Raw genomic sequence first — 57,671 nt, 5'->3', positions numbered from 1 at the left:
TACCTTCTCTAAGATTGGTGTTGAACTTCCCAATTAAAACAAGACCATCGTTTACCATAATACCTATAAGGGCAATAATTCCCAAAAGGGAAAGTATGTTTACAGAAAAGCCAAGTAACCAATGTCCCCAAGCAACAGCCGTCAAGCTAAATGGTACTAACAATAGTAACAAAATAGGTTGGCTGTAACTTCTGAACGTAAAAGCTATGGTTACATAAATGAGAAATAAAATAGGAATTCCTGCAGCTGCGAGCGATGAATTAAGCTTTTGTGCTTCACGATTCTGTCCTTCAAATGACGCTGTAATTGTTGGATATTTTGATTGTAATTCTGGAATGGTAACGGTTCTAATATCCTCTAAAATATCCGTATTGCTAGTGCTTGGGTCTTTAAGGTCTGCTGAAATTCTAATTTCACGTTTTCCATCTAAATGGTTAATTGCTACATCACCACGTTCAATAGTATAGGTAGCAATATCCTTAAGAGTAACACGTTCACCAGAAGGCGTAACAATACGCATGTCTTCCAAATTGTTTAGAGATGCACGGTTATCTCGGTCATAACGGACCCAAACTTTTATTTCATCTTGACCTCTTTGAAAACGTTGAGCTTGTCTACCAAAAAAACCTGATCGAATTTGAAACATAACGGTTGAGAGATCCAAGCCAAGCAGGTAGGCACTTTCTTTTAACTCTAAACGTATCTCTTTTATTCCAGCAGGATCGTTGTCTTCAATATCTTTAAGTAGCGGATTTTTTTCTAAAACTTCTTTTAACTCCTGTTTAGCAGCTTTCAACTCTTGAATATTATTACCTAATAATGCAACCGATACAGGACTTCCACCAAAATTTCCTCCTGAACCAAAAATTAAACGTTCAGTACCTAAAACAGGACCAACTAACTCACGAACTCTGTTAGCTACCAACGAAGCATTTATTTCATCAGGTCTTTCTTCGCCTGGTAACATATTGATCGTTAAGCTGGCACTTGAGCTGCTATTTAGGGACAAAATAGTATTTTCAAACAATTCTTTTCCAGTTCCGTTAAGATATTCTTCGGTAAACTCTTTATTGGCAACCAATGCTTTTTCCTCTATCATAGAGATGATTGAATCAGTCACACTAACATTTGTTCCGTTAGGCATATCCAATTCAATAGAAACACGGTCGCTGGCAATAGAAGGGAAGAGCGTAACACCAATAACGCCACCGCCAATTGAGCCAAATGTTAATACTAACAGTGAAACAAAAATTCCAAGAGAAAGTACTTTAAACTCCAATACAAAGTTGAGAACAGGTGTATATAGTTTATCTCTTAAAAACTTCATGATTCTGTCACCAATTGCATTAATACCTCTCATTTTAGCAAAAAACTGTTTTACTTTTGAGAGATTTTCATCTTTGTTTTGCTTTCTTAAGGCTTTAGAGTGCGCTAAATGTGCAGGTAAGATAATTAAGGCTTCAATTAACGAAACAGCTAATGTTAGAATAACAATTACAGAAACCTCACTAAAAAACTCGCCAATTCTGCTTTCTAAAAATAAGAATAATGAAAAGGCCAATAAGGTTGTAATAATTGCTGATACCACAGGAGGAATTACTTCCATGGTGCCATCTATGGCAGCTTGAATCGGTGATTTTCCTTTTTCGTAATGTTGATAAATATTTTCGGCAATTACAATTCCATCATCCACCAAAATACCGATTACGATAATCATTCCGAATAAGGAAAGTACATTTATGGTCACATCAAATTGTCCTGCAAAAATAAACATGCCTAAAAATGAAATAGGCAATCCAAACGCAACCCAAAATGCTAGGCGTGTATTTAAAAATAAAGACAAAAACACCAAAACGAGCAACATACCAATAAGGGCATTTTCGGTTAATAACTGTGTACGTTGGTTTAGCGTAATGGATAAGTCTCTTACCACATTTAGCTCAACGTTCTCATGTTTTTGGTTGTAAGTTTCAATATACTCTTTGACTTTATCTGCTGAAGAAATTAAATCTTCAGTATTGGTACTGGTTACCGAAATGTTAATGGCTAATTGTTGATTAAAATAGGTAGCATTTGGTGTTTCGGAAAATCGATCTCTTATTATAGCTACATCTTTTAGGCGAACAGTTCTTCCATTAGGTGTAGCTCTTATAACAATATTGGAAAGCTTGTCACCATAATACGAACGGTTATTGGCGCGAATTAAATACTCTTCTGCATTAGTTTTAATATTTCCACCGGTAATCAAAATATTTGAAGAGGCAACAGCTTGGGCAACTTCAGAGAATGTAATATCATAAGCCAGTAAATTGGTTTCGTTTACGGCTATTTCAATTTCCTCATCTGGATAACCTGTAACACTTACTTGAGAAATACCATCAATGGCTCTTAAGTCATTTTCTATTTGCCTACCTAATTGCTTTAAAGTTTTTAGAGGCACATCATTTCCGCTTAAAGCAAAAGATATGGTTTCTCGAATAGCTTCTTGCTTTGATACCACAAGCGGCTCCATACCTGTTGGGAAAGAAGGTACTCTATCTACGGCGTTTTTTACTTCTAAAAGCATGAAATCGATGTTTTCGCCTTTTTCAATTTCAACCGTAATAGTTCCGCTGTTTTCTCTAGAGGTAGATGTTACCCTATCAATCCCTTTTAACCCTTTTAGGTTATCCTCAATTTGTAGAACGATACCTTCTTCAATTTCCTGCGGCGAAGCTCCTGGATAGGTGATGTTAACATTAATGATTTTAGAATCAACTAGAGGGAAAAATGACGATTTAAGTGACATAATTCCTAAAACACCAAATACGAAAAATGCTATAATGAAAACATTTACAGCGACATGATACCGTATAAAATAAGCGATTATTTTCCTCATGATTATTGACTGTTTTTATTGTCAACAAAGGGCTGAACAAGCATGCCAGAGTATGCACCAACTACAGGCTTTTCCAATATAATAGTACCATCTGGTACATTTTTTAAAACCACTTTGGTCTCGGAGTAAAAAATGGGTTTTACATCTATAACATCTAACACACTATCTCTTACAATAAAAATTTGATCGCTATCAAGCATTAAATTTCTATTAACTTCAATGGCATTAGGTTCCTCTTTAGCATTTAAATTGGCTTCAAGATACATACCTTCTTTAAGATTCTCATTCGAAACTTCAATAAACGCGGTAATGGTTTGTGTTGTAGCATCTATACTTCCATTCACCCTAGAAACTTTGCCTGTATAACTTTCGGTATGTTCTAAATTACTTAAAGTAACAGGCTCGCCAACCTTTAAGAGACTAGCATAGGCCTTACTTAAAGCAACTTCCATTTCGTACACACTTGGATCTATATACTCACCTAGCTTTTGGCCGCTTCTAATTAAGGAGCCTTCTGTAACCAATGCTTCGGTTAAAATACCACTAAAAGGAGCAGAGATATTATATTTTGCCAAACGCTGTTCTAAATTTTTTACGTTGTAGTAGTTAGAAATAATACCACGACCCGTAATAAAATAGTTTTCCTTATCAGATGTAATTTCTGGAAGCTTTGGTGTGGAGTTATTAAGGTTGAAACTGTTTAAATATTTTTGCCATTTTTGGTACATGTCTGGAAAATCCAAACGAATATCGGGCATTATAGCTGCAATGGAATTGTATAAGTTGCTTTTGGCCGATTGTACACTGGCATAATATTCTGAAGCATCCATGCGAATAAGAGTTTCCCCTTTTTTATAGTTCTGTCCAGGTTTAAATAGCTTGTTCCCTGATTTAAAAATCCCTTGAACTTCTGCATAGAGTTCAACACGACGTTTGGCGGTTAACCTGCCATTTGCAGGAATAATAATATCAATTGTGGTGTTTTGTACGGTGTCTGTAAAAACCGTTTTGACTATCTTATTAGCTACTGGTTTAGGTTTGGTTTTATTGTCAATTAATTTTTTGGCAACAAAAAAAGAACCAATAATAACTAAAATTCCAATTATGGAGAGAATTACGTTACGCATAAATGATGGTTAAGTACTTTTAAGACTACAAAGCTATTTGTAAGTTTAATTTATGAGTCTTAAAAAAATCATAAAAATATCTGCTATTCTACTCAATAATAACTTTAAAAGCGTTTAGTAATGTAAGAGCACCTTCTTTTGAGAATTTGGCATATTCAATAACGTTGTTTTCAGGGTTAATATTAAAATTGGTGGCAGTTACTAAATCGGCTTTTTTCAGATTGGTATTGTCAAATGTAGCATGCTTTAAATCGGAATGATCAAAACAAGATTTCGATAGGTTGGCATTGGTGAAATCCACTTTTTCAAGAACGCAATGGCTAAAGCGTGTTTGATTTAAGTTTTTATTAAAAAACGAAGAAAAACTAAACAAGGAATGATGCGCTTCAAAAGAAAAAAGAAAATCACTACACTCGTAAAAATTAATTCCTAAAAGTTTACAATGCGAAAATAGAACATCTTTAAAAGTGGCGTCCTTAACTTTAATGCCGCTTAAGTTACAGTCCTTAAATTGACAATCGGTAAAGGATACGGCAGATAGATATGAGTCTGTAAAATCGCAATTAATAAAGATACAGTTGTCGTATTCTGCCTTGGTAAGGCTTTCTTTCCGATAGTCTTTTTTTTCGAATGTCTTGTCGGCAATAAAAGGTAAGGACATGTTTTGTTTTTTGTAAGCATAAAGATACAAAACCAACGATTAGAAAAAACAAAAGCCATATCACTTCAGATGTACACCTGATATTGATATGGCTTTCTTTGAAATTAGTTTTGCGTGATCTAGATACTATTGCTACTATCATTGTTAAATTGCTTCAACCTTTTCAATTCAAGCTAAACTAACTCAAATGAAACACTTGTTAACTGCAACTTTCAAAATGTATTGACCTGTTGCTAAAATGTTTCGTTTAATTGCTTTTCTTGATGTTCTTTCTGTTTACACGCCAATTTTCATGGTTTGCAACTTTAAAAACATTGTCTCGTCAACAGGCTATCACTTTCGGTCTCACCTATATTTAGAAACTTTCCACTTAAACAGCTACTACCTGCCTAAACATACAGTACGTTTTTAAGCTTCATGATTTTTTAGTTAAACACGCTTACACATGCTACCTCAAAACCTCAAAAAACAATCTATGATAAAGAACGTTACTTTACTGGAATTAAAGACTAATTTGTTATTTTCAAACGAAAACCAACCGAAGTTGTCCCTTAATCCTTCTGCTAATATAGAACAGCTTTTTAAAATTCCAAATTTTTTAAGCTATTAGATATCAACTGTTTATAAACTTGAGTTATTAACTTTTGTTAATAAAAAAAGCCCTGTAAAAACAGGGCCTTTCAACGTTATCAACTAATTATTAACGTTTCATACTTTCTTTAATTCTTGCTTTCTTACCAGTCAAGCCTCTGAAGTAATAGATACGTGCTCTACGTACGCTACCACGTTTGTTAACTTCAACTTTTTGTAATGCTGGCATGTTTACTGGGAAAATACGTTCTACACCAATAGTTCCAGACATTTTTCTAATGGTAAAGGTTTCAGAAGTTCCAGTACCTCTTCTTTGAATTACAACACCTCTAAAAAACTGTGTACGTGTTTTATTACCTTCCTTAATTTCGTAATAAACCGTAATAGTGTCTCCAGCGCTAAACTCTGGAAAATCTTTTCTTGTTACAAACTCGTCTTGTACAAATTTTACTAAAGATTCCATATCTTTAAATTTAAATAGAATTAATTCGAAACAACATTCACGATTCTCGCCAGAGGTTAACCCGAAATTGGGTGCAAAGATAATTAATAATTAGTAATGAACAATTAATAATTACTTTTTTTAATATGTTGTTTTTTGGTGTTTTAGGCTCACAAAACACCGTTACTCATCCAATAAATCAGGACGTCTTTCTTGGGTTCGCTTATAAGCTTGGTCTTCCCGCCATTTTTCTATTTCGGGAAAATTGCCGCTAAACAAGACTTCTGGAACATCCCAGCCTTTGTAACTACGCGGTCTGGTATAAATAGGTGGTGCCAAAAGATTGTCTTGAAACGAATCGGTTAGGGCGGAGGTCTCATTACCCAAAACGCCTGGAATTAATCTGATAACGGCATCACATAATACGGCTGCGCCCAATTCGCCTCCTGAAAGCACAAAATCGCCAATAGATATTTCACGGGTTATAAAATGGTCACGAACACGTTGGTCAACACCTTTGTAATGCCCACAAAGAATAATGATATTTTGTTTAAGCGATAGTTGATTGGCAATCCCTTGATTTAGGGTTTCACCATCTGGTGTCATATAGATAATCTCATCATAATCACGCTCGGCTTTTAAACCAGAAATACATTTGTCTATAGGTTCTATCATCATTACCATTCCTGCACCACCACCAAATTGGTAATCGTCTACAGATTTATAATTATCAGTGGTGTAGTCGCGTAAATTATGAATATGCACTTCTACCAAGTTCGCCTCAATGGCGCGTTTTAAAATAGACGCTTCAAACGGACTTTTAAGTAATTCTGGTAAAACAGTAATAATATCTATACGCATAGGTTTGCTTTAGACTGCAAATATACTTGAAATGTTTTTTGGAAAGGAAGGTTTTTGTTTTGGAGTTTTGTTGTGTTTACATTGGGTCAGCGATTAAGTGCGAATCCATAGTTCAGAAGTGTCAGAAATTCCGAATAGGAATTCCGAGTAATGAATTATATTCGTCTTAAGTTAGCTTTTGTATTAATGATGAATGATATTTCGTAAATCTATATTCGATTTTTGATGTAATAATCTCATTTTAGCACTATATTCAATAAATTTGGTATTAGGCAAGGACTTTTCAATAGGTATTATTGAATTTAAATATTTTAAGTAATCATTATACTTCAAATCATTTTTATAGGTGTATATAATTACTTCGAAATCATTAAAAAAGTTCTTAAGATTATCAACTTCTAATATTGAATATTTAATATTGTTATGCTCAATATAATTACTACCTATTTCAATAAAAATTACTTTTTTGTTTTCAAAAAACTCTTTAATAACTTCTTCTTGAATCGAATAAATTACCGTTGCTGGTGAAGTAACAATCAATTCTGGACTATTGACATCAGGGACTTCTGGAAAACCTAGTTGCTTATTTCGCTCTTTGTTTTCGTTTAAATCGTCTAATTCCTTTTTAGTTCGAATTCTATTGGGAGGAGTGAATTTAAAGAAAGAATTTGGTAGCATATATTTTATACCATACATTTTACTGATATTTGTCATCTCAAGATTGGTTCGATAAAATATTTTTTTATTGCAATTAGTTTGTGCAATTTCGGATTTGATTTCATCAATAATCTTGTAATCTGCATTTTGATCTGCAAATAAATGAACTCCCAACGGGTTTGTTGTAATTTTCCCATAGCCAGGATGTTTGTAATATGAGCCATAAATTTTTTCTTTCACTTCATGGATACTAATTTCTTCATCACCAAAATATACTTGATTGTCTCTATTTATAAATATTGAATGATAAGGAATAACAAGATATTTTTGTTTAGTATCAATATTTGGCAATTCAATATCAGAGTATTGTTGTGAATAGATTGAACATGTACAGATTAGAAAAAGGAACGATAATTTAGAGTAATTCATTTTTGTGTATAGTATTACAGCCAACATAACAATATGAATTCATTTTAATGCGGAAACGTATTCAGCACAGGTGATTTATATTTAGCGTAAACGAAGTTCGTTGATTTTGAGTTTAAAACAAAAAAAATCTGTAAACAATAGCTTACAGATTTTGTATAATATTAATCGAGAGTTTTATTAACTCCCTTTTTGCTTGTTAATTTCGTCTTGTAATTGGCGTCTTACTTTTTGCTCGCGTTCCAAAGCATTGCGTCTGTGCTCTTCAAATTCTTCTTCAATTTCAGCCAAGTTGTTTTTGGCTTCTTTGGTCACCGCATTACTATTTTTAAATTTATAAATAAACAGTAATAGTAAAGCCAATAAAATACCTAACATAGACCACATTAAAACATTATAATTGGTCTTGCTCATTTGCATACCAAAAAGCGACATGCTGTCCTTTTCTTTATTGGTGGCATCAAGTGTAGATTGGGTGTTGGTTAAATTGGTCTTTAATTCATTAATTTCTTTTGCTTGGGTGTTTACAATGGCTTGGGTGTCAAACAAATCTTTACGAATAGTTTCTAGCGAATCTATCGTATGAGCTTTTAATGTTAGAAACATACTTCTATTAACGGCCTCATACATTTGCCCATTAGTACCTCTAAAATTTCCAGATTTTTTTAAGACATATTCAAATTGATTGTCAATTGTGCTGGTGTTTAACGATAGTCCGTCATCATCTTCTGCAGTTTCGGTTTGGGCTTGAATGGTTGTAAAACTAAATAGGCTTAAAGCTATAATTGCTAAAAATTTAAACGTATTCATCAGGTTTGTTAAGTTTTTGTTGTTTACGAAAATAATAAATTAAGTTTAGTATCGATGGATATTAATAAAAAGCCTCACATTTGTGAGGCTTTTTGGTATATACGATGTAAATTATTATTTAGATGTTTTTTATACTAATAATATGTAAAACGTCTTACTTTGGCAATGTATTTCGCTAATCTAATCACCTGATGGCTATAACCATATTCGTTATCGTACCAAATATAAAGTATGGCGTTTTTACCATCTTTACGAACTATGGTTGCCTTACTGTCGTAAATTGCAGGAGCAGAGCTTCCCACTATATCGCTAGACACTAATTCGTCACTTAATTCGTATTTAATTTGCTCAACTAAATTACCTTCTAAAGCATATTTTTTAAGAACCGTGTTAATACTATCAACTGAAGTTTCCTTATCTAGTTCTAAATTTAAAATGGCCAAAGAACCATTAGGCACAGGAACACGAATAGCATTAGATGTTAATTTGCCTTCCAATTCTGGCAATGCTTTAGCAACTGCACTACCAGCACCAGTTTCAGTAATTACCATGTTTAGGGCTGCGGCACGGCCGCGACGATATTTTTTATGAAAGTTATCTACCAAGTTTTGATCGTTGGTGTAGGCATGTATAGTTTCTAAATGGCCGCTTTTTACACCAAAAGAATCTTCAATGGCTTTTAAAACAGGAGTAATGGCGTTAGTTGTACAAGAAGCTGCCGAAAATATATCAACAGTATCAGGGTTGTGGTCTAATTGGTTAACACCATGAACAATATTTGGAACACCTTTGCCAGGCGCTGTTAACAATACTTTATCTACACCTTTAGATTTTAAATGTCTGCTTAAGGCTTCTTTATCCCTGAAAGCACCTGTGTTATCAATAACCAAGGCATGGTCTATACCATAAGTTGTGTAATCAATATCTTCAGGAGCATTAGCCGAAATAATATTAACCGTTGTACCATTAATTATTAAGGCACTATTTTTAACATCGGCAACAACAGTTCCTGGAAAATCACCATGAACAGAATCGTTGCGTAACAACGAGGCACGTTTTTCTAGAACAGTTTGGTCAATTGCGCCACGTGTTACAATAGCTCTTAATCGTAACTGGCTACCTTTTCCTGTTTTGGTCATTAACTCTCTTGCAACCAAACGTCCAATTCTACCAAACCCATAAAGCACAACGTCTTTTGGTTTTATGGCTTTTTCGGTTTTGGCATCACTTAATTTATCAGCAACAAAAGCTAATGCATTATCAAATTTTTTCTCCTCTAAATGGTACTCATAGGTTAGCTTACCAATGTCTAATTTAGCTGGTGGTAAGTCTAATGTTTTAATAGCTTGCGCAATTTCAACAGAGTCGAAAATAGAAATAGGCTTCTGTACAAACTCACAAGCGTATTCGTGTAAATTTAAAATTTCACTCACATTTCTATCGATCAGTTGATTTCTAAAAAGAACCAATTCAATAGATTTGTCGTACCATAGGTCGTTAATAATTTTAATAAACTCTACGGTAGCTTTGCGTCTATCTGCTTGAAACGCCAATTCGTTCTCATAAGTTTCGTTAAAACTCATTGTTTTAAATATTTAGTGTGTTGTTAAATTTTTTGCAAAAGTAAGTTATTTCAAACGTTTTCGTTTAGATTTTTTGAAAATAAAAGTCCCTTTAACGTTAATATTTGTTAAAGGGACTAATTTGATGTATTATAATTTTATCTAAATATATAGCTCTGCTTTTGGCCACGCCTATTTATAAGCTCTAGGGTTTCAATTTTATCAACAAGCTTATCGCCATATTTATTCTTAAGTTTGGCAATATCTTCAACTGTATTTATTTTCTGACCATTAATTTCGGTGATGATATAACCTCTATTCAGTCCAATTTTTTGGTACAACCAGTAGTTGTCGTTTTTGGTTACCAATACACCGTTTTCAATATTATATTCATCCTTTATTTGTTGTGATAAATTTCTAACATGAATATCTAAAAACTCGGTTGTCATAATTTCAATATTTGACAAGGTAACCGGAAGAATTGTTGAATTGTTTCCTCTAATAATGGAAACGTTGACAACATCGCCAGGTCGTTTGGTGTTAAGGTAACCCGTTAAATCTGAAAATTTAGAAATCTTGACATCGTCAATTTTAGTTATAATATCGCCTTTTATAATACCTGCTTTTTGAGCACCAGACTTTTCATCTACAGAGCCAACAAAGAACCCTTCGGTATAATTAACTTCTAATTTTTCTGAAGTTTCTCCGTTTAAACTCCAACCGTTTACACCTAAAATACCATTTTGAACGTTGCCGAACTCCATAATATCTTCTACAACTTTTCTGGCTATATTACTTGGTACAGCAAACGAATATCCAATGTAAGAACCTGTTTGCGAACTTATGGCCGTGTTAATTCCAACCAATTCGCCATTGGAGTTTACTAATGCGCCACCTGAATTTCCTGGATTTACGGCAGCATCGGTTTGGATAAAAGATTGGTGGTTTTGTCCAGTTAAGTCTCTTGATTTTGCACTAATGATTCCAGCAGTTACCGTTGAGGTCAAGTTAAACGGATTGCCCACAGCTAATACCCATTCACCAATCTTAGCGTCGTCTGAATCTCCAAAAATTATATAGGGTAGATCCTCGTCGGCTTCAATTTTTAAAAGAGCAATATCTGTTTTCGGATCTGTGCCAATAAGTTTAGCATCGTAAATTTTATTGTCATTGGTGGTAATAGATATTTCACGAGCTCCAGCAATAACATGATTGTTGGTTATTATGTAACCGTTTTTATCTATGATGACTCCACTTCCTGTTCCCACCTGTGCACGTTGTGAACGTCTTCCAAAAAAGAAATCCTCAAGAGTTGTAGGGCTAGAAACTACGGCTGTGTTTTTAACATGCACTACAGCATGTAATGTTTTTTCGGCGGCATCAACGAAATTTGGAGCTGCTGGTAATGTATTTAGATTGGTATTGCCGTAATTAGTTTGGACAAACGAAGGGCTTTCTTCAGTATGTTCTGCTACTCTAATGGTTGCATTTTCTTCAATAAAAAGCTTATAGGCAGACAAGGTTATAAGGCCACCTAAAACGGAAACAAATAATAAGGTTGCTATTTTTTTCATCTGTTAATTGTTTTTTATAATTGAACAACGATTAAAATTAATTGTTTATTGATTTAGTTATTAAGTTTTAACTTTTTTTAACGTCATATTTAACGCCTGTTTAACATGGTAATTTGCCCTATAATATTCATATATTTGCTGCATCTATGAGTCTTACTTTTTTTAAATATCAAGGAACAGGCAATGATTTTGTAATCATTGATAATCGACAATTAGTTTTTGACAAAAACAATACCAAACTTGTCAAACACTTATGCGACAGACGTTTTGGCATTGGAGCCGACGGATTAATTCTGTTAGAGAATGACAAGACTTCAGATTTTAAAATGGTGTATTACAATGCCGATGGCAACGAAAGTACCATGTGTGGTAATGGTGGACGTTGCATTGTTGCTTTTGCCCAGTTTTTGGGTATTATAGAAAAGCAAACTACTTTTTTAGCCATTGACGGGTTGCACGAAGCTTATATTGATAGTGAAATAGTAAAACTTAAAATGCAGGATGTTGCTGAAATCAAAACATTTGATGACCATGTATTTTTAGATACAGGCTCACCTCACCATGTTCAAATGGAATCTGATTTGAAACAGTTAAATGTTAAAGCCGTAGGGTGTGGAATTCGATATGGTGAACCTTACAATGAAGAAGGTGCTAATGTAAATTTTGTATCCAAAATTTCTGATGAAGAGTTTGCAGTAAGGACTTATGAACGTGGCGTGGAAGACGAAACACTATCATGTGGAACTGGAGTTACAGCGGTTGCTTTAGCTATGTATGAAATTGGAGAAACCCAAAATAATACGGTAACCTTAAATACTGAAGGCGGCCCATTACAAGTCTCTTTTAAAAAGAATGATTTTGGGTACCAAGATATTTGGTTGATAGGCCCAGCTAAAATGGTCTTTAAAGGCGGTTTGTTATGATTACACTTAAAGGCAAAAACCTCTATTTAAGAGCATTGGAACCCGAAGATTTAGAATTTGTCTTCAGTATTGAGAATGATGAAGGTTTATGGGAATTAAGTGCTACGCAAACACCATATTCCAGGTTTCTTATAAAACAATATTTAGATAATGCGCACCAAGATATTTTTGAGGCTAAACAACTACGATTGGTAATCTGTAATTATAATGACAAAGCACTTGGACTAATTGACTTGTTTGATTTCGATTTTAAAAATAAGAGAGCAGGAGTAGGCATTTTAATAAAATTGCAAGAAGATAGGACTCAGGGTTATGGAAAGGAGGCTCTCGATATGTTGGTGAATTATAGTTTCAACACCTTGCATTTACACCAGTTATACTGTAATATTTCTGAAGATAATGAGGCTAGCCTTTCTTTGTTTGAAAAAAAAGGATTTAAAAAAGTGGGCTTAAAAAACGATTGGAATTTTAATGGTAAAACATATACAAACGAATTTTTATTACAATTAATTAATAAATAATGTACATCAAGAAAATACTTTGGGCAATTGCCTTACTGGGTCTGGTAGTGGCTGCTTATTTTGCATATTATGTCTACAGTGCTATGTTTAAGCCTAATACAGCTTTTAATAATGAAGAAGCTTATATTTATGTTGCTACAAATGCAACTTATAAAGATGTTCGTGAGCAGCTGGTACCTTTATTAAAGGATATTGATAAGTTTGATGCGCTAGCAGAACGTAAACAATACACTACTAATATTAGGGCTGGACGTTATGCTGTTAAGAAAGGTATGAACAATAATGACATTATTAACTCAATCCGTAGTAAAAATTTACCTATCCAAATAGCATTTAACAATCAGGAATCTTTAGAAAAGTTGGCAGGTAGGATATCTACACAGATAGAGGCGGATAGTTTGTCCTTAATTACAGCAATGAAAGATGAGGCTTTCTTGAACGAGCAAGGGTTTTCAAAGGCCACGGCATTAGGGATGTATATTCCAAATAGCTATGAGTTTTTCTGGAATACCTCCGCCGAAAAATTTAGGGAACGTATGCTAACAGAGTATAAGCGTTTTTGGACAGATGCAAGGATGGCAAAAGCAGAGCAGTTAGACATGTCGATACATGACGTTATGGCGCTGGCATCCATCGTTTATGAGGAATCGAAACAGAAGGATGAACAACCGAGAGTGGCTGGAGTTTACATTAATCGTTTAAAAATAGGTATGCCTCTTCAAGCTGATCCAACTTTAAAGTTCGCAGCATACCAATTGCCTGAATACCAAAATAAGGTCATCAAGCGTGTTTTAAATAAGCATAAAGAAATTGAGTCGCCTTACAATACCTACAAATACGCTGGTCTTCCACCTGGATTAATCACAATGCCAGATATCTCTGCTATTGATGCGGTTTTAAATTATGAAAAACACAATTATCTATACTTTGCAGCAGATGCTAAACGTATAGGTTATCACAAGTTTGCAAAAACTTTAAGCCAGCATAACGCAAATGCAAGAGCATATCAACGTTATCTATCGTCGCAAGGTATATATAAATAAAGGTGAGACGCTTTTTAATACATAGTGTTTTTATTTTTTTTTCGATTGCGTCGTTCTCACAATCTAAAGTCAATCTGTTTTTAAAACCTAGTGATACGTTAGATACTAAGAGGCGTAATGCTGTAATTATTACAGAAGCATCATTGGCAACGCTATCGCTTGTTGCTTTAGACCAATTGTGGTATAAAGATTATCCTAGATCAAAATTTCATACCATTAATGATAATAATGAATGGCTTCAGGTTGATAAGTTTGGGCATGCATTTTCGTCATATCAAATAGGTAAGTTTGGTGCACATGCTTTAAATTGGAGTGGTGTAAGTGAAAAAGATCAGCTAATTTATGGCGCGACTTTAGGTTTTGCTTTTCTTGGAGTTGTTGAGGTTTTTGATGGTTTTTCGGAAGAATGGGGATTCTCCTGGGGTGATATTGCTGCAAATGCTGTGGGCACAGGCTTATATGTTGGTCAAGAATTGTTATGGAGTGAGCAACGTGTTATCATGAAATATTCGTTTCACCAGACACAGTATGCGCAACAAAGTCCCGATGTTTTGGGAAATGGGCTTTTTCAAGAATTTTTAAAAGACTATAACGGCCAAACCTATTGGTTAAGTGTTAATTTGTATTCTTTTTTTAAGAATTCTAAAATCCCAAAATGGCTTAATCTAGCATTTGGTTATGGAGCAGAAGGTATGGTTTCTGATACTTCCATTACTACAACAAACACTTTTAATATTAATGAACCCTATAGGCAATTCTATTTTAGTCTAGATATTGACTTGAGTAAAATTCAAACAAATTCTCATGTTTTAAGAACCTTATTTGACGTTTTTAACATGATTAAGGTACCATTTCCGGCTGTGGAGTTCACCGATAAAAATGACATAATCCTCCACGGAATCTATTTTTAAGACACTTAAACGATTAATTTTCAAGGTTTAAAAAAAAGTCATACCTTTGCAAGCTGAAATTTCAAAGCAATTTTCCCTCAAGAAATGCGTTGAAGAAATTGAAAACTATGAGAAAAAATATTGGAAGTTTTTTAGCCCTATCGCTTACAATATGTGTTTTAGTGTTTAGTTCGTTTAAAACGAATAAAGCGATTACAGAAGACGTGTATTCTCAAAATGATGTAGCTTTAAATGAAGTTGAAACATCAAACGAAGAAATCTTAAATGTGTTTCCTGCACACAAACCCTACAAGCCTTTTTCACCGACTTTGGGTAAATCCTATATTGGTTTTAAAGAAGCTTTAGGCTTTAAAGAGTCTAGAGGAGATTACTCAATAGTGAATACTTTTGGGTATTTAGGTAAATATCAGTTTGGTAAGGAAACCTTAAAACTTATCGGAATTTATAATCCAATATTGTTTTTAAATACACCTGAATTACAAGAAAAAGCGTTTTTGGCAAACGCCGAGCGTAATAAGTGGATTTTGAGAAAGGATATTAATCGTTTTGAAGGTAAAGTAATAAATGGTATTGAAATTACCGAATCTGGAATTTTAGCTGCGGCTCATTTAGCAGGCCCAGGAAACGTTAAAAAGTTTTTAAGAAGCTATGGAGCTAATGGTTTTTCAGACGCTTATGGTACTTCAATTTCGTATTATATGAAAAAGTTTTCAGGTTACGACACTTCGTTTATAAAACCCAATAGAAAAGCAAAGGTTAAAATGAAAGCGTAATAGAATTTAGTTTTTATAAATAATAAATAGTGCAGGTCGTTTATGAAGGTCTGCACTATTTTTTTTCCATTCCCTTACCGTTTTTGTTTTAATATATTCTGTCTGCAAAGTAATATCGCAGGCTACACATACTAGTGTTTCATCATGTAAAGATTTACAAATGTCTTCCAGCATAGCATTATTTCGATACGGTGTTTCTATGAACAATTGTGATTGATTCTGTTGTTGAGATAAACGCTCTAATCGCATTAACTCCCTTTTTCTGTCATTTTTATCAATTGGAAGATAACCATTAAATGCAAAGCTTTGCCCTGTTAACCCTGAACTCATAATAGCCATAAGTATAGAAGACGGTCCAACTAAAGGCACTACTTGAATATTTCTTTCATGGGCAATTTTAACAACTTCGGCACCAGGGTCAGCTACGGCAGGACAACCAGCTTCAGAAATTAACCCAACGTCTTGATCGCTTAAACAAGGTTCTAAAAAAGTTGGGATATCTTGAGGTTCAGTATGTTTGTTTAGCTTAAAAAGCTTTAAACCTGGTTGACTTTTTTCAGGAGCGATTGACTTTATAAAGCGTCTGGTTGTTTTTTCGTTTTCAACTATATATGTGTCAATCCGCTCAATAATTCGTTTTACTGTAATGGGTAATACGTCTAACGGATTACTTTCACCAAGTGTTGTAGGTATAAGATAAAGTTTACCTTGTTTATTGGTCATTAGTTTACAACAAGTTTTTTTGTAATAGAATTTAAATTAGAGTTCGTAATTTTTATCATGTAAATACCGCTGGCAATATCATGAGTGGAAATGTTTATGTTTTTTCCAGATAGTTCAGTAAACGATTTTACTTGTTTGCCTTGCATATCAAAAATTGTAACATCTGTAATTTCACCAGTTGAAACGGAAATGATAAGGTTAGATTCAGTAGGGTTGGGATATAGTTTTATTTTGTTTTCATTGAATTCTTCAACACTTAAATTGGAATCGATAATATGGTATATATTGCCCGAATCACGACCAGAAATGTACAGTTCCCCATTAAAAGCTTCTCCAAAAGAAGTCCAACCATTGCCAGGAAACTGTTGAGAAAATACCATATCCCAAGTACTTCCGTTATATGTTAAAACACCTATTTCATTGCTGCAATAATCAGCAAAAAGATATTTGCCCGTCAAGCTGGAATAGACAGAACCACGATATACATAGCCTCCGGTTATAGAGCATTTAAATGCACCACTTGATGAGTGGGTGTATTGAGCAACAGGGAATGTCATAGTGCTCATACTGGGGCAGCCAGAATTATTGTAAACAGAATTCCCTTCATAACAGCGCCATCCGTAATTTAAGCCATCTTCAGTAATGGCAACACTGTTTATTTCTTCAATTTCAAACTGGCCAACATCTGCTAACCAAAGGTCGTTAGTTTGACTATCAAAAGAAAAACGCCAAGGGTTGCGCAATCCATAGGCCCAAATTTCATCTAAAGCACTAGTATTTCCAACAAAAGGATTGTCAGAAGGAATGGCGTAATTATTTCCGCCTTGAGCACTGTTCACATCTATACGCAACATTTTGCCCAATAAAGTTGTTAAGTTTTGGGAACGATTTTCTGGATCGCCTCCAGACCCACCATCTCCAGTTGCAATATATAAATAACCATCACTTCCAAAAGCCATATCACCACCATTATGATTAGAGTAGGGTTGTGATATAGTAAGGAGAATAACCTCGCTATTTGGATCTGCGGTGTTACCGTTAGCTGGGTTGGCAACAAATCTGGAAACTACTGTATTGCCACTATTATTAATGTAATTAACAAACACATAACCGTTAGTAAGGTAATTTGGATGAAAAGCTAAACCTAACAATCCACGTTCGTTTCCAGTGTTTATAACACGGTCGTCAATATTTAGATAAGGTGTGCTATTTACAGAACCATCTGTATTTACTATTTTAATAATACCATCTTGCTCTACAACAAATAGCCTGTCGTCACCGGCGTTTTTAATACCTATTGGACTGTCAAATCCTGAAGCAAATAGTTCGATATCTATAACTTGGGAAATTATTAAAGAAGGTAATAATAATAGTGCAAATAACAGGGTTAAGTTTTTCATGGCCATAATTTTTTATACAACCAAAATACAAAAAAATCAAAGAAAGATGGTTATTGTTTTAAAACCTATTTGTTGTTTTTGAGTTTGAAAGCTATCTCGTTACAAGCCTCATCAAGCATCTTAAATGTATTTTCAAAGCCTTGTATGCCGCCTGTGTAAGGATCTGGAACACTGTGGTTTTGATTAGGGTAAATCTCGTTTAGAATAAAATTGACTTTGTCAACATCGTCTTGATTTCTTGCCAATTTTATGACGTTTTGATAATTAGATTCGTCCATGACATAAATTAAATCGAAATTATCAAAATCTAAAACGGTAAATTGTCTGCCTCTCTGATTAGTTATGTCCAAACCATATTTTTCAGCTACCTGAATAGAGCGTTTGTCGGGTAAATCGCCAACATGATAGTTTCCGGTTCCTGCTGAATCTACAATAAAATCAGATTTGGGTAACTTTGATTTTAGAATACCTTCAGCTAATGGTGAACGGCAGATATTGCCTAGACAAACCATGAGGATTTTGGTCATAATGACAGTATTTTAAACGGATAGTTTCTTTGTTAAATCTTCAACGTATTTTCTAAACTGCTTGTCTGTTGAAGATAGATTGTCGACAGTTTTACATGCGTGTAGAACTGTTGCGTGATCACGTTTTCCTATTTGAGAACCAATGCTTGCTAGGGAGGCTTTTGTAAATTTCTTTGCGAAAAACATAGCTAATTGCCTTGCTTGAACAATATGGCGTTTACGTGTTTTTGATTGAAGTGTATCAACATCCATTTGGAAGTAGTCTGAAACAATTTTTTGGATATAGTCTATAGATACTTCGCGCTTGGTGTTCTTTACAAACTTTTCAACAACCTGTTTGGCTAAATCGGTAGTGATTTCTTTTTTGTTGAAAGACGATTGAGCAATTAGTGATATAATGGCGCCTTCTAACTCACGAATATTTGTTTTGATGTGCTTGGCAACATATTCAATAATTTCTTCAGGCATTTCAACACCATCACGATAGAGCTTATTTTTCAAAATTGAAACTCGTGTTTCAAAATCAGGGCTTTGTAATTCTGCCGAAAGTCCCCATTTAAAACGTGATAGCAAACGCTGCTCGATATCCTGCATATCAACAGGAGCTTTGTCACTTGTTAAAATAACCTGCTTACCATTTTGGTGTAAGTGATTAAATATATGGAAGAAAACGTCTTGGGTTCCAGATTTTCCTGAAAGGAACTGAACATCATCGATAATAAGTATGTCAATTATTTGATAGAAATGAATAAAATCATTTCTATTATTTTTCTTTACCGAGTCAATATATTGCTGTGTGAATTTTTCAGCTGAAATATATAAAACGGTTTTTTCTGGATATTTATCTTTAATATCAACGCCAATAGCATGAGCTAAATGCGTTTTACCTAAACCAACACCCCCAAATATTAATAATGGGTTAAACGATGTGCCGCCTGGTTTCGATGCTACTGCTAATCCAGCATTTCTTGCTAAACGATTGGAGTCGCCTTCCAAGAAATTTTCAAAATTGTAATTCGGGTTTAATTGCGATTCAATTTTAACATTTCGAATACCAGGAATGATAAAAGGATTTCGTAATTCAGGACTTTTGTTGTTTAAGGGGATATCAACATCTTGCGCTTTAACAGCAGTGCGATTGGAGCTAGGTATTTTTTCTGTAAATGGCTGTTTGTTGCCATAGGTGTTTTCCATCTTTATAATGTACACCAGTTTTGCATTTTCTCCAAGTTCTTTGTTTAAAGCAACCTTTAAGATTTTAACATAGTGTTCTTCTAACCACTCGTAGAAAAATTTACTAGGAACCTGAATACTTAAGGCGTTATCATCTAACTTAACTGCTACTATTGGCTCAAACCATGTTTTATATGCTTGCGGTTGTATATTATCCTTAATAAATTCAAGACAATTTTCCCATACCGATTGCGCAGTTCTACTCATTCTTAAAGTTAAAATTTACTAGTTAGTTAGTTGAAGAGAAGTGGAATTCCCTTGTTGATCTTTAGCACGACAAATATGTGAACAAAATTCTAAAAAAAAAAATGAATAGCTATTGAATTTTTAGAATTTTTTTCGCATGTTTAAATCCATGCCTAAACTACGAAAAAATATTTAATAAGCATTATGAATTTCGATGAAATCCCAATAAGAGTGAGATATGGTGAAACAGATCAGATGGGAGTCGTGCACCATGGTAACTATGCATTATATATGGAAATGGGGCGAACAGAATGGTTGCGAAAAAAAGGAATTTCATATAAGCAAATGGAAGATGATGGTGTTATGTTGCCCGTGATTTCTATGAGTTTAAAATTCAAAAAATCAGCTCATTATGACGAGGTAATTAAAGTGAAAACTAGCCTTACAAAACTACCTTCAGTTAAGATTGAATTTGACTATGAAATTTATAATGAATCGGATGAACTTTTGGTTGCTGCTAACACTGTTTTGGCATTTATAGATATGAAAAGCAAAAGACCAATTAAATGCCCAGATTACATTTTTGAAAAATTAAAAGTCTAGTTCTTTTATTTCAACTTCATAAAGATTTTTAAACGTTTCATAAACAGCCTTTGCTTCTTTGAGTCTTACCGAAATAGTGATTTCACATGAGAGTTCTAGTTTTTGATCTACAACATTGAGGTTACGTTCTTTAATAATACGCATGACCTTATTCATGTTTTTGTAATCAAAAGAAACTACATATTGAACATTAATTGTTTTGGTGATTATGTTAGACTCCTCTAAAGCCATTTGAGCAGCTGTTCTGTAAGCGTTTATAAGTCCGCCAACGCCCAATTTAACACCTCCAAAATACCGAACAACCACAATTAGTACATTGGTCACTTCAAACGACTGTATTTGTCCGTAAATTGGCATGCCTGCACTATTGTTCGGTTCACCATCGTCATTTGCTCTAAATTGTATGGTTTTTTCAGTTGCTCCCAATTGATAGGCATAACACCAATGTCTTGCCGTATGGTGCTCTTGTTTTAAATGTTCTAGATGGGTTTTAATGGAGTCTTCAGAACCAACGGGAAAAGCATAGCCGTAGAATTTACTGTTTCTGTCTTTGAACAAGACTTCAGGAGAAGCTTTTTTTAGGGTTTTGTATGTATCTTTTAATTTCAAATTATGCTAATGTAACTAATAGAATTGAGAGAATAGCAACTACTACGCCCAACCAGTTTTTTATTGATAGCTTTTCTTTAAACAAGATAAAACCTATCAATCCAGACAACATAACAATAGCCACATTGTTTACGGTAAAGATGGTTGAACTTTCTAATGATTCATGATCTAATGCTTTCAAGAGATAATAAATGGAAGCGTAATTTACAATTCCCAAAACAAAACCACCTACTAGACTTAATTTATTGAATTTTAATTCTCCTTTCAGCTTTTTATAAATCAAAACGGAAAATCCGTTAATGGCGGCAAAACAAAAAATAGTAGCTGAAAATAGTGGTATGCCATTATCTTCAATGTAATAGGTTTCTATGTATTTAATAGAGGTATCGATAATTCCAGAACCTAAAAACAGCAAAAACGGTAAAAGGAACTTGTTTTTCAGCTGGAAATTCGATCTAGGTTTAACCGAAACTAGAACCACAGCAACTAATGCCAGAAGAATACCAAATAGCTTTTGTAGGCCTGTGCTTTCTCCGTAAACATATATGCCGAAAATAACGGGAATTACAACACTCATTTTGGTCGCTACAGATGCAACCGATAGCCCGTTGCGTTGTGACACAATGGCCATAATGTTAAATATGGAAATAAACAACATGCCTAATGCAATAGCGCCAAGAAACCATTCGGATTGTATGGTTTCTGAGACATTAAAGGGCTTGGAGCTCAAACTAAACCCCATAATTGATGCCGTAACATAATTTACAACTATAGCTTGTAAAGTGTTTATCTGGTATCTGTCAAATAATTTAAATAACACAAAAATAGCTGTAGATGATAATATGCTAAACAGTAGATATATCAAAACAGGTGTTTCTTTAAAGAAAATAAATCAATAATGTCTTCTGAAGTTTCATCTATATTCCAAATATGAAAGCCCATTTCTTGAGCCCTATCAGTATTATCTTTGGTGTCATCAATAAACAGACACTCATTGGCTTTTAATTGATTTTCATTCAAAACAAATTGAAAAATATCTGCATTGGGTTTTCTTAAGCCAATTTCATGTGACAGGTAAAATTGATCAAAACAACTTTTAAATTTTTCATAGAAGGCTATGTTTTCTTTAATCCAATTAATATGTAATTCGTTGGTATTACTCAAAAGAATAAGCTGGTACTCTTTTTCTTGAGCGAGCTTTTGAATAAATTCCAAACGATAGTTAGGGAAATCTTTAAGAATGCCATTCCAGGCATCTAAAACGGTTTCCCTTGATAATTCTGGAAAGTTATCCAGATAGAATTCCAAAAATTCTTCGGTTGCAATAAGTCCCCGCTCGTATAGGCTGTTAATGGCTATGAGCCCTTCGGGAAATATATCTAGCTCAAATATGTTCAATGCATGTTGCATGGCGCCTTCTTTATCCAGATTGATAAAGACGTCACCAAAATCGAAAACTAATGTTTTTATTTTACTCATTTAATTGAAATCAGCTTTTGGGATTATAATAAGTTCTCAAAATATCATCTAAAATCTGGGTTTCAGTGTTTGGACTAACAGTCAATATAGGCGCTTTTATTCCCAATTTAAATGCTTTTGGACCTGTGAACACACGTGCTTCATCCCAAATATTTTCGTCAATAAATGTTTGAAGTGTTTTGCTACCACCTTCAATTATTACAGATTGGATATCTCCATTGTGCAAGTAATAACAAACGTTTTTGGCTAAATGCTCATCAAAATCAACCTCGTTTTCAGACAAGGAAATGGTTTTGACTTCATCATTAAAAACAGCTAATTTTTTTGATAATTTATAGGCTCTGTCAAGTACAATTCGAATCGGGTTTTTGCCAGTCCAACTTCTTACGGTTAGGCTCGGGTTATCGTCCAAAACCGTATTGGTTCCAACTAAAATGGCTTGCTCTTCGGAACGCCATTTATGAACCAACTGTCTTGAATGTGTGTTTGTTATCCAAACCGGTTTTTGTTCAGATTTGTTTTCGGGAGCAATAAATCCATCAGATGTTTCTGCCCATTTTAAAATGATGTAGGGCCTTTTTTTGTTATGAAAGGTAAAAAACCGTTTGTGGTGTTCTTGGCAAGCATTTTCCAACACACCAACAATAACGTTGCAACCAGCAGCTTCTAGCTTTTTAATGCCTTTGCCTGCTACTTTGCTATGGGTATCTACGGTTCCAATAACAACATTTGGAATTTTCTTTTCGATTATAAGACTACTACATGGTGGTGTTTTTCCATAATGGCTGCATGGTTCTAAAGTTACATATAAGGTAGCTCTTTCAAGAAGTTTTTTATCAGCAACCGATTGAATGGCATTGACTTCAGCATGAGGACCGCCAAAGGGGCTTGTAAAGCCTTCGCCAATTATTTTGTTTTCATGGACGATAACACAGCCAACCATAGGATTTGGAGCCGTTGTTCCTAATCCATTTTTAGCAATTTCAATACAACGTTTTATGTATTTTTCATGTATCTTCATCCCGAATTTTGAAGCCATAAAAATAGTATAATAAAGTGAGCAATAATAATATTGTTATTAGAGAAATAAGGAAAGCAGATGATATTGATATTGCTGAAGTTATCCGTAGTGTCCTTATCGAGTTTGGTGTGCCAAAAGTTGGTACGGCCTATGCAGATAAGTCATTGGATAAAATGACCGAGACTTATAATAAGGACAAAGCAAAATATTTTGTAATTGATAATAACGGAAGGATAATAGGTGGCGCTGGTGTTTCGCAATTAGATAATTTTGAAGGTCATGTTTGCGAACTCCAAAAAATGTATTTTTTGCCAGAGGCTCGAGGTATTGGTTTAGGTTCTCAAATGATGGAAATCTGCTTGAAACAAGCCAAGGCATTTGGATTTGAAAAGTGTTATTTGGAAACCATGCCTTACATGGAGGATGCCAGAAAGCTCTACAAGAAAGTTGGCTTTAAAATGCTGGATAAACCACTTGGCGATACGGGTCATTATTCCTGTAATGTTTGGATGATAAAGAACTTGGAATAATTTTAATTATGTTGTTAAAAGATATCCAAGCTATTTTTCATGACGAATTAGACGTTGAATACGGAACTAATGAAGTGGATAGTTTTTTTAATATCCTAATAAAGCACTATTTAGATTTAGATAGGATCACACTAGTTATGGAACCCCATTTAGCCCTAACAAAAACAGAAGAAGGACCGCTGTTTAATGCTTTATCCAGATTAAAAAAGCATGAACCGATCCAATATATTATAGCCGAAACGGAATTTTACGGATTGCCATTTAAGGTCAATGAAGATACCCTTATTCCGCGACTAGAAACAGAAGAATTGGTAGAATTGATTATTAACAACGTTACTTCGAGCGCAGTCGAGAAGTCTCTTGATATTTTGGATATTGGAACAGGAACAGGATGTATAGCGATTTCCCTAGCAAAAAACTTAAAAAATACAGAAGTTTTTGCGCTTGATGTTTCAGAAGATGCTTTAAAAGTTGCAAAACACAATGCAAAAATGAATGATGTAAAAGTAAATTTTATTCATGAAGATATTTTGATGAGTTGTAATGCTGAGCACGATTCAGCAGCTCAAAAGTTTGATGTCATTGTTTCCAATCCGCCGTATGTTCGAGAACAGGAAAAACAGGAAATAAAGAATAATGTATTGAAATATGAGCCACATTTGGCATTGTTTGTGCCAGATAATGATCCGTTAAAATATTATAAGGCCATTACAACATTCGCAGTTAATAATTTGAAAGAAGGTGGCTATTTATTTTTTGAAATTAATCAATATCTTGGTGAAGAAATGAAACAGCTTCTAGCAGATTTTAATTTTAAAAATATTGTATTAATTAAAGATATTTTCGGAAACAATAGAATTATAAAAGCGTTTAAACCATAATATGACAATTGAAGAACAGATAAAAAGTTTACAAGACGAATTACGCCAGCATAACTACAACTATTATGTTTTGGATAATCCTACGATTAGCGATTATGAGTTTGATATGAAACTCAAACATTTACAAGAGTTGGAGGCAGAACATCCCGAATTTGCTGATGTCAATTCGCCAACCCAACGCGTAGGAGGAGCTGTTACCAAAAACTTTGAAACGGTAAGGCATGGGCATCGTATGTATTCATTGGATAATTCGTATTCAAAAGAAGATTTATTGGATTGGGAAACGCGTATAAAAAAGTTGGTTGACGGTCCAGTTCAATACACTTGCGAACTTAAGTATGATGGTGCATCCATAAGTTTAACTTATGAAAATGGTAATTTTTTGCGAGCTGTAACTAGAGGGGATGGTGTTCAAGGCGATGATGTTACGGCAAACGTAAAAACTATTAAATCTGTTCCGTTGCAATTAAAAGGAGACTATCCACCGAAGTTCGATATTAGGGGAGAAATCGTTTTGCCTTTTGAAGGTTTCAACAAGATGAATGAAGAGCGCGTAGAAATAGGTGAGGAACCTTATAGAAATCCTCGCAACACAGCTTCAGGAAGTTTAAAATTACAAGATAGTGCAGAAGTTGCCAAGCGACCTTTGGAGTGTTTGCTGTATAATATTACTGGCAGTGGTTTAAATATAAAAACACAATTTGAAAGTTTAGAAAAGGCTAGAGCCTGGGGATTTAAAGTGCCTGATGCCGCTAAATTGGCCAATTCCATTGATGAGGTCTTGGAGTTTATTGCTTATTGGGATGTTCATAGGCATGATTTGCCTTATGAAACCGATGGTGTGGTTATTAAGGTAAATAGTTTGCAGCAACAAGATGAATTGGGTTATACTGCTAAAGCACCTCGTTGGGCTATGGCCTATAAATTTAAGGCCGAACAGGTTTCAACTAAATTATTGGAAATCACCTATCAAGTGGGGCGTACTGGTGCCATAACACCTGTGGCTAATTTAGAACCAGTTGAATTGGCGGGAACAACTGTAAAACGTGCTTCTTTGCATAATGCTGATCAGATTGAAAAATTGGATATTAGAGTAGGAGATACCGTTTTTGTTGAAAAAGGCGGTGAGATTATTCCTAAAATCATTGCTGTAGATTTTACACAGCGACCTTTACAATCCCAGCCGACACAATATATAACGCATTGCCCAGAGTGTCAGACACCTTTAGTGAGGCAAGAAGGGGAAGCCCAACATTATTGCCCAAACTATAATGGTTGTAAGCCCCAAATTATTGGTAGAATTCAACATTTTATTAGTCGGAAGGCGATGGATATTGATGGTTTAGGAGGTGAAACCGTAACACTTTTGGTAAATGCGGGACTCATTTCTAATTACTCTGATTTATATGAATTAAAGAAGGAAGATGTGTTGCCATTGGAGCGTATGGCTGATAAAAGTGCTGAAAACCTGATAAATGGAATAGAATTATCTAAATCTGTTCCTTTTGAACGTGTTTTGTTTGCTCTTGGTATTCGATATGTCGGTGAAACCGTTGCTAAAAAATTGGCAAAACATTACAAAACAATTGATGCGTTAACGAAAGCTACATCTGAAGAATTGATTAATGTTGATGAAATAGGAGGGCGAATCGCTACAAGTGTAATATCTTTTTTTGCTTCAGATGACAATCAAGAGATTATAAATAGACTCACTTCTTTTGGATTGCAAATGTCGCTTTCTGAAGAGCAATTGGCCAATCAAACCGATAAGCTAGAAGGACATACCTTTGTTGTTTCAGGTGTTTTTCATACAGTTTCCCGAAATGAGCTTAAAAAGTTAATAGAAGACAATGGCGGAAAAGTTTCATCTTCAATATCTTCAAGAACCAATTACGTTGTAGCTGGTGATAATATGGGTCCAAGTAAAAAAGAAAAGGCCGAAAAGCTTGAGATTCCTATAATTTCAGAACAAGACTTCCTAAAAATGATTATTTAGAATTATTATAAATAAATCTTTTTATCGTTAAAGTGTATAATTTTATCGATTAATTGTAATTTTTGTATATATTTGTTTCAGTTATCAAGGGATTGATCTATGGGAAAATCAAATATATTAATTGGTTGTATAGTGCTGCTGTTTGTGGCATTTGCAGTTTTTGAATTCAACCAATTGTATACCTGTTCAGAGCTGTCAAAGGCCTTGATTGTTCCTGTTTTTACGCTTCTCTACTTTGTAAGTGTTCCTAGAAAATCACTGTTTTTCACATGGTTTTTAATATTGTTTTCAATTTCTGAATTATTGGCATTCAGTGAGTTGTGGTTTGATTTTGAAACCATGACTGATGCTGAACTTTTAAAGTTTGATGATATGTACTATTTAGTAGGAAATTCACTATATATCATTGCTTATGCTTTGTTGGTTTACGATGTTAGTAGAACACTTGATTTTGGGAAGATTTTCAAAAATTTCGCTATTCACTTACTTGTGCTCACCATTTTAAACATATATATAGTATATGTATTGTTAACTATAGTTAATCCATATGTTTCGGGCTCGTTTTTATTTGTTATAGAACTCGTTTATAACATAATTATGTTGCTCTTGTTAACGTTGTCTTTAATCGGTTACTTTTATAATGATAACAAAAAGTCGCTATTGTTGTTTTTTGGATCAATTTGTATCGTTTTTTCTGAAGTTATCCAAGTAGCTTACTTTTACATTTCTGATAAAGATTTATTGAACATATCACAAACATTGCTATTTGTGTTGGCTTTTTGTTTTTTCTATTTCCAATCTAAAATTCAGAATAAGAAAGTTCAATTTTTTGGATAAATTTAACTTGTTTTTTTTCTGCCCAATATAGGTATATCAGCCTTGTAGTAGAAAAGTGTAATTAATGCTAGAGTTAATGTAATTAGTGCGGTAATAAATAATATGCCGTTGTCATTGTTTACTTCAATTCCTATTTTAGTTAAATGCATAGAAATAGCTCCTAACATTAATCCTATTGTAAGACTGGAGCCCAACCAAACGGTTTTAGGTATTATTAATAAAATACCAGCAATAAGTTCTACTATGCCAATAATAATTCTTCCATGAGGTTCTAAACCAGCTTTTGTGAATATGTACACGCTATCTGGATGCGCACTAAATTTAAATCGTAACGTTTGAATTAATATAATAGCAATTGCAATTCGAATAAATAAAAGAATTCTTTTTTTTAAGGTTGTCATACTTTTTATGTTAAATTATGGTCTTGGTCTTCTTTTTTTAGTTTTACCGACGAACAGCTTAAAAATTTAACACAATAATCGATGAAGTGCGTAAAAATGACGCTGTACGTCATAATTTTTCTTATATTTGTGATAACCTACTTATACTTACTGACTTGAAAAACTGGCTCCAAATAGGCTATAACAAAATATTTGTATGTGTTTTGTTAATCTTAATTGTTTTTAATGTAATCGCGACTTTAAGCGAAAATGAAGCATTATTGCAATTATCTAAACCCTTATTTATTCCTGCATTTGTAATGTATTATTTTGTGAAGAATAAATACATTAGTCCTATTTTTATTTTATGCCTTGTTTTTTCGTTTTTAGGAGATTTTTCTTCGGTATTTTTCTCTGAAGAACAATTATTACAAATATCAAGCTTGTTTTACTGTGTTAGCTACCTCTGTTTGGTATATGCGGCATTATCAAAAATAAAGAGCTTGAATTTTGATTTTGTGGTTGGAGGCTATTTAATTGTTGTATTTGCCATAAACGCATATTTAATGTACGAGTTGTTTGCTGTTTTGAGATTGCAAATACCTAACGGAGTTGAGGTTGCTTTGTTTGGTGTAAAAAGTATGGCATTAATAGTTTTATGTTTTGTGGCCTTTGTTGGGTATTTAAGTTCAGACACAAAGCCTTCTATCTTGTTTCTGGCTATGGCATTGTGCTTTGCTTTTTCTGATGTACTTTATTACATAAGTAATTACTATATCTACAATTGGAGTTTTGTAATGCTAGATCGTGTATTACACATTTTTGGTTTATTCTTTTTATTCAACTATATCATTGAACAAAATAGAAAACGTAAAAAGAGTTTGGTGGAATTGCGCATTTCAAATTCAGATAATGCACTAGCTTAAACTATAATAGAAGTGCCATTTGCACTTTTGTTATTATCCTTGTCAAAATAAAAGTCAATTTTTCCTAGATTAATTCCGTAACAGCCAACTTGGTTTACAAGCATATTATTGCCGACTTTGTTTTTAACAACAGTTGGTTTCGGTAAAAAAGTATGGGTATGGCCGCCAATAATTAAGTCTATATTTGTCGAATTTTCAGCCAGTTTTAAATCGCCAATTTTTTCAGAATTGCTATAGTTGTAGCCAAGGTGTGATAGGCAAATAATTAAATCGCATCCTTCGTCTTCTTTTAAAATCCTGGACATGTCTTGAGAGATTTCAACAGGATTTAAGTATTCGGTTTCTTTGTATAGGTTCTTTAAAACCAATCCTTCTAATTGAATTCCAATACCAAAAACTCCAATTTTAATGCCGTCTTTTATAAAAACCTTGTAGGGTTTAACACTACCATCAAGAATAGTATTTGAAAAGTCATAATTTGCTGATAGGAACTGAAATTCGGCATGTGGTAATTGCGCAAATAAACCATCAATTCCGTTATCAAAATCGTGGTTTCCAATGGTTGCGGCATCATATTTAAGCTTGCTCATCAACTTAAATTCTAATTCGCCACCGTAATAATTAAAGTAAGGTGTGCCCTGAAAAATATCACCAGCATCTAACAATAATGTGTTTGGGTTGTCTTGTCTGATATCATCTATTAAACTAGCGCGTCTAGCTATGCCACCTTGGTTAGGGTTTTTGCCATCATCTGGACCAAAAGGGTCTATGTGGCTATGCACATCGTTAGTATGTAGGATTGTTATTTTTTTTTGTTGAGCAGCAGTTGCAATGGATGAAAGGCCTAAACCCCCTAAAGTAATAAATGCAGAAGTAGCTGCTGTTTGTTGAATAAAGTCGCGACGTTTCATGATTAAGGCGTAATTTGAATGAATCGATTATCGATTACAGGTTTGATGGTGTCGGTTTTAGTAAAGTAATCTAACAGGGCGTTTCGAATTTTATAGTTTAAAACCTCAAGGCCTTCATTGGGCTGAAAGAAAGTCATGTGGTCGCCACCATTATATAGATAATCATTTGTGGCTACATAATAAATCTTATTGACGTCAATGGGTTCACCTTTAATAGTTGCATCAATAACATTGAATGCTTCGTCTACTGTAAGTTTTAATCCTGAAATAGGATGCGCACGTTTAGCTTGGGTTAAGTAATTTATAAGCTCGTTTATTCGTTCTCCCTTTAAGCCTACTACAACAATGCTATTTTCAAAAGGCATAATTTCATATGCAGTTCTTATGGTTATGTCGCCTTTTGATATTATGGATCGAATACCACCATGATTTACCAGTACCATATCAATATCATTGCCTGTTCGCGATTTAAAAACAGGGTTAGACTGCTCATAAATAACATCGGCAAATAAATTCCCTATGGCAGTGTTAAGCTTGCCGTCTTTTTTAGAATAAGTATCAACGGAGTAGGATAGTACGCTATCCAATTCGGCATTAACATGCTCCCGATAAGGTTTAATAAATTCATCTATCTCTTTTTTAGTATCTAGCTTTTCATTTATATTTATTTGCTTTCCTTCTATCTTTTTTAAATGCCATGAATCATCTTTGCATCCCCAAAAAATCAAGGTAAAAAGAAGAATTAACACGTATTGAAATCTCATATAATGACTGTTAATTTTAGTGCTCTTATCAAGGTACTTTTATTACCTTTGTCTAAAGTATAAATATAGTATGATTTTAAAGGGATTTAAAGAAAAATCTATTAAAAATAAATTTAATACAATTTTAAAAGCGCAAAGCGTTACTAATAAAAATCATACGGTTAAGAATGTAGGTGTAATTTTTAATATTGAAGAGGTCGATGATTTTGAAATGTTTAAATCACTTGCAGATAGTTTGGGGCTTTTGCCTAATGCCGTTCAAGTTATCGCTTATGCAAATAATGAGAAAGATGCTGCTTTTTCTTGGAATACATGTTTTCATAGTAAGGATTTTGGTTGGCATGGAAAAATAACCAATGTTGAGTTAGAGACATTTTTAAATACCGAATTCGATTTACTGATTAGTTATTATTGTGAAGATATATTAAGGTTAAAATTACTAACCGCCTATTCTAAAGCTAAATTTAAGGTTAGCATTTTTCAGCTGGATAAGCGTTTAAACGATTTAATTATTGAAACAAAAGTTAATGAGTTTGATGATTTTAAAAGTGAATTGGTGAAATATTTAAAAGTTTTTAATAAAATACAATAATGAATAATTTATTTACAGGAGTTGGAATTGCAATAGTTACACCTTTTAAAAAAGATTTAAGTGTAGATTACGATGCGCTAATTAACATTGTTAATTATAATATTGAAAATGGTACGGATTATATTGTTATTTCTGGCACTACTGGCGAAAGTGTAACGGTTACTTCAGATGAGAAGGTTAAAATTATAAATACCATAAATGAGGCCAATAATAACCGCGTGCCTTTAGTTTTGGGGATTGGAGGTAATAATACAGCCCAAGTAATTACTGAAATTAACCAAACAAATTTTAACGGCATTTCTGCTATTCTATCTGTTTCGCCCTATTACAGCAAGCCTACACAGGAAGGGATATTAGCTCATTATAAAGCTATATCTGAAATTTCTCCAGTGCCTATTATTATGTATAATGTTCCTGGCAGAACAGGTTCAAATATGTTGCCAAGTACTACGTTAAAACTTGCAAGAGAGTGCGAAAACATTATTGCGGTTAAAGAAGCCGCAGGAAATATGGCGCAATATCTATGGTTGTTAAAAGATAAACCAAGTGATTTTTTGGTTATTTCTGGTGATGATGATTTAGCGCTACCAGTAACTTTAGCTGGTGGTTCAGGAGTTATATCAGTAATCGCGCAAGCATATCCCAAAAACTTCTCTAGAATGATCCATTTGGGCCTTGAACGAAAAGTTGATGAAGCCTATAAATTGCATTTTGACTTCATGAAAATAATAAGCTTGATTTTTTCTGAAAATAATCCAGCAGGTATTAAAGCACTACTAAATGAGTTAGGATTATGCGATAAAACGGTAAGGCTACCACTTGTAGAAGCATCAACAAATTTACAAGAAGGATTAACCCAATTTGTAAAGGCTTACAACTAAAAGTTAAATTATACTTAAACCTATTAGAAACCTGAATTCATCAGTTATTTTAGCGGAATAAAATATTTTTAAATTCCATAATAATAACTTAATTTTGCATTCTGTTTTAAAACTATGAGGAAATTTTTATACATAATTCTAACTTGCACATTTTTAAGTTCTTGTAGCGAATATCAAAAAGCGTTAAAGACGACTGATATTGGTACAAAGTTTAAAGAGGGCGAAAAACAATATGACGCAGGAAAGTTTGAAAAAGCAAATAAACTTTTTGCCGCTATTGTTCCTTCGTATAGGGGTAAACCACAAGCAGAAAAGTTAATGTATTTATATTCCAAAACGTTTTATGAAATGGAAGAATGGTATTTGGCCTCGTATCAGTTTGAACGATTTGTTGGCGCATATCCTAATAGTGAGAAGCTAGAGGAAGCCTCTTTTTTGGGTGCAAAAAGTGCATATAATTTAGCTCCAGTTTATACAAAGGAGCAACATGAAACGCGCGATGCTTTAGATAAGTTGCAAGCTTTTATAAATACTTATCCTGAATCTGAATATATACCAGAGGCTAACGAGCTGGTTAAAGAGTTAGATTTTAAGTTAGAGAAAAAAGCTTTCGAAATTGCAAAGCAATACAATGCTATTGCAGGATATACAGGAGATTATAATGCACCAATTAAGGCAATGGAAGATTTTATCTTTAATTTTCCTGCATCGCAATATAGAGAAGAAGCATTTTTTATAAAATTCGATTCAGCTTACAACTTGGCTATAAATAGCGTTTTATATAAGCGTCAAGAACGCCTGGAAGAAGCTATAACACATTATCTGGCTTTCAAAAAATCGTATTCAGGTTCTGAATATATGGAAAGAGCTAACCAAATGTATGAGGAAATACAGAGTGAATTACAAAATTATACGACTAAAAGTTAATACAACTATATAATGGATTTAAAGAAAATCAACGCTCCAGTAAACACAACAACTTATAATAGAAATAAGGTGGACGAGCCTACAGAAAATATTTATGAGGCTATTTCAATTATTTCAAGAAGAGCAGAGCAAATTAATTCAGAAATTAAAAAAGAACTTATTGAAAAGTTGGAAGAATTTGCGACTTACAATGATAGTTTAGAAGAAATTTTTGAAAACAAAGAGCAAATAGAAGTTTCTAAATTCTATGAAAAATTACCTAAACCGCACGCGTTAGCTGTACAAGAATGGTTAGACGGTAAAATTTACCATAGAAATACGGAGGAAGATACTCAAGAATAATATATTTAGATGTCAATATTAAGCGGCAAGAATATACTTTTAGGCATTAGTGCTGGTATTGCAGCTTATAAAACGGCATCATTGGTTAGACTTTTTATAAAGGCAGGTGCTGACATTAAAGTAGTGTTAACACCTGCCTCTAAAGATTTTATAACACCCTTAACGTTATCTACCCTTTCCAAAAATCCAGTCCACTCAACATTTGTTAATGAAGAGGATGATAATGCCGTTTGGAACAATCATGTGGAATTAGGGCTTTGGGCAGATTATTTTATTATTGCGCCTGCAACAGCCAATACACTTTCGAAAATGGCCAATGGTGTATGCGATAATTTACTTTTAGCCACATATCTTTCAGCAAAATGTCCTGTTTATTTTGCTCCTGCTATGGATTTAGATATGTATAAACACCCCTCAACGTTACGATCATTAGATGTACTTAAACGCTATGGAAATATCGTTATTCCAGCAACAAGTGGTGAGTTAGCCAGCGGATTGGTTGGTGAAGGACGTATGGCTGAACCTGAAGATATTGTAACCTTTATGGAAAACGATATTTTAAACAAATTACCATTACGTGATAAAAAAGTGCTCATTACTGCAGGCCCAACTTATGAGGCTATTGACCCAGTTCGTTTTATAGGTAACCACTCAAGTGGTAAAATGGGCTTCGAGATTGCTAAAGCTGCAGCCAATAAAGGCGCAGAGGTTTATTTGGTTCACGGACCTACCCACCAAAGCATTAATCATAGCTTAATAGAAACAATTGCTGTAACAAGTGCTGAAGAGATGTATCAAGCTTGTCATAAATATTATAATAATGTAGACATTGCTATTCTTTCAGCTGCTGTAGCAGATTATAGACCAAAAGAGGTAGCCAATCAAAAAATAAAAAAAGAAAATGCAACGTTATCTATTGAGTTAGAAAAAACAAATGATATATTAGCTTCATTAGGTGAGATTAAGGACAATCAGTATTTAGTAGGTTTTGCATTAGAGACCAACAATGAACTTGAGAATGCAAAAGCTAAACTTAAAAAGAAGAATTTAGATTTAATTGTATTAAATTCGTTAAACGATAAAGGAGCTGGATTCAAAACTGAAACCAACAAAGTTACCTTTATTGACAAAACAAACAAGGTTACTGAATGTGATTTGAAGCCTAAAAGTGAAGTCGCTATCGACCTTTTAAACGAAATAATTAAACAACTTGATGTATAGATTATTAATTGCTTTTTTAGTTGGTTTTACTTTAACAGTAAACGCTCAAGAATTAAGGTGTAATGTAGTTGTTAACACCGAATTGTCAGGAAATCAAAACCTACCTGTTTTTAATACATTGCAAAAACAATTACGAGAGTTTGTTAATAATACCAAATGGACCAATAGGGTTTATGGTCCTCAAGAAACCGTAGAATGTAATTTTTATATTAATGTAACTGAATATTCTGGAGACGCTTTTAAAGCGTCGTTACAAGTACAATCATCAAGACCTGTTTTCGGTTCTACATACTACACACCGATATATAATTTTAATGACAAGGATTTTACGTTTAGATATGTTGAATTTCAGAACTTAATTTACAACGAGAATCAATATGAGTCTAATCTAATCTCTGTTATAGCGTTTCATGTATACATGGTTTTAGGGTTGGATGCTGATACATTTGAACTTAATGGTGGTGACGAATTCTTGAAACAAGCACAAACCATTTTAAATTATTCACAGCAAGGAGGTGCAAAAGGGTGGAAGATAGAAGATGGAAATCAATCCCGTTTTGTTTTGATTGATAATTTAATGTCTCCTACGTTTAAAGAATACCGGTCGGTTTTATATGATTATCATCGTAACGGATTGGATTTAATGCACGAAAACATTACTCAATCTAAAGAGAATATAGCAAGCGCTATTGAAGAGTTTGCTGTAATGAATAGACGAAGACCCAATTCGTTTTTATTGCGAACATTTTTTGACGCTAAAAGTGATGAAATTGAGCAGATTTTTTCAGATGGACCTAATGTAGAAATCACCGATTTGGTTTCAACTTTAAACCGTGTAGCACCTACTTATTCTAGTAAGTGGAGAAATATTAAGTTTTAGTAATTTGGTTTTTTACTAAATTGAATTCGTATTTTTAACCAAACTTAAACCAATTGTCTTGCTAGCTTCACTTTCAATAAAAAATTATGCTTTAATTGAGAACCTTCAAGTTGATTTTACGCAAGGATTAACCATTATTACTGGTGAAACTGGTGCAGGAAAATCTATACTTTTAGGAGGGTTATCACTCATTTTAGGAAAACGGGCAGATTTAAGTGCCTTAAAAAACACAGAAAATAAGTGTGTCATTGAAGCTGTTTTTAATGTGTCTGATTACGATTTAGAAGCTCTATTTAATAAACTGGATTTTGATTACGACAAACAAACCATTATTAGAAGGGAAATTCTACCATCAGGAAAATCCAGGGCTTTTGTAAATGATTCCCCTGTGAATTTAAGTGATTTACAGAAGTTGGGTGAGCAATTAATAGATATTCACTCGCAACACCAAACGCTTCAATTAACAGATAATTTATATCAATTTCAAGTAATAGATGCTTTGGCAAATAACAAAAAATACCTTATTGCCTATAAGGAAGCACTATTAAATTTAAAAAAGGCACAACATGAGTATGATGAGCTTTTGAAGCATAAATCTGAATCTTTAAAAGAACATGACTATAACATGTTTTTACTACAAGAGCTTCAAGAGATAAGACTTGAAGAAAATGATTTACAAGCATTGGAGGAGGAGTACGAGACTTTAAGTAACGTTGAGGAAATTAAAGAGAGTTTGGCTCATGCAAACACCATTTTTAATGAAGATGAGATAGGCGTTTCTGCTGCTATGTTTAATTTAAAGGCGTTAACCCAAAAGCTATCAAAATTTGCAACCAAATATCAAAATATTCATACACGTATAGAAAGTGTTTCAATTGAATTGGATGATATTTTTACGGATTTAGAAAACTTACAAGATGCTTTAGAACTGGACCCAAAGCAGTTGGAAGTCGTATCGCACAAACTTCAAGTAATTAACAGCTTACTAAAAAAACATTTGGTTAATGAGGTATCTGAATTAATTGAGGTAAGAGATAATTTAGAACAAAAAGTCAGTTTTATCGAAAGCCTTGACGATTCTATTCAAGAAAAACTACAAGAGGTTAACAGTACCAAAATTGAATTAGACGAAATAGCTAATCTTATAAGTGTTAGCAGAACAAAAGTTCTTCCAAACTTGATAAGCCAATTAGAATCTATTTTAGGGCAATTGGGAATGCCAAATGCTAAATTTAAAATTACAGTTAATTCTAAAAATGAATACTTCGGTAATGGCAAAGATGATTTAGATTTTCTGTTCTCGGCCAACAAAGGTGGATCGTTCAATGAATTGAAAAAGGCAGCTTCTGGAGGAGAACTTTCCAGAATTATGTTGGCAATAAAGTCTATTTTAGCTAATTATATTCAATTGCCTGCAATAATGTTTGATGAAATTGATTCAGGGGTTTCTGGAGAGGTTTCAAATAAAATGGCCAATATTATGTTGCAAATGAGTGAGAAAATGCAAGTGTTTACTATAACACATTTACCACAAATAGCAGCGAAAGGCCATACTCATTTTAAGGTATTTAAGGAAGATGTGGATAATGTAACGCAATCTGGATTAAGAAAATTAAATCAAGATGATCGCATTGTTGAAATAGCTCAAATGCTTGGTGGAAAAGAAATTTCAACTTCTGCAGTTGCTCATGCTAAACAATTATTGAATTAATACTATCTTTGAAAAACAAAACAACTAACGATCATAACTATGTCATATAATTTATTAAAAGGTAAGAAAGGAATTATTTTTGGAGCTTTAGATGAGAATTCAATAGCATGGAAAACAGCAGAACGTGTACACGAAGAAGGTGGGACTTTTGTTTTAACCAATGCTCCAGTTGCTATGAGAATGGGACAAATTAATGCTTTAGCTGAAAAAACAGGCTCTCAAGTTATTCCTGCTGATGCTACTTCGCTTGAAGATTTAGAAAACCTGGTTGAAAAATCTATGGAGATTTTAGGAGGTAAAATCGATTTTGTTTTGCATTCTATTGGTATGTCAATAAATGTTAGAAAAGGAAATCATTATACGGAACAAAATTATGATTGGACCCAAAAAGGTACTGATGTATCGGCAACTTCTTTTCATAAAGTTATGCAAACGCTTTATCAAAAAGATGCCATGAATGAATGGGGTAGTATAGTGGCATTAACATACATGGCTGCCCAACGTGTTTTTCCAGATTATAATGATATGGCAGACAATAAGGCACTATTAGAAAGTATAGCAAGAAGTTTTGGCTATTTCTTTGGGCGTGATAAAAAAGTTCGTGTTAATACCATCTCTCAATCACCAACACCAACAACTGCAGGTAGTGGTGTAAAAGGGTTTGATGGGTTTATTTCTTATGCCGAAAAAATGTCGCCTTTAGGTAATGCAACGGCTCTTGATTGTGCAAACTATACCGTTTCGTTGTTTAGTGATTTAACAAGAAAAGTTACACTCCAGAATTTATTTCATGATGGTGGATTTAGTAATATGGGAGTTAGCGATGCGGTTATGGAGGCTTTTGTCAAAAAATAATATACAATATACAAGATTTATTAAAGCGAGAATTCATTACAGGATTCTCGCTTTTTTTTTTGCAAATATTTAAATTAAAATTTATCTATATTAGTGGAATAGATGTTAATTATGGAGTCTAAAGGTTTATTATGTTTTTTCTTGTTTATGTGCTTAACTTACAATCTTAAAGCACAAATTAATTTCGAAAATCAAGCAACTGCTCTTGGAGTTGTTATGTCTGCGGGAGATTTAGAATATGGTTCAGGAGTTTCTTTCATCGATTTTAATAATGATGGTTGGGATGACATCTCATTAGCCACTGAATCTGGAAGTCAATCAGAATTTTTTCTAAATAATCAAGACGGAACTTTTACGCGACAAAATTTTGCTCTTACTTCAAATAATGTGCAAGGCAGACAAATTGTTTGGGCAGATTATGATAATGACGGAGATAAAGATTTAATGGTAGTCAGTAATACTGATGGCAATCATCTTTATAACAATAATGGGGCTTTTATGTTTACAGAAGTAACAGCTCTAGCCGGATTACCAACAACTAATATTGAAACTTGGGGAGCCTCATTTGGGGACATTAATAATGATGGTTTTTTAGATTTATTTTTAAGCAACAGAGATGACAATTTTGTACAGCCTAATCGTTTGTTTTTGAACAATCAAGACGGTACCTTTTCTGATATTAGTATAGCTGCAGGAATACATACATCAAGTCACTTGTCGTTTTGTTCTGCATTCTTCGATTATGATAATGATGGTTGGCAAGATATTTATGTAATTAACGATAAGAACTTTAATGAAAATTTTCTTTACCATAATAATGGAGACAATACATTTACAAATGTAGCTGCCGCTGCAGGAGTTAATGTAGCCATCGATGCAATGACGGCAACAATAGGAGATTATAATAATGATGGCTGGTTTGATATTTACATAACTAATACACCTATTGGCGGTAATGTTTTCTATAAAAATAATGGTGATGGTACATTTACAGATGTTACTACCGTTACTGGTACAGCTTTAAACAGTTTCGCATGGGGAAGCGTTTTTTTAGATGCTGATAACGATATGGATCTCGATATGTATGTAAGTTGCTCAATGGATGGGAGTATTCCATCGTTAGCATCAGCACAATTTTATACAAATAATGCTGATGAAACATTCAGTACACCTTCTGCAGGTTTTTTAGGAGATACAGGAATTAGCCATTCAAACGCAATAGGAGATGTGGATAATGATGGTTATCCAGAAATATTGGTAAGTAATTCAAATAACGAGAATGTTTTTTTATGGAAAAATGTAGCCACACAAACTAATAATTGGTTAAAGGTAAACCTACAGGGAGTATTAAGTAATAAAGATGGTATTGGCTCTAAAATTGAAATATCTGTAAATGGGAATAAACAGTATCGTTATACTTTATGCGGTGAAGGTTATATTTCTCAAAATTCTAACACAGAATTTTTTGGTCTTGGCTCAAATACAGTGGTGGAATATATTAAAGTTACCTGGTTAAGCGGTCAAGTTGATTATTTAGAAAATGTATCAGCAAATAATACATTAACTATTGTTGAAGGTTCAAATCCTCTATCTACGGAATCCGTTCAAGAGAACATACAGCAAGTATTGGTTTTTCCAAACCCAACTTTAGAAGAAATTACTATTAAATCAAATACTGTTATAATCAGATTTTCACTATATGATTCTTTTGGTAAAGAAATATTCAAAGCTCAACCAAATTCAAAAACGTATAGTTTGAATTTGGAAGAATTTTCAAGTGGTATTTATTATATAAAAGTATATCACGATGAAAATGATATTGTTAGAAAAATCGTTAAAATGTAGCATGTATTTCATCGGTAAAATCAATCCTTTTGTCGATTTGATAGTTGTCATACTTTTATACCTAGATTATTTACATATTTTTAAGAATTATTAACATAATTTATAATCAAATCAATTAAATATGAAAAAAATTACTTTATTATTTTTAGCATTATTTACCTTTTCATTAGGGTTTTCTCAAACCTTTACAGACACTGGTGGTCCTTACGATATGCAGAACGGAAATGGTACCACTGCTGCAACATGTGGTACGGCTGATGAATTAACTTTACCTCTTGCAGTTACTGGAGTTGGTGTTTTAGGAACTACTAATGTTTTAGAGAGTGTTACTTTTAATGCTACACATACCTGGAATGCTGACATTCAAGTTGAATTACAAGATCCGTCGGGAGGCACTACAGTATTATTAATTCAAAACATAGGAGGAAGTGGAGATGGTTTTGTAGATTGTATTATGCAAGACGGAGCAGGAACTCCTCTCCCAACTGCAGCAACTACACCAGTTACTGGTACTTTTGATCCCTTAAACCCATTGTCTGCATTTACAGGGGTGGATGCTGACGGAACTTGGAACTTACTAGTATGTGACGATGCTGGTGGTGATGTTGGAACTGTTGATAGCTGGTCATTAACATTTGCACCTGCACCTACTTGTGTTCCAGCTGTTTTTTCTTTAAGTCAAGGTACGAACAACTGTCCAGCTGATGAATTTTTTATTGATGTAGATATTACTGGATTAGGAACAGCATCTACAGTTAATATTCTAAACGATGGCGGTGCTCCAGCAATAAATGGAATAGACGGTTCTGCTTCACCATATTCTGTTGGACCTTTCTCTGCAGGTACAGATGTTACTATTACAGTTGAAGATGCTGCAGATGGAACATGTAATGATACTGATAACTTAACAACTTTAGAATCATGTCCACCAGATTGTGCAACAGCACCAATAACACCTGCTGATGGCGCAACAGGATTAAGTGCTGTAGCACCAATTACTTTTTCATGGACAGCTCCTGCTTCAGGACCTACTCCAGATTCTTACGATTTTTATATTGGCTTCATGTCAGATGGTAGTGACCAAGCCTTTTTTGCCAATACAACAGATACATTTTATGATGTTGCGTTTGGTGAATATGGTTTAACAGTATATTGGTCAATTGTACCAAAAGTTGGTGCTGTAGATGCTCTTGGTCCATGTGCATTGTGGTCTGCTACTAGTGAAACACCATCTGGAGATGCGTGCTTAACGGCTCCAAGTGGTCAATTTCCAGGAGCTACTTACGATGTGGCTGCCTCTGCAACTTGTGACGGTACAACACAAAACAATATCACTACCAATGCTTGGGCAGGAGAGTATTCTTTGGTAACTGTTGTTGCTGGAGAGAATTATATATTTGGAGGTTCTGTTCCTACTGATTTTATTACTATCGCTAGTGAAGACGGTTTAACAGCTTATATTGGAGGTCTAGATAGTGTAACTTGGACATCAACAGTAACAGGTAATGTACGTTTCTACACACATACTGACGACCAATGTGGTAATGAAAATACAGCAAGAACGAGATATGTAGTTTGCGGTGTTACATTATCAACAGAAGATTTTAATGCTAACGATGATTTATTCTCTTACTATCCAAATCCAGTTACTAATACATTAACATTAAATGCACAAAAAGATATTCAAAATGTAGTTGTGTATAATATGTTAGGTCAGCAAGTTATGCGTACTGCTCCTAATACAGTTAATAGCGAAGTTGATATGACAACCTTGAACCCTGGTGCTTATTTCGTACAGGTTACAGTTGAAAATGTAACAGAAACAATTAGAATTATCAAAAACTAAATAAGAGTTTAAAATATGATTTTTTAAAGCCGCTCAATTGAGCGGCTTTTTTGTTGTTTAAACGACTAATTTACAGATGGTCTATTGAAAACAACGTTTAATCGATTAAATGTTTATTTCCAATTAACTCAAAATAAATATTGTTTAACTTTAAAGAACTACTAACATTTAATTTGATACAATATGAAAAAAACTACCTATTGTTTTTCTTTTTTATTGTTTTTGTTTGTTTCATGGCAAGGAATCAGTCAAACATTAAATCAGAATGCGGGATGGCCAAACGCTTCATGGTCAGTAACTGGAACTTATAACACAGACCCTACGGCTTTTGAAGCCGATCCGACAACCACATCTAACTTTGCTTTTGATGATGATGATGCTGGAAACCCAAGTGAAGATGATATTGCAGCAGAGTCTCCAATAATTGATTTATCTGCTGCGTTTGGTGCTGGAGAAACTTGGTTAACTGTTGATGTCGATTTTACTTACAACGATTTGGATGACACATTAACTTTGGAGTACTGGGATGCAGATGCAGGTATGTGGGTTGTTTGGGAGACATTTGTAGGAACTTCAGATCAACCTACAGATAATTTTTGTTCTGGAGCTAGAGATTCGTTTACAAGTATGCCTTTAGATATAATGGCATTTACAGGTAATCAACAAACTAATTTTCAATATAGAATTTACTTTGATGATGATGCTGGAGGAACAGGTGGAGCTTGGGAATGGGGATTTTGTTTTGAATCTCCAACTATAACTTCTGCTGTGCCACCTTCATGTTTTGTTCCAGGAAATCTTATGGCTGCAGCTACAGATGTTACAGCTGACTTGTCTTGGGATGATGATGCTGGAGCTACATTAGGATTTGAATGGGTTGTTTTGGATACCGATGGAGATCCAGATACAGATACAGCAATTGACTCTGGTTCAACAGGACCTGGAGTAACTACGGATACAGCAACGGGTTTAAATATTTCAACCACATACTATGCTTTTGTAAGAGCTAATTGTGATGCCAATGGATATAGTGATTGGAGTCCTTCAACAAGTTTTACCACCCTCGCGGCACCACCACCTTCTAATGATTTATGTGCTAATGCTACTATGTTAACATGTAATACACCATTAACTGGTCAAACTACGGTTGCAGCTTCCGGAGGTAGTGCAACTTCTTGTGTTGGCACAATTGGAGATGATGTTTGGTATCAATTAACAGGAACAGATATGGATGTAGTTCTAACTGTTACGGCATCAGTTGAAGAAGCACAGGTGGAAGTATATGAAAGCACAGATGGAACTTGTGCAGGTATAACACCTGGTACTTGTTTTGCTGCTGGAGGTTCTGGAGAAAACCCAGTTGAAGTTAGCTTTACAGCTTTGGCAGGAAATGAATATTTTATCCGTGTTGGCAATTGGATTAATGGTGATCCTGGTGTCGAGTTTGATATTGAAGCAGCTTGCACCCCAATACAACCTGCTCCCGATTGTGCTATGGAACCAATTACTCCAGCTAATGGCGAAACAGGAGTTGAAGCATTTGACCCAATAACATTATCTTGGACAGCACCGGCTTCAGGTCCAACACCTACAGCATATGATATTTATGTAGGGACAATGTCTGATGGTAGCGATCAAGCATTTTTTGCGAATACAACAGATACATTTTTTGATGCGCCAGTTGGAGCATATGACACAACTATTTACTGGACAGTTGTACCTTTAAATGCAACTACACCTGCTACAGGTTGTCCACTATGGAGTTTTACGTCTGAATCTGCGCCACCACCACCAGGTAACGATGATTGTGCAGGTGCAGAGCCTTTAACACCAGGCACTGTATTTGCTGATAACGCAGTAAATGGTAATAACGAGAGCGCAACGGCCTCTGAAGTTGGTGACCCATCTATTCCAGCACCTGGATGTTCTTCTTACCTAGGAGGAGATGTTTGGTACTCGGTAGTGGTTCCTGCTGATGGAAATTTAACTATTGAAACCAATGGAAACCCTGTTGGAGATGGTGGTGATACTGGAATGGCGGTTTATTCAGGCACTTGTGGTTCACTTGCTTTAGTGGCTTGTGATGATGACGCAAGTGATGATGGCTTTTATTCCTTGATATCAATTTCAGATATCAATTTAGCTGGTCAAACGCTTTATGTAAGAATTTTTGAGTACGGAAATAACGATATTGTATCTTTCCAAATTTCTGCATATAGTGCTACTTTAAGTGTTGACGATTTTGAGAATAATTCAATATTCGCCTATTATCCCAACCCAGTTACTAACACACTAACATTAAATGCACAAAAAGATATTCAAAATATAGTGGTGTACAATATGTTAGGTCAAAAAGTTATGCAAACTGCTCCTAATACACTAAATAGCGAATTAGATATGTCACCCTTAAAAACGGGATCGTATTTTGTTCAGGTTACAATTGATGATACTGTAGAAACGATAAGGATAATTAAAAATTAACACACTTAAACTAACAATTAAAAAGCCACTTAAACAAGTGGCTTTTTTTATGGGTTTAATTACATTTGTCATATGCAGTTAAGTTTCTCCTTTATTATACCTGTTTATAATCGTCCAGACGAAATAGATGAGTTATTATTAAGCTTTAAAAACTTAAGCGCTAATATTCCCTTTGAAATAGTTATTGTTGAAGATGGTTCTAATTTAAGTTCAGAAACAATTGTAAATTCATATAAAAATGATTTAGATATTCAGTATCTGTATAAGGATAATTCAGGGCCTGGTGATTCTCGTAATTATGGTATGAAAGCAGCTAAAGGCAACTATTATATTATTTTAGATTCCGATTGTATCCTGCCTACTAATTATTTAAATACGGTTTACGAATACTTGTCTAAAAATTATGTTGATTGTTTTGGTGGTCCAGATGCTGCCCATAGTAGCTTTTCTGATATACAAAAGGCTATTAACTTTTCTATGACTTCAGTATTGACCACAGGCGGTATTCGTGGTAATAAAGCTAGCGTGAATAAGTTTCAACCCAGAAGTTTTAATATGGGTATTTCTAAAGAAGCTTTTTTAAAAACAGGAGGATTTGGAAGAATTCATCCAGGAGAAGACCCTGATCTGTCAATACGGCTTTGGAAAAATGGTTTTCAAACTGCATTAATAGATGAAGCTTTTGTATATCATAAACGTCGCATTTCGTGGTCTAAATTTTATAAGCAAGTTTTAAAATTTGGTTTAGTACGGCCAATTTTAAATACATGGCATCCAGAAACTAGAAAGTTTACCTATTGGTTTCCTACCATATTTATTTTTGGGCTTTTAATATCTATAATTTTGATTTTCTTGCATATAAACTGGCCCATCTATCTGTATGGTTTTTATTTTTTTGTGCTTTTTATATCAGCCTTGTTTTCTTCAAAAAGTTTAGCTGTATCAGTTTTAGCTTTGCTGGCCGTTTGTATTCAGTTTTGGGGCTATGGATTGGGGTTTATAAAGTCTATCTTTGTAATTAAGGTGCTAAATAAAAATCCAGAGGAACAATTTCCTGATTTATTTTTCAAAGCAAAATGACCAATAAACTCAAAGACAAATTAATTAAATCTGTAAAAAGTAAACGGATTAATATTTTTTTAATGTTTTTACTGTTGTCATTTGTAATTTTAATTCTAACAAAACTGTCAAAAACCTATACTAACACTATAGCGTTTGACATTGTTGAGGTGAATGTACCGGAAACCGATGTGATTATTAACGATTCAACACCAATTTTAAATATCAGTTTAAAAACAAAAGGGTTTAACTTTTTAAAGTTTTACTTTAATAAGCCTAAAATAGCTTTAGATTTTTCTGAAAACATAAGTAAAACCAATGGGATGTATGTTTGGAATAACCAAACAGCTTTTTCAAATATCATAGCTCAATTCGATAAGGATGTTGAAATTGTTAATCTAAACCCTGATACGTTATGGTTTAAATATGATGAAAATGATATTAAAAAAGTTCCAGTGGTATTAAATTCAGATATTAAATTTAAATTGGGTTATGATATATTGAAAGGTTTTGAGTTGTCGCCTGATTCTGTAAAAGTTGTAGGTCCTAAATCTGTTTTGTCTGAAATTCATCATATAGAAACCGATACCTTACAATTAAACCAAGTGTCTTCAGAGATTAAATCAAAAGTATCATTGAAGCTTTCAGAAGAAAACAATCAACTAAAATTCACTCCAAAAGAAGTTTTAGTTTCTGCATCTGTTGAAAAATTTACTGAAGGTAAATTAAAAGTTCCTATCGAAGTAGTAAACATCCCAGATAGTATTAAAATTAAATACTTTCCTAAAACAGTTATGGTTTCATATTATACAAGTTTAACGAATTTTAAATCTGTAAAAAGTGAAAACTTTAAGGTTGAATGTAATTTTAATGACGTTGATGATACCCAATCGTATTTTGTACCTAGAATTATAAAAAAACCTGAAGGTGTTAGAAATTTGAAAATAAACCTAAAACAAATAGAATTTATAATTACAGAATGAAAATTGTAGGTATTACAGGAGGTATAGGTAGCGGAAAAACTACGGTTGCAAATATGTTTAAAGAGTTTGGTGTGCCTGTTTATAATTCAGATATTGAAGCCAAGGCGCTAATGAACCGATCAAAAGTAATTAAACGAAAACTTATTGGTTTGTTTGGTGAAAAGGCTTACCAAAACAATATTCTTAATAGACCTTACATTGCCCAAATAATTTTTAATAATAAAGAGCTTTTGGAAAGAATGAATAGTATAGTACACCCAAAAGTTGGTCAACACTTTAAACGCTGGTTAAAAAAGCATAATGAAAAACCTTATGTGTTAAAAGAATCTGCCATTTTATTTGAAACAGGCGGATATAAAAACTGTGACTATGTTATATTGGTAACAGCACCTATTACTGAACGTATTAAAAGGGTTATAAAACGTGATAATTCAACTCAAGAAAAAGTTCAAGCTATTATTAATAATCAATCAAAAGATGATGATAACAAGGCTAAAGCACATTTTGTTATCAATAATTTGAAGCTAGAAGACACACATAAACAAGTACTAAAAATTCATAAAACATTACTTAAATCATACTAAGAACTTCAAATTTTAACATTTTTGTTAATGTAAGGTTAAATGCTAAGAACGCTAAATGTTAAAATGTTAATTTTGATTGATGGGCAAAAAGTTATTCATCATACTGGTGTTATTAATGAGTTTATCGCTTATCGGTATTATTTTCGTACAAGCTTATTACATTAATAACTCCATTAAAAATGAAGAAGAGCAATTTAATTTTAATGTAAAAAAAGCATTAAGTTATACGGCAAGGCAGATTGAAGAAGATGAAATTGAACGGTATTTTGATAAGTATCAAAATTTGGTTGACCAAGAAAAGCAAGCTGATACTGTAGCGATTTCAGATATTTTTTTATATCAACAAAATGAAGATACCAACGAGACTATCATCTCTAGAAGTGGTATCCTAGAAGAAAATTATAAATTGCCTTCATCGTTCTTTGACATAGGTTTAGATAGTATAAACATCAAACGGATTTTAAATAAATCTGAAACCAAAATTTATAGCAATAGAGGAGCTTTAGATAATGAACTGCAAAGCAACCCTATTTTAAGTATATCTAAAATTGCGCGATTAACAGAGGCTGAAAAAATCAGTTTTGCAGAATTATTTAAATTAGCAGGTAGTCGAGTTCCAATACACAAACGTATAAAGAATGAAGAAATCACTTCATTGTTATCCAGTAAACTTAAAGAAGATAATATAGAATTGGGTTACGAATTTGCTATATATAGCAATGATTTGGCAACTAAAGTACAAAGTGAAGGTTTTGAACTGGAAAAAACAGAAACTTATAGTATACCAATTTTCGATTCGGATTCAGGTAGAAATAATTACAGATTGTTGGTAAATTTTCCAAAGCGGAATAAATTTATTCAATCATCTATAGTTCGTATGACGTTGTTGTCAATCATTTTCACCTCAATTATTATTATAGCATACTCTAGTGCACTTATGCAGCTTTTTAAACAACGTAAGATTTCTGAAATCAAAACCGATTTCATTAATAATATGACCCATGAGTTTAAAACACCAATAGCGACCATAAATTTAGCTTTAGATGCGATTAAAAATCCAAAAGTTATTGAAGATAAAGAACGTGTAATGCGATATCTTCAAATGATAAAAGATGAAAACAAGCGTATGCATGCGCAAGTTGAAAATGTGTTGCGAATATCTAAACTTGAAAAAAATGAACTTAACATTAGTAAAGACCGTGTAAAATTACACGACTTAATTGAAGATGCTATAACGCATGTAGAATTGATAGTTGAAGACAGGAAAGGATTTATTAAGACACATTTAGAAGCCGATAAATCTTCTGTTTTAGCCAATGAAACGCACTTTACAAATGTTATAGTAAACATCCTGGACAATGCTATAAAGTATTCTCCAGATGCACCTAAAATTGATGTTTATACCGAAAATGTTGGAACAAACATCATTTTAAAAATAAAAGATCAGGGTAGTGGTATGAGTAAAGCTGCCCAAAAACGTGTGTTTGAAAAATTTTATAGAGAGCACACGGGAAATATACATAATGTAAAAGGACATGGTCTTGGATTAGCCTACGTTAAACGAATAGTAGATGATCATCAAGGGCACATTTCCGTTGAAAGTGAAAAAGAAAAAGGAAGTACGTTTATTATTAAGCTTCCATTAATATCGTAAAGTTATGACTGAACAGCAAAAGAAAATCTTATTAGTTGAAGATGACCCGAATTTTGGAACCATTTTAAAAGATTATTTAATAATGAATGAGTATGAGGTTACCCATGCTAAAAATGGTATGGAAGGCTTCGAGAAATTCAAGAAAGATGATTTTGATTTATGTATTCTTGATGTTATGATGCCGTATAAAGATGGGTTTACCTTAGCCAAAGAAATACGTGAAAAGAACACAGATGTACCTATTGTATTTCTAACAGCTAAAGCTATGAAAGAAGATGTTCTTAAAGGCTATAAGGTAGGAGCTGACGATTACTTAAACAAACCTTTTGATAGCGAGGTTTTGCTTATGAAAATTAAGGCCATTATGCAGCGTAAGGCAACAGAAACGGTTGCAGATAGTAAGCAATTTCAATTCAAGATAGGTAAATTCGATTTAAACTCTAAATTACGTTTCTTAACTTACGATGGAGGAGAGCAAATTAAGTTGTCGCCTAAAGAAAATGAATTATTACGCCTATTGGCTTTACATGAAAATGATTTAATGCCAAGAGAATTGGCTTTAACCAAAATTTGGAGAGACGATAATTATTTTACATCTCGTAGTATGGATGTGTATATAGCAAAACTTCGTAAGTATCTTAAGCTTGATCCAAAAGTAGAGATTTTAAATATCCATGGAGAAGGATTCAGATTGGTAATCAATTCAGAGTCTTAATTCTATTACATACAGATTGCTTAAAAGCCCGACATACTAAATAGTGTTGGGCTTTTTTAGTATTTAGAATAATCGTTTATTGCAAAAGCACTCTTGTAAGATGCTTCATTAATGGTATTGTTTTCAGTAGAATCATAATCAACAAGAATTTTCCAAGTTTCGTTTTCTTTTTTTAAGAGTACATGAAACTTTCCATAATAACTTTGCTCTTGCTCGGTATTGGGGTTTAGAGTTAGTTTGTATATGCCACGTTCAGAAGCAGATTCATTATTTGAAATACGCTCTAAAAAACGAAACGATATTGTTTGAGTTCGGTTGCTGTTTGACCAACGCGATTTATAACCTTTTATATAGTCCTCCTTATTTTTAATGTGTTTTCCATTTCCACTAACACGAATTAAATCTTCGCTATGCAATGTAGCAAAGAGATTGTAATCAAATGTTTCAAATGCTGTTGTAAACGGTTCCCATATTTGCTTATTTATATCTGTTAAATGCGGTTTTTCTTGGGAAAATATTTGACAAACAAAAAATAGGGCAAGAATAATACTTACTTTTTTCATAAGGCTTTAATTTTGGAATTAACAGCTTCAATAATAATATCTCGAGGTGTTTGGTAATCAAACCAAATAGTACCTTCATCTTTTTTAAACCACGTTAATTGCCGTTTGGCAAACCGTCGGCTATTTTTTTTGATTTCAGAAACAGCAAATTCTAGAGTCCAATTACCATCAAAAAAATTAAATAACTCTTTATATCCTACAGTATTTAAGCTGTTTAGATGTTTAAATTTATAAAGATTTTTAGCTTCTTCCAAAAGACCTTGTTCCATCATAACATCTACACGTTCATTAATGCGTTTGTAAACAGTTTCTCGATCGGTATTTAATCCTATAGTAATGGTTTTGAACGGTCTTTTATTTTTCTTTTTGTTTAAGAAAGAAGAATAGGGCTTATGGGTTCCAATACAAACTTCTAAAGCACGCATTACACGATGTGGATTATCTATTGCTATAGTTTTGTAGGTTTCTAAATCTAAACGTTTCAATTGGTCTTGCAGGGATTTCAGGCCCTCATTATCATATTGTATTTTTAGTTCCTGCCTAATATTAGAATCTACTTCAGGAAAATCATCTAATCCTTTAGTTACGGCATCTACATATAAACCAGAACCGCCAACCATAATTACGATATCATGTTTTTTAAATAACTTTTCCAGTTTGTTAAGGGCTTCTTTTTCAAAAGAACCAACATTATAATCATCTGTTATAGACTTATGGTGTATGAAGTGATGAGGAGCCGCATTAAGTTCTTCTTGAGTGGGAGCTGCTGTGCCAATTTGCATTTCTTTAAAAAATTGCCGCGAGTCTGAAGAAATTATATCAGTCTTAAAATAATTAGCCAAAGCAATACTTAAAGCTGTTTTGCCTATTGCTGTTGGACCAACGATTGAAATTAATACTTTAGTCATAATGAAGTTTGCAGCCACACTTAAAGCAATATTCGGCACCATCAGCATGCTTTTCATTTAGACAATTAGCGCAACATTGCGAATTTAAGTGAACTTCATTTGGATGAGGTGGTATGGGGCCTAAATCTGTTTTACCATTACTATTGGCCTTTTTGGTATATTCTGCCGAAACTATACCTGTGGGTACAGCAATTATACCATAACCTAAAATCATAATAATTGTTGCAATAAATTGACCAAGAGGCGTTACTGGAGCTATATCACCAAATCCAACTGTGGTAAGTGTTACAATACACCAATAAACGCTTTTTGGTATGTTGGTGAAACCACTTTCTTCACCTTCAACTAAATACATTATGGTTCCAAATATAATGGCGGCAATCAATACAGCAAACAAGAAAACAGAAATTTTAGCACGACTAGCTTTAATGGCCGAAGCTAATTGATTAGAAGCGCCTAAATAACGAGCTAGTTTTAGGATTCTGAACACACGTAACAATCGTAAAGCCCTTAGTGCCACAAGTGCATGTGTGCCAGCAAAAATTAAAGACAGGTATTTAGGTATGGTTGAGAGGAGGTCTATAACACCATAAAAACTGGTAATATACTTGATAGGCTTTTTTACTGAAATTATTCGAAGAATATATTCTATTGAAAATAAAATGGTAATGATCCATTCAGAGATATTAAGAAAAGCATGGTATTTAGCATCTATGCTCTTCACGCTCTCAAGCATAACCAATAGAATACTAGCTAAAATAGCAATGAGTAATACAACATCAAATAACTTACCGGCAGGTGTATCTGCTTCATAAATTATTTCATGAAGTTTTGCCTGCCAAGATTTGTTATTGGTGTCGTTCATTATATATGAATTGCAATTAAAGATAAATTATTTTTTCTTAATCACGATTAACGAGTTGTTTTGTATATCTACAACATTGCTCATAAAATCTTTTAAATAACTGTAATATTCTTGTTCGTATATTGCTTTAGAAAAGTTAATTTTAAGATATATTTTAACTTGATTGTTTTCTGTTTTAGAAATAAAATTAACTTGACCTGTATTATTAGGTAAGTTAAACGTCTTAGATTCTGGCATTTCAACAACTTCGTACAAATCGTTTAAGTCAAGCGTAAGATTGTAGAGATAAGCATCTTTATAGCCAAAATCAATTGGGTATGTTCTTTCTTGAAGTTTAAAAGGGTTCTCTTTAAAAAAATTAAAAATAAATGGGTTAATGTAAATATTATCGCCTACAGTTTCTGGTAAATATTCTATTTCGAAATTTTCGTCAAATATGAAATCTGACTTTTCTTTTGTTTTTGTACTGTGGTCTATAACTTCAACGTTAGAGTTTTTTTCATTGAAATAATTCACATAATCTTGCTTATTACTAAAATATGCCTTTTTTAGTGGAATAGCGTGATAACCACTTGAGGAAGCATGCAATTGCCCTTCTATCAATTCATCTTCGTTAACCGAAAGTTCAGCCTTATATACTATTGTTGATACTTTTTTAGGTGCAATGTCAATCCATTCGCTTCCTTTTTTGAAATCTAATTTTCTACCGTATTGATTTAGGCATCTAAAAGGTAATTCTCCAAAGCTTAAGTATTCATCTGTTGCGTCTAATAGATAGGTTTTATTATTGATTTTGGCTTGGACAATTAAATAGTTGAAATCTGAAATAACTGGATATATTTTAGTAGGGAGACCGTTGCCTCTTGTTGACATTAATACTGGAGATACTTCTATATCGTATTCCTCTAAAAGGTTATGAAGCAAAATATTTATTTCGGCCACACTACCAGATTTTTCTCTAGTTAATTCTTTTACAGAAGACTCATTGTATATACCATAACGTTCATTCCAAGTGAAGTTATTCTGAACATATTTGTAAATGCCTTTAGCTCGCTTTAATAAGTTGGGTTCAGATAAAATACTATCAGCAATACTAACATTTGAGGCTACATTTTTATTTAATTGACGCCCAATATTTTCATCAGTTTTTAATTCCTTGTCAGCAGTTTCCCAGGTTTTGGTTATGTTGTCTACTGTACCATCAAAATAGCGTATTATTCTTAACTCGTAGTCTATTTTAGAAAGGTAGTTGTCTCGGGTAGTCATGTAATCTTCTTCTACAAAAGCTGGAATGTTGTTCATAACGTAATCGGCAGTAAAGCAATCTGCATAAGTTCCATTACCACCTTCTACACAACGATTTTTACGTCCTGTTTCATTTTTGGACAGTGGAAGTTGACCTACTAGTTTAATATTGTATTCATAAATAGCTGGTATACTGGTGTGATATTCACTATGAATTTTTGGGATATCATCTTGAAACTCCCAGCCTTTATATTTGTAGATAAAAGGCGACTCCATTTCATAACGATACGTAATTACAGAACCCTCTTGCACATTGGGCATGGTAAATTTTACTAGCGTGTAGTTCGCATTATAACGTTCTGTAAAGATTTGATCTTTATTTAATTTTGTTCGAACGACTTTACCATCTACTAAATTTTGAGTTTCAGCATATATGTCGGTTACCTTTTCTTTTTTCTTATTGCTATTGTATAAGTAGATTTTTATGGTGGCTTTTTCAAAACCATCGCGCTTTAGTATTTTTAACTTTTGTTTGTATTCAAAATTTAAGAAAAACGTATTCTTATTAATATAGCTATTACCATATTCATAAATCACCAATGCATTTGCAGTGGTGTCTTTCTTAAAGATATTGGTCTCTAAATCATTTCGCGATACATTATAGTCCTCTGAAGAAAAACTATCTTGAGCATAAGAAGAAAAAGTCAATAAAAACGTAAGTAGGATAAGTAGTCTCATTTAGTCTATTTTAATAATTTTTAATTTTTTATTACGGCGAATATAGTTTTGTATGATATGTTGAGCGTCACGATTATTCTCCATTGGTGTAATAATAGATCGTAAAACTTCAACATTGTTAATTTGATAGTTAAGATTAAAGTACCCCAAACCTTTAAAAATGCCATTTTCAATTAAAACGGCACTGCGTTCTTCAATATCTCGACCTCTGTCGATAACAACCATATTTTGATTGTCGTAACTATGCTTTGAAATTAGGGATTGAACGCGTGTATTATAATCAGACTCTATCTCTTCTTGAATACATGCCCCATTGCATTGTTTAATGCTATAATTAAAACAGCTTGTTTTAGAAGGGTATAAGCCAACTAGCTTTTGACACAAATTAAACTCTTCTACACTATTAAAAAGAAAACTTTTGGCGCTTTGTCTGTTTGTAAATGTTGTAATTGGTTTTTTGCGACCATCGGCTTTGTCAATTTGTAAGTTTAAGTAACCATTAGCATCTTTAAAACTATATAGTGCATGAGTAAATAAATTGCGTCTCAAGGCTCTATTAAAAAGAGGCTTATTACGTTTTATCTCTTCACTTTCTTTTAAAAGTGCTACCAGTTCACTACCAGTTCTTTCATAGGTTACAGCGGCTACTTGCCGTTGTAATTTTTTAGATTTAGATGAGGTGTTAGTAAAATGCTGACTAATTCTGTTTTTAATGTTTTTGCTTTTGCCAATATAAATAACATCACCATTGTCACTGTGCATGTAGTAAATACCAGTGGTGTTTGGTAGTTTATCTATAATTTGCTTTAGATTAGGTGCCATTTGGTTTTTTGGCTCAACCTTTATGGCATCTTGAACAATAAACTTTTCTAAATCTTTAGACAATAGCATTTTAAAGAGCTTAACTGTTGCTATAGCGTCTCCGTTAGCACGATGTCTATCACTTATAGGAATACCTAGAGATCTGGCCAGTTTACCCAAACTGTATGAGTCTTGACCAGGAATTAGTTTTTTAGCCAATTCAACAGTGCAGAGTGTTTTTCTTTTAAAGCCAAAACCTAGACGTTTAAACTCTGTTCTTAAAATACGATAATCAAATTGAGCGTTATGAGCAACTAAAATACAATCGTCTGTAATTTCAACAATACGTTTGGCAACCTCATAAAATTTTGGTGCAGTTCGTAGCATATTGCTATTAATACCTGTGAGGTTAACAACAAATGGTTGTATTTCACGTTCAGGGTTTACAAGACTAATAAATTGATCGATAATTTGGTGTCCATCAAACTTGTAAATAGCAATTTCGGTTATACCTTCTTCATTATATTTTCCGCCTGTAGTTTCTATGTCTAAAATTGCGTACAAAAATTCTTATCTCTTTATTTTAATTAATTGAAATAATTACGTTCACCAAATATACTACTACCTATTCGTACCATATTACTTCCACAGGCAATAGCTAATTGGTAATCTCCACTCATGCCCATGCTTATAACTTTTAAGTTGGAATCAATGGTTTTTAAATCTTCAAAAATGAGTTTTAGATTGTTAAATTCGGTTTTAATTTGATTTTTATTATCTGTAAAGGTAGCCATTCCCATAACACCGACAATAGTAACATGCTTTAGTTCTTTTATTACTTCCGACGATAAAATTGTTCTAGCTTCTTCAGGAGTCATCCCAAATTTAGAATCTTCTTCAGCAATTTTTATTTGCAAAAGGCAATCAATAACACGGTCGTATTTAGCAGCTTGTTTGTTGACTTCTTTTAAAACTTTAAAATTCTCGACACCATGAATAAGACTTACAAAAGGAGCCATATATTTTACCTTATTACGTTGAACATGACCAATCATATGCCATTCAATATCTTTTGGCATTTGTTCATATTTTTCAACCATGTCTTGAATTTTGTTTTCGCCAAATACGCGTTGTCCCACATTATAAGCTTCCATAATATCGCTTACAGGTTTTGTTTTAGAAACGGCAACCAATGTTACGTGGTCAGGTAAAGATGATTTTATGTTTTTAAGATTTTCTGAAATAGACATACTAAAATTCATAAATTGTAATTCCACTTCGCAATTTGGGAAGAATATAAGTACTCTTTGGAGGCATTTTCAAACCATCGTCAGCTATTTGCTTCATCTGGGAAATACTTGCATCGCACATGCCAAAACCCACTTTATATTCGCCACTGTCTATACTCGCCTTCATATTTACAATTTCATCTGTACCATGCGTATGGGCATAATCTATACGGTTGTCGTTGCGTAAATCACTTATACCTAAAATAGGTTTTAATATGGTTTTGTAAAGTATTTGAGCATCTAACTCATCAAGAGAAGTCTTAAATTCATAATTTGTTTTTCGCAAATACAAAGAATAAAATTCACCATCTAAATACATAGTAAAGTGATGCTGTTTGGATGGTGAATAGGGGATAACTCCTCTGTTTTGAATTCTGAAATTGGCATCAAGCTTAATAAGAAATTCCTCTTTGGTTAAATGGTTTAAATCCTTTATTAGCCTATTAAAGCTATGTATCACTAAATCTGATTCAGGAATTAAATACGACATAAAAAAGTTATAGGATTCGTTTCCGTTATGGCTTGGGTTTTTTTCCTTTTCTTCCTTATATAGTAAATACGATGAAGCCGATCTATGATGGCCATCGGCAATATAGACGGTTTTCATGTTCTCAAATTCATCTTGAATGATTTTTATAATGGCATCATCATTTACTTTCCACAAGTAATGCGTATCTCTGTAAGTCATGGAAAATTCAAACTCTGCATGCTTTTTTTGAGTTTTCTTTATAATATCTGCAATAATAGCATTATCAGGATAGGTTAGAAGCACAGGTTCTGCATTAAAACCTACTGTTTTTAAATAGGTTTTAAAGGTTTCCTCACGCAATTCAATAGTATCTTCGTGCTTTTTAATTACATCACGTTCATAGTCTTCCGCACTTGTTGCAGCAATAATACCATTAAAAACCTGATTGTGCCTGTTTACTATTTTGTAAACGTAAAATGAAGGTTTATCGTCTGTAATAAATATGCCTTCCTCTTTAAATTCTAGATATCGGTTTCTTACCAGTTTGTAACGTTCTTCGCCAGTTATAACTTGATCGTACTTATAGCCTGGATTAACAATATGAAGAAATGTAAAAGGATTGTAGTCCATTCGGCTGTCGCGCTCATCTACCGTATAACTTTGATAAGGACGTGAGGCTACCAAGCCAACAAGAGCTCTTGTTGGTCGAACAGCTTTAAATGGTTTTACTTTTGCCAATTGTTGTTACTTTACAAATTGACTCGAAACGTGTTCGGCTTTTCTGCTTTCAGAATAGTCATAAAAACCTTCTCCAGATTTTACTCCTAATTTACCAGCCCTAACCATATTAACCAATAGCGGACAAGGTGCATATTTAGGGTTTTTGAATCCATCGTACATGACATGTAAAATAGATAAGCAGACATCTAGTCCAATAAAATCGGCTAATTGTAAAGGTCCCATTGGGTGTGCCATGCCTAGCATCATAACGGTATCGATTTCTTTGACGCCTGCAACACCATTGTAAAGTGTTTCTATAGACTCGTTTATCATAGGCATTAAAATTCTGTTGGCTACGAAGCCAGGATAATCGTTAACTTCAACAGGAATTTTACCCAAGGTTTTAGATAATTCCATAATGGTATTGGTAACCGCATCGCTGGTATTATAGCCTCTTATAATTTCAACCAATTTCATAATTGGCACTGGATTCATAAAGTGCATACCAATCACCATTTCTGGTCTTGAAGTTACTGCCGCAATTTGAGTAATGGAAATAGAAGATGTATTAGTTGCCAAAATGGTGTCTTCTGGGCAAGCTTCATCTAGTTGTTTAAAAATTTTAAGCTTTAAGTCAATATTTTCTGTAGCAGCTTCAACTACCAAACTCGCATACTCAACACCTTCAATAACATCTGTAAATGTTGTAATGTTGTTTAGTGTTTCTTCCT

At 33.5% G+C, this 57,671-nt stretch carries 55 protein-coding genes (2 of these 55 cut by a window edge); 27 read left to right on the top strand and 28 right to left on the bottom strand.

Annotated elements, in window-relative coordinates; all coding sequences use genetic code 11:
• From MTX13_RS01885 to MTX13_RS01845, 9 genes are all read right to left on the bottom strand, one after another.
• Positions 1-2,878, bottom strand: the 5' portion of a protein-coding gene (locus MTX13_RS01885) for an efflux RND transporter permease subunit (protein WP_250432683.1). 320 nt of this gene lie to the left of the window's left edge; the window shows 2,878 of its 3,198 coding nt (coding positions 1-2,878); the start codon lies at positions 2,876-2,878; its stop codon lies off the left edge, out of view.
• 2 nt (positions 2,879-2,880) lie between these two features.
• A complete protein-coding gene (locus tag MTX13_RS01880; protein WP_250432682.1) occupies positions 2,881-4,005 on the bottom strand; it encodes an efflux RND transporter periplasmic adaptor subunit in 1,125 nt (374 codons plus the stop codon).
• A gap of 88 nt (positions 4,006-4,093) precedes the next feature.
• On the bottom strand, positions 4,094-4,666 hold the full coding sequence (locus tag MTX13_RS01875; RefSeq protein ID WP_250432679.1) for a pentapeptide repeat-containing protein: 573 nt from the start codon (positions 4,664-4,666) through the stop codon (positions 4,094-4,096).
• 700 nt (positions 4,667-5,366) lie between these two features.
• Entirely contained in the window at positions 5,367-5,720 is a 354-nt protein-coding gene (gene rplS / locus MTX13_RS01870) for a 50S ribosomal protein L19 (RefSeq protein ID WP_104736136.1), read from the bottom strand.
• 162 nt (positions 5,721-5,882) lie between these two features.
• Positions 5,883-6,560, bottom strand: coding sequence for a tRNA (guanosine(37)-N1)-methyltransferase TrmD (gene trmD, locus MTX13_RS01865; protein ID WP_250432677.1), 678 nt, complete (start codon positions 6,558-6,560; stop codon positions 5,883-5,885).
• Between the two features lie 183 nt (positions 6,561-6,743).
• Entirely contained in the window at positions 6,744-7,646 is a 903-nt protein-coding gene (locus MTX13_RS01860) for a biopolymer transporter ExbD (protein WP_250432676.1), read from the bottom strand.
• A gap of 177 nt (positions 7,647-7,823) precedes the next feature.
• Positions 7,824-8,453, bottom strand: a complete 630-nt coding sequence (locus MTX13_RS01855; protein WP_250432675.1) for a tRNA (guanine-N1)-methyltransferase — start codon at positions 8,451-8,453, stop codon at positions 7,824-7,826.
• Between the two features lie 134 nt (positions 8,454-8,587).
• Positions 8,588-10,036: a glyceraldehyde-3-phosphate dehydrogenase gene (locus tag MTX13_RS01850; protein ID WP_250432674.1), complete on the bottom strand. Its 1,449-nt coding sequence runs from the start codon at positions 10,034-10,036 to the stop codon at positions 8,588-8,590.
• A 137-nt stretch (positions 10,037-10,173) separates the two neighbouring features.
• On the bottom strand, positions 10,174-11,589 hold the full coding sequence (locus tag MTX13_RS01845) for a trypsin-like peptidase domain-containing protein (protein WP_250432673.1): 1,416 nt from the start codon (positions 11,587-11,589) through the stop codon (positions 10,174-10,176).
• 146 nt (positions 11,590-11,735) lie between these two features.
• On the opposite strand from MTX13_RS01845, the gene dapF reads away from it, so the two are divergent.
• The 5 genes from dapF (at position 11,736) to MTX13_RS01820 (ending at position 15,760) form a co-directional block, all read left to right on the top strand.
• Positions 11,736-12,512: a diaminopimelate epimerase gene (dapF, locus tag MTX13_RS01840; protein WP_250432672.1), complete on the top strand. Its 777-nt coding sequence runs from the start codon at positions 11,736-11,738 to the stop codon at positions 12,510-12,512.
• Positions 12,509-13,033, top strand: a complete 525-nt coding sequence (locus MTX13_RS01835; RefSeq protein ID WP_250432671.1) for a GNAT family N-acetyltransferase — start codon at positions 12,509-12,511, stop codon at positions 13,031-13,033. The genes dapF and MTX13_RS01835 overlap by 4 nt, the downstream gene beginning before the upstream one ends.
• A complete protein-coding gene (gene mltG, locus MTX13_RS01830; RefSeq protein ID WP_250432670.1) occupies positions 13,033-14,076 on the top strand; it encodes an endolytic transglycosylase MltG in 1,044 nt (347 codons plus the stop codon). Before MTX13_RS01835 ends, mltG begins: the two co-directional genes overlap by 1 nt.
• A gap of 2 nt (positions 14,077-14,078) precedes the next feature.
• Positions 14,079-14,987, top strand: coding sequence for a DUF2279 domain-containing protein (locus tag MTX13_RS01825; protein WP_250432668.1), 909 nt, complete (start codon positions 14,079-14,081; stop codon positions 14,985-14,987).
• A 107-nt stretch (positions 14,988-15,094) separates the two neighbouring features.
• Entirely contained in the window at positions 15,095-15,760 is a 666-nt protein-coding gene (locus MTX13_RS01820; protein WP_250432666.1) for a peptidoglycan-binding protein LysM, read from the top strand.
• Positions 15,761-15,766: 6 nt separating this feature from the next.
• Here the strand turns inward: MTX13_RS01820 and MTX13_RS01815 are convergent, their stop codons facing one another.
• The 4 genes from MTX13_RS01815 to dnaA form a co-directional block, all read right to left on the bottom strand.
• Positions 15,767-16,483 carry an SAM-dependent methyltransferase gene (locus MTX13_RS01815; RefSeq protein WP_250432665.1) on the bottom strand — a complete coding sequence of 239 codons (717 nt, stop codon included), beginning with the start codon at positions 16,481-16,483 and terminating at the stop codon, positions 15,767-15,769.
• A complete protein-coding gene (locus MTX13_RS01810) occupies positions 16,483-17,883 on the bottom strand; it encodes a PQQ-dependent sugar dehydrogenase (RefSeq protein WP_250432664.1) in 1,401 nt (466 codons plus the stop codon). Before MTX13_RS01810 ends, MTX13_RS01815 begins: the two co-directional genes overlap by 1 nt.
• A 65-nt stretch (positions 17,884-17,948) precedes the next feature.
• Positions 17,949-18,410, bottom strand: a complete 462-nt coding sequence (locus tag MTX13_RS01805; protein ID WP_250432662.1) for a low molecular weight protein-tyrosine-phosphatase — start codon at positions 18,408-18,410, stop codon at positions 17,949-17,951.
• A gap of 12 nt (positions 18,411-18,422) precedes the next feature.
• The gene (gene dnaA / locus MTX13_RS01800; protein WP_250432661.1) at positions 18,423-19,850 is read right to left on the bottom strand and encodes a chromosomal replication initiator protein DnaA; all 1,428 of its coding nucleotides are present in this window, start codon (positions 19,848-19,850) and stop codon (positions 18,423-18,425) included.
• Positions 19,851-20,033: 183 nt separating this feature from the next.
• On the opposite strand from dnaA, the gene MTX13_RS01795 reads away from it, so the two are divergent.
• Positions 20,034-20,432 carry an acyl-CoA thioesterase gene (locus tag MTX13_RS01795; protein ID WP_250432659.1) on the top strand — a complete coding sequence of 133 codons (399 nt, stop codon included), beginning with the start codon at positions 20,034-20,036 and terminating at the stop codon, positions 20,430-20,432.
• Here MTX13_RS01795 and MTX13_RS01790 read toward each other — a convergent pair.
• Genes MTX13_RS01790 through ribD form a run of 4 tightly spaced genes read right to left on the bottom strand, consistent with a single transcriptional unit; the run spans position 20,421 to position 23,541 of the window.
• Positions 20,421-21,041, bottom strand: coding sequence for an IMPACT family protein (locus MTX13_RS01790; RefSeq protein WP_250432658.1), 621 nt, complete (start codon positions 21,039-21,041; stop codon positions 20,421-20,423). The genes MTX13_RS01795 and MTX13_RS01790 overlap by 12 nt on opposite strands.
• A gap of 1 nt (position 21,042) precedes the next feature.
• Positions 21,043-21,906: an EamA/RhaT family transporter gene (locus tag MTX13_RS01785; RefSeq protein WP_250432657.1), complete on the bottom strand. Its 864-nt coding sequence runs from the start codon at positions 21,904-21,906 to the stop codon at positions 21,043-21,045.
• Positions 21,903-22,520 carry an HAD family hydrolase gene (locus MTX13_RS01780; protein WP_250432656.1) on the bottom strand — a complete coding sequence of 206 codons (618 nt, stop codon included), beginning with the start codon at positions 22,518-22,520 and terminating at the stop codon, positions 21,903-21,905. The genes MTX13_RS01785 and MTX13_RS01780 overlap by 4 nt, the downstream gene beginning before the upstream one ends.
• A 10-nt stretch (positions 22,521-22,530) precedes the next feature.
• Complete coding sequence (ribD, locus tag MTX13_RS01775) at positions 22,531-23,541, bottom strand: bifunctional diaminohydroxyphosphoribosylaminopyrimidine deaminase/5-amino-6-(5-phosphoribosylamino)uracil reductase RibD (RefSeq protein ID WP_250433852.1); 1,011 nt, start codon at positions 23,539-23,541, stop codon at positions 22,531-22,533.
• 35 nt (positions 23,542-23,576) lie between these two features.
• Here ribD and MTX13_RS01770 point away from each other — a divergent pair, with 35 nt between their 5' ends.
• The 4 genes from MTX13_RS01770 (at position 23,577) to MTX13_RS01755 (ending at position 27,785) form a co-directional block, all read left to right on the top strand.
• A complete protein-coding gene (locus MTX13_RS01770) occupies positions 23,577-24,071 on the top strand; it encodes a GNAT family N-acetyltransferase (RefSeq protein ID WP_250432655.1) in 495 nt (164 codons plus the stop codon).
• Positions 24,072-24,079: 8 nt separating this feature from the next.
• Entirely contained in the window at positions 24,080-24,952 is an 873-nt protein-coding gene (gene prmC, locus MTX13_RS01765) for a peptide chain release factor N(5)-glutamine methyltransferase (RefSeq protein ID WP_250432654.1), read from the top strand.
• A gap of 1 nt (position 24,953) precedes the next feature.
• Positions 24,954-26,948, top strand: a complete 1,995-nt coding sequence (ligA, locus tag MTX13_RS01760; RefSeq protein ID WP_250432653.1) for an NAD-dependent DNA ligase LigA — start codon at positions 24,954-24,956, stop codon at positions 26,946-26,948.
• Between the two features lie 99 nt (positions 26,949-27,047).
• Positions 27,048-27,785, top strand: a complete 738-nt coding sequence (locus MTX13_RS01755; protein WP_250432652.1) for a hypothetical protein — start codon at positions 27,048-27,050, stop codon at positions 27,783-27,785.
• Positions 27,786-27,787: 2 nt separating this feature from the next.
• Here MTX13_RS01755 and MTX13_RS01750 read toward each other — a convergent pair whose 3' ends face one another.
• Positions 27,788-28,186 carry a DoxX family membrane protein gene (locus tag MTX13_RS01750; RefSeq protein ID WP_250432651.1) on the bottom strand — a complete coding sequence of 133 codons (399 nt, stop codon included), beginning with the start codon at positions 28,184-28,186 and terminating at the stop codon, positions 27,788-27,790.
• 155 nt (positions 28,187-28,341) lie between these two features.
• On the opposite strand from MTX13_RS01750, the gene MTX13_RS01745 reads away from it, so the two are divergent.
• Positions 28,342-29,091, top strand: a complete 750-nt coding sequence (locus tag MTX13_RS01745; protein WP_250432650.1) for a hypothetical protein — start codon at positions 28,342-28,344, stop codon at positions 29,089-29,091.
• Here the strand turns inward: MTX13_RS01745 and MTX13_RS01740 are convergent.
• Positions 29,088-30,002 (bottom strand): bifunctional metallophosphatase/5'-nucleotidase, encoded by a 915-nt coding sequence (locus tag MTX13_RS01740; RefSeq protein ID WP_250432649.1) that lies wholly within the window; start codon positions 30,000-30,002, stop codon positions 29,088-29,090. The two genes, MTX13_RS01745 and MTX13_RS01740, sit on opposite strands and share 4 nt — an antisense overlap.
• Before the next feature lie 2 nt (positions 30,003-30,004).
• Positions 30,005-30,766 (bottom strand): 5'-nucleotidase C-terminal domain-containing protein, encoded by a 762-nt coding sequence (locus MTX13_RS01735; RefSeq protein ID WP_250432648.1) that lies wholly within the window; start codon positions 30,764-30,766, stop codon positions 30,005-30,007.
• Between the two features lie 70 nt (positions 30,767-30,836).
• Between MTX13_RS01735 and MTX13_RS01730 the strand changes: the two genes are divergently transcribed.
• The 16 genes from MTX13_RS01730 (at position 30,837) to MTX13_RS01655 (ending at position 49,342) form a co-directional block, all read left to right on the top strand.
• Positions 30,837-31,358, top strand: a complete 522-nt coding sequence (locus tag MTX13_RS01730) for a DUF6913 domain-containing protein (protein ID WP_250432647.1) — start codon at positions 30,837-30,839, stop codon at positions 31,356-31,358.
• Positions 31,358-32,239, top strand: coding sequence for a 4-hydroxy-tetrahydrodipicolinate synthase (gene dapA, locus MTX13_RS01725; protein WP_250432646.1), 882 nt, complete (start codon positions 31,358-31,360; stop codon positions 32,237-32,239). The genes MTX13_RS01730 and dapA overlap by 1 nt, the downstream gene beginning before the upstream one ends.
• Before the next feature lie 114 nt (positions 32,240-32,353).
• Positions 32,354-33,166, top strand: a complete 813-nt coding sequence (locus MTX13_RS01720) for an outer membrane protein assembly factor BamD (RefSeq protein WP_250432645.1) — start codon at positions 32,354-32,356, stop codon at positions 33,164-33,166.
• Between the two features lie 12 nt (positions 33,167-33,178).
• On the top strand, positions 33,179-33,508 hold the full coding sequence (locus MTX13_RS01715) for a DNA-directed RNA polymerase subunit omega (protein WP_104736160.1): 330 nt from the start codon (positions 33,179-33,181) through the stop codon (positions 33,506-33,508).
• A 9-nt stretch (positions 33,509-33,517) separates the two neighbouring features.
• Positions 33,518-34,729 carry a bifunctional phosphopantothenoylcysteine decarboxylase/phosphopantothenate--cysteine ligase CoaBC gene (coaBC, locus tag MTX13_RS01710; RefSeq protein WP_250432644.1) on the top strand — a complete coding sequence of 404 codons (1,212 nt, stop codon included), beginning with the start codon at positions 33,518-33,520 and terminating at the stop codon, positions 34,727-34,729.
• Complete coding sequence (porD, locus tag MTX13_RS01705; protein ID WP_250432643.1) at positions 34,722-35,609, top strand: type IX secretion system protein PorD; 888 nt, start codon at positions 34,722-34,724, stop codon at positions 35,607-35,609. The genes coaBC and porD overlap by 8 nt, the downstream gene beginning before the upstream one ends.
• A 58-nt stretch (positions 35,610-35,667) precedes the next feature.
• Positions 35,668-37,320, top strand: coding sequence for a DNA repair protein RecN (gene recN / locus MTX13_RS01700; protein WP_250432642.1), 1,653 nt, complete (start codon positions 35,668-35,670; stop codon positions 37,318-37,320).
• 39 nt (positions 37,321-37,359) lie between these two features.
• Positions 37,360-38,175 (top strand): enoyl-ACP reductase FabI, encoded by an 816-nt coding sequence (locus tag MTX13_RS01695; protein WP_250432641.1) that lies wholly within the window; start codon positions 37,360-37,362, stop codon positions 38,173-38,175.
• Between the two features lie 111 nt (positions 38,176-38,286).
• Positions 38,287-40,020, top strand: coding sequence for an FG-GAP-like repeat-containing protein (locus tag MTX13_RS01690; protein ID WP_250432640.1), 1,734 nt, complete (start codon positions 38,287-38,289; stop codon positions 40,018-40,020).
• A gap of 121 nt (positions 40,021-40,141) precedes the next feature.
• Positions 40,142-41,866, top strand: coding sequence for a T9SS type A sorting domain-containing protein (locus MTX13_RS01685; RefSeq protein ID WP_250432639.1), 1,725 nt, complete (start codon positions 40,142-40,144; stop codon positions 41,864-41,866).
• A gap of 183 nt (positions 41,867-42,049) precedes the next feature.
• Positions 42,050-44,347 (top strand): T9SS type A sorting domain-containing protein, encoded by a 2,298-nt coding sequence (locus tag MTX13_RS01680; protein WP_250432638.1) that lies wholly within the window; start codon positions 42,050-42,052, stop codon positions 44,345-44,347.
• A gap of 72 nt (positions 44,348-44,419) precedes the next feature.
• Complete coding sequence (locus tag MTX13_RS01675; RefSeq protein ID WP_250432637.1) at positions 44,420-45,427, top strand: glycosyltransferase; 1,008 nt, start codon at positions 44,420-44,422, stop codon at positions 45,425-45,427.
• Positions 45,424-46,389, top strand: coding sequence for a CdaR family protein (locus MTX13_RS01670; protein ID WP_250432636.1), 966 nt, complete (start codon positions 45,424-45,426; stop codon positions 46,387-46,389). The genes MTX13_RS01675 and MTX13_RS01670 overlap by 4 nt, the downstream gene beginning before the upstream one ends.
• On the top strand, positions 46,386-46,973 hold the full coding sequence (gene coaE / locus MTX13_RS01665) for a dephospho-CoA kinase (protein ID WP_250432635.1): 588 nt from the start codon (positions 46,386-46,388) through the stop codon (positions 46,971-46,973). Before MTX13_RS01670 ends, coaE begins: the two co-directional genes overlap by 4 nt.
• 115 nt (positions 46,974-47,088) lie before the next feature.
• Positions 47,089-48,627, top strand: a complete 1,539-nt coding sequence (locus MTX13_RS01660) for a sensor histidine kinase (protein WP_250432634.1) — start codon at positions 47,089-47,091, stop codon at positions 48,625-48,627.
• A 4-nt stretch (positions 48,628-48,631) separates the two neighbouring features.
• On the top strand, positions 48,632-49,342 hold the full coding sequence (locus tag MTX13_RS01655) for a response regulator transcription factor (RefSeq protein WP_250432633.1): 711 nt from the start codon (positions 48,632-48,634) through the stop codon (positions 49,340-49,342).
• A 56-nt stretch (positions 49,343-49,398) separates the two neighbouring features.
• Here the strand turns inward: MTX13_RS01655 and MTX13_RS01650 are convergent, their stop codons facing one another.
• The 8 genes in view from MTX13_RS01650 to MTX13_RS01615 are tightly spaced (at most 27 nt apart) and all read right to left on the bottom strand, a layout consistent with a single transcriptional unit that may run on beyond the window.
• Positions 49,399-49,905, bottom strand: a complete 507-nt coding sequence (locus tag MTX13_RS01650; protein ID WP_250432632.1) for a YybH family protein — start codon at positions 49,903-49,905, stop codon at positions 49,399-49,401.
• Positions 49,902-50,813 (bottom strand): tRNA (adenosine(37)-N6)-dimethylallyltransferase MiaA, encoded by a 912-nt coding sequence (gene miaA, locus MTX13_RS01645; RefSeq protein ID WP_250432631.1) that lies wholly within the window; start codon positions 50,811-50,813, stop codon positions 49,902-49,904. The genes MTX13_RS01650 and miaA overlap by 4 nt, the downstream gene beginning before the upstream one ends.
• A complete protein-coding gene (locus tag MTX13_RS01640) occupies positions 50,806-51,678 on the bottom strand; it encodes an ion transporter (protein ID WP_250432630.1) in 873 nt (290 codons plus the stop codon). Before MTX13_RS01640 ends, miaA begins: the two co-directional genes overlap by 8 nt.
• 27 nt (positions 51,679-51,705) lie before the next feature.
• Entirely contained in the window at positions 51,706-53,661 is a 1,956-nt protein-coding gene (locus tag MTX13_RS01635) for a DUF3857 domain-containing protein (protein ID WP_250432629.1), read from the bottom strand.
• Entirely contained in the window at positions 53,662-55,026 is a 1,365-nt protein-coding gene (locus MTX13_RS01630) for an exonuclease domain-containing protein (protein ID WP_250432628.1), read from the bottom strand.
• 23 nt (positions 55,027-55,049) lie between these two features.
• Positions 55,050-55,712, bottom strand: coding sequence for a YggS family pyridoxal phosphate-dependent enzyme (locus MTX13_RS01625; RefSeq protein ID WP_250433850.1), 663 nt, complete (start codon positions 55,710-55,712; stop codon positions 55,050-55,052).
• Position 55,713: 1 nt separating this feature from the next.
• Entirely contained in the window at positions 55,714-56,958 is a 1,245-nt protein-coding gene (locus MTX13_RS01620) for a DUF1015 domain-containing protein (RefSeq protein ID WP_250432627.1), read from the bottom strand.
• Positions 56,959-56,964: 6 nt separating this feature from the next.
• A protein-coding gene (locus MTX13_RS01615) for a 3-hydroxyacyl-CoA dehydrogenase family protein (RefSeq protein ID WP_250432626.1) crosses the window boundary here: on the bottom strand, positions 56,965-57,671 show its 3' portion. The gene runs 184 nt beyond the window's last position; 707 of the gene's 891 nt are visible here — the last part of the coding sequence; its start codon lies beyond the right edge, outside the window — the gene reads right to left on this strand; the stop codon is at positions 56,965-56,967.

This window comes from Hanstruepera flava (assembly GCF_023634025.1).
In the GTDB taxonomy this organism is placed as follows: domain Bacteria; phylum Bacteroidota; class Bacteroidia; order Flavobacteriales; family Flavobacteriaceae; genus Hanstruepera; species Hanstruepera flava.
This window is presented reverse-complemented; position numbering and strand designations above follow the sequence as displayed.

Excerpts from the sequence above, each read along its gene's own strand:
- MTX13_RS01660 (WP_250432634.1), top strand. The coding sequence starts at position 47,089 with ATGAGTTTATCGCTTATCGGTATTATTTTCGTACAAGCTTATTACATT.
- MTX13_RS01780 (WP_250432656.1), bottom strand. The coding sequence starts at position 22,520 with ATGAGTAAAATAAAAACATTAGTTTTCGATTTTGGTGACGTCTTTATC.
- MTX13_RS01670 (WP_250432636.1), top strand. The coding sequence starts at position 45,424 with ATGACCAATAAACTCAAAGACAAATTAATTAAATCTGTAAAAAGTAAA.
- mltG (WP_250432670.1), top strand. The coding sequence starts at position 13,033 with ATGTACATCAAGAAAATACTTTGGGCAATTGCCTTACTGGGTCTGGTA.
- MTX13_RS01795 (WP_250432659.1), top strand. The coding sequence starts at position 20,034 with ATGAATTTCGATGAAATCCCAATAAGAGTGAGATATGGTGAAACAGAT.
- MTX13_RS01650 (WP_250432632.1), bottom strand. The coding sequence starts at position 49,905 with ATGAAAAAAGTAAGTATTATTCTTGCCCTATTTTTTGTTTGTCAAATA.
- MTX13_RS01690 (WP_250432640.1), top strand. The coding sequence starts at position 38,287 with ATGGAGTCTAAAGGTTTATTATGTTTTTTCTTGTTTATGTGCTTAACT.
- MTX13_RS01675 (WP_250432637.1), top strand. The coding sequence starts at position 44,420 with ATGCAGTTAAGTTTCTCCTTTATTATACCTGTTTATAATCGTCCAGAC.
- dapF (WP_250432672.1), top strand. The coding sequence starts at position 11,736 with ATGAGTCTTACTTTTTTTAAATATCAAGGAACAGGCAATGATTTTGTA.
- MTX13_RS01855 (WP_250432675.1), bottom strand. The coding sequence starts at position 8,453 with ATGAATACGTTTAAATTTTTAGCAATTATAGCTTTAAGCCTATTTAGT.
- MTX13_RS01635 (WP_250432629.1), bottom strand. The coding sequence starts at position 53,661 with ATGAGACTACTTATCCTACTTACGTTTTTATTGACTTTTTCTTCTTAT.
- ribD (WP_250433852.1), bottom strand. The coding sequence starts at position 23,541 with ATGAAGATACATGAAAAATACATAAAACGTTGTATTGAAATTGCTAAA.
- MTX13_RS01740 (WP_250432649.1), bottom strand. The coding sequence starts at position 30,002 with ATGAAACGTCGCGACTTTATTCAACAAACAGCAGCTACTTCTGCATTT.
- miaA (WP_250432631.1), bottom strand. The coding sequence starts at position 50,813 with ATGACTAAAGTATTAATTTCAATCGTTGGTCCAACAGCAATAGGCAAA.
- porD (WP_250432643.1), top strand. The coding sequence starts at position 34,722 with ATGTATAGATTATTAATTGCTTTTTTAGTTGGTTTTACTTTAACAGTA.
- trmD (WP_250432677.1), bottom strand. The coding sequence starts at position 6,560 with ATGCGTATAGATATTATTACTGTTTTACCAGAATTACTTAAAAGTCCG.
- MTX13_RS01850 (WP_250432674.1), bottom strand. The coding sequence starts at position 10,036 with ATGAGTTTTAACGAAACTTATGAGAACGAATTGGCGTTTCAAGCAGAT.
- MTX13_RS01730 (WP_250432647.1), top strand. The coding sequence starts at position 30,837 with ATGATTTTAAAGGGATTTAAAGAAAAATCTATTAAAAATAAATTTAAT.
- MTX13_RS01805 (WP_250432662.1), bottom strand. The coding sequence starts at position 18,410 with ATGACCAAAATCCTCATGGTTTGTCTAGGCAATATCTGCCGTTCACCA.
- coaE (WP_250432635.1), top strand. The coding sequence starts at position 46,386 with ATGAAAATTGTAGGTATTACAGGAGGTATAGGTAGCGGAAAAACTACG.
- MTX13_RS01860 (WP_250432676.1), bottom strand. The coding sequence starts at position 7,646 with ATGAATTACTCTAAATTATCGTTCCTTTTTCTAATCTGTACATGTTCA.
- MTX13_RS01750 (WP_250432651.1), bottom strand. The coding sequence starts at position 28,186 with ATGACAACCTTAAAAAAAAGAATTCTTTTATTTATTCGAATTGCAATT.
- MTX13_RS01685 (WP_250432639.1), top strand. The coding sequence starts at position 40,142 with ATGAAAAAAATTACTTTATTATTTTTAGCATTATTTACCTTTTCATTA.
- MTX13_RS01845 (WP_250432673.1), bottom strand. The coding sequence starts at position 11,589 with ATGAAAAAAATAGCAACCTTATTATTTGTTTCCGTTTTAGGTGGCCTT.
- MTX13_RS01755 (WP_250432652.1), top strand. The coding sequence starts at position 27,048 with ATGGGAAAATCAAATATATTAATTGGTTGTATAGTGCTGCTGTTTGTG.
- MTX13_RS01835 (WP_250432671.1), top strand. The coding sequence starts at position 12,509 with ATGATTACACTTAAAGGCAAAAACCTCTATTTAAGAGCATTGGAACCC.
- prmC (WP_250432654.1), top strand. The coding sequence starts at position 24,080 with ATGTTGTTAAAAGATATCCAAGCTATTTTTCATGACGAATTAGACGTT.
- MTX13_RS01875 (WP_250432679.1), bottom strand. The coding sequence starts at position 4,666 with ATGTCCTTACCTTTTATTGCCGACAAGACATTCGAAAAAAAAGACTAT.
- MTX13_RS01680 (WP_250432638.1), top strand. The coding sequence starts at position 42,050 with ATGAAAAAAACTACCTATTGTTTTTCTTTTTTATTGTTTTTGTTTGTT.
- dnaA (WP_250432661.1), bottom strand. The coding sequence starts at position 19,850 with ATGAGTAGAACTGCGCAATCGGTATGGGAAAATTGTCTTGAATTTATT.
- MTX13_RS01715 (WP_104736160.1), top strand. The coding sequence starts at position 33,179 with ATGGATTTAAAGAAAATCAACGCTCCAGTAAACACAACAACTTATAAT.
- MTX13_RS01815 (WP_250432665.1), bottom strand. The coding sequence starts at position 16,483 with ATGACCAATAAACAAGGTAAACTTTATCTTATACCTACAACACTTGGT.
- MTX13_RS01640 (WP_250432630.1), bottom strand. The coding sequence starts at position 51,678 with ATGAACGACACCAATAACAAATCTTGGCAGGCAAAACTTCATGAAATA.
- rplS (WP_104736136.1), bottom strand. The coding sequence starts at position 5,720 with ATGGAATCTTTAGTAAAATTTGTACAAGACGAGTTTGTAACAAGAAAA.
- MTX13_RS01695 (WP_250432641.1), top strand. The coding sequence starts at position 37,360 with ATGTCATATAATTTATTAAAAGGTAAGAAAGGAATTATTTTTGGAGCT.
- MTX13_RS01820 (WP_250432666.1), top strand. The coding sequence starts at position 15,095 with ATGAGAAAAAATATTGGAAGTTTTTTAGCCCTATCGCTTACAATATGT.
- MTX13_RS01720 (WP_250432645.1), top strand. The coding sequence starts at position 32,354 with ATGAGGAAATTTTTATACATAATTCTAACTTGCACATTTTTAAGTTCT.
- MTX13_RS01810 (WP_250432664.1), bottom strand. The coding sequence starts at position 17,883 with ATGAAAAACTTAACCCTGTTATTTGCACTATTATTATTACCTTCTTTA.
- MTX13_RS01880 (WP_250432682.1), bottom strand. The coding sequence starts at position 4,005 with ATGCGTAACGTAATTCTCTCCATAATTGGAATTTTAGTTATTATTGGT.
- coaBC (WP_250432644.1), top strand. The coding sequence starts at position 33,518 with ATGTCAATATTAAGCGGCAAGAATATACTTTTAGGCATTAGTGCTGGT.
- MTX13_RS01655 (WP_250432633.1), top strand. The coding sequence starts at position 48,632 with ATGACTGAACAGCAAAAGAAAATCTTATTAGTTGAAGATGACCCGAAT.
- ligA (WP_250432653.1), top strand. The coding sequence starts at position 24,954 with ATGACAATTGAAGAACAGATAAAAAGTTTACAAGACGAATTACGCCAG.
- MTX13_RS01625 (WP_250433850.1), bottom strand. The coding sequence starts at position 55,712 with ATGTCTATTTCAGAAAATCTTAAAAACATAAAATCATCTTTACCTGAC.
- dapA (WP_250432646.1), top strand. The coding sequence starts at position 31,358 with ATGAATAATTTATTTACAGGAGTTGGAATTGCAATAGTTACACCTTTT.
- MTX13_RS01735 (WP_250432648.1), bottom strand. The coding sequence starts at position 30,766 with ATGAGATTTCAATACGTGTTAATTCTTCTTTTTACCTTGATTTTTTGG.